Genomic DNA, 52,707 nt, shown 5'->3' with positions numbered 1-52,707 from the left:
CTGGGTCTGCACGCGCGCGCCGTCCTTCAGGCGGTCGCCGCCCTCGGTCACGACCACCTCGCCGGCATTCAGGCCGGCGGTCACGGCGATGTTGTCGACGCTCGATTCGCCACGCGTCACCACGCGCTGCGACACCGTGTTGTCGGCGTTCAGCACATAGACATAGTCGCCGTTCGGGCCGTTGCGCATCGCCGTCACCGGCACCACCACGGCGCTGGTCACGGTGCGCAGCAGCAGGCGCAGGTTGACGAACTGGTTCGGGAACAGCGCGCCGTCGGCATTGGCGAAGCGCGCCTTGGCCTTGACGGTGCCGGTCTGGGTGTCGACCAGGTTGTCGAGCGTGGAGAAACTGCCGGTGGCGAGCTGCTTGACGCGCGCGCGGTCGAAGGCGGTGGCGGGCAGCCTGGCGCCGGCGGCCAGTCGCTGCTGGACCTCGGGCACGCGGTCCTGCGGCACCGAGAACACCACGTCGATCGGCGCCATCTGGGTGATGACGGCCACGCCGCCGCTGGTGCCGGTCGAGACGTAATTGCCCACGTCCACCGGCCGCAGGCCGATGCGGCCGCCGACCGGCGCCGCGATGCGGGTCCAGGCCAGGTTCAGCCGCGCGCTGTTCTCGTTGGCGCGGTCGATCGCGACCGTGCCCTCGAGCTGCTTGACCAGCGCGCTCTGGGTGTCGACGTCCTGGCGCGCGATCGAATCCTGGCCCAGCAGGGTCTGGTAGCGCTGCAGGGTGACGCGCGCCGCGGCGAGCTGCGCCTCGTCGCGCTGGCGCGCGCCGGTGGCCTGGGCCAGCGCGTTCTGGTAGGGCTGCGGGTCGATGGTGGCGAGCACGTCGCCCTTCTTGACCATCTGCCCTTCCTGGAACAGCACCTGCGTGAGCACGCCCGAGACCTGCGGCTGCACCGTGACATTGGCCAGCGGCGTGACGGTGCCGAGCGCCTCGAGCTGGATCGGGATGTCGGCCTGCCGCGCGGTCGCGATGCCGACGGTGCTGGAGGCGGCACCGCCGCCTCGCCCGCCTCCGGGCCGCCCGCCCGGGCCGCCCGGCCCGCCAGGCCCGGCGCCGGGACCGGCCGCCGGCGTCTTCGAGCGCTGCACCAGGTACCAGGCGCCACCGCCCAGCGCCACGAGCAGGATCAGCGCGATCAGGCTGCCGAACCAGCGGCGGCGACGGACCTGGGGATGCGTGGGCGACACGGTGGCCGGCAGGGGTTCGGGAGGCGTTTGGGGATCCATGGGAGAGAGAAGAGAGCCTGATCGGGTGCGGCCTAGAGTACAGCGCCAAAAGGTGTATGCAGAGTTTGCTGTGCCGTAAACGGGCGGTAAAGCTCGCGGACCCCCGCTTGCCGCAGGACGGCGTGCCGTTCCGGCGTCGCTCGAAGCCGCGCGCATTTCGCGCCGCCGGCAGGCACTTCGCGCCGCCGGCCCCGCATTTCATCGCAACACCGTGGCAGTCCCGCGAGCGGGCCGGCACAGTCCGCTCCGACGCCACCGGGCCTCCATCCTTTCTCCCGAACCCTTCGTCCGCCTTTCAACCCTTCAACCGATCCAGGAGTCTTTCCATGCTGATCCAGATCCTCCTCCATACGCCCAAGTGGGTGTTCGCCGTCTTCGCGCTGCTGGTCTGGTTCGGCAGCAAGCAGCTGCTGTCGGGCAGCGTGGGCCTGACGCGCATCACGCTGATGCCGATCGCGATGGGCGCGCTGTCGCTGATGGGCGTGGCCTCGGCCTTCGGCGATTCGCTCGGCGCCCTGCTCGGCTGGGCCGCCGCCGCGGCCGTGATGATCGCGCTGGTGCTGCGGCGCCCGCTGCCCGCGAGCACCCGCTACGACGCCGCCGCGCGCCGCTTCCACCTGGCCGGCAGCGCGGTGCCGCTGGCGCTGATGATGGGCATCTTCTTCACCAAGTACGTGGTGGGCGTGGCGCTGGCCATGCACCCCGAGCTGCGCCACGACAGCGTCTTCGCGGTCGCGATCCCCGTGCTCTACGGCGCCTTCAGCGGCATCTTCGCGGCCCGCGCCCTGCGCCTGTGGAAGCTGGCGATCGCCACCGACGCCATGGCCAGCCGGGCCGGCGCCGCCTAAGATCGCCGCCGTCCATTCCCTCCCCATCCGCCTGCAGGAAGCGCCATGTCCGTCCTCGTGCTGATCCTCAAGATCTCGGTGTCCGTGGTGCTGATCGCCTCGCTGGCCGAAGCACTGGTGCTCTCGTGGCGCAACGGCTGGCGCGGCTACGACTGGAAGGCGGCCGGCATCTCGGTGTTCGACTTCCTGGTGCGCGAATACCCGCTGCGCTGGCTGCTGCCGCTGGCCTTCTGGGTCGGCGCCATGGACTGGCTCTACGCGCACCGCCTCATCACCCTGCCGATGGACCACTGGACCGGCTGGGCCGCCTGCTTCATCGGCCAGGAGTTCTGCTACTACTGGTACCACCGCGCCGCGCACCGGGTGCGCTGGTTCTGGTGCACCCATGCGATCCACCATTCGCCCAACGAGCTCAACCTGTCGGCCGCCTACCGCTTCGGCTGGACCGGCAAGCTCACCGGCACACTGGCCTTCTTCATGCTGGCGCCGCTCCTGGGCATGCCGCCGCGCGTGGTGCTGATCATGCTGACGCTGAACCTGCTCTACCAGTTCTGGATCCACGCCGCCTGGATCCCGAAGCTCGGGCCGCTCGAATGGGTGCTCAACACGCCCTCGGCGCACCGGGTGCACCATGCCTCGAACCTCGAGTACCTGGACGGCAACTACGGCGGCGTGCTGATCGTGTTCGACCGCCTGTTCGGCACCTACATCCCCGAACACGCCGACCTGCCCTGCCGCTACGGCCTCGTGAAGCCGATCACCTCGTACAACCTGCTCGAGATCGAGTTCGGCCAATGGCGCGCGCTGTTCGAGGACCTGGCCTCGGCCCGCTCGGTGCGCGCCTTCGTCGGCTACCTCGTGAAGCCGCCGGGCTGGAACCCCGACGGGCCCGGCGAGACCACCGAGGAGCTGCGCCGGCGCGCGGCCGTGCAAGCCCCGGCGCCCGTCCCCGCCCCCGATTTCATTCCCGTCCAGATCAAGGAGCCGTCATGAACATGTCCTCGTCCCCCTCTCCCGCGGAGCTCGAGAAGCGCGCCCGCCGCCGCGCCGGCGCCAAGATGGGTTGGTACATCCATGCCTTCGTCTACGTGCTGGTCAACCTCGGGCTGGTCGTGCTGTCGGCCTCGAAGGGCCACACCTGGGCCGTCTATCCGCTGATGGGCTGGGGCCTGGGGCTGCTGGTGCACGGCGCCGTGATCTGGTTCATCGCGCCGGGCGGCGACTTCTACGAGCGCCTGGTCGAACGCGAGCGCCGCGCGCTGGCCGCCGGGGAGCGCCGTTGAGCCAGGCCCCTGCCGCCGCCCGCCCCAGGTTCGGCACCGAGAACCTGCGCGACCTGCTGCGGCACGGGCTGATCACCGCCGTCTTCTGCTGCCTGATCGCGGCCGCGCTCAGCATCTCGAGCGGCCGCAGCTGGGTCAACCACATGGTCTATTCGATGTCGATCGGCCTGATCAGCTGGCTGTGCATCGACGGCGGCCGGCTGCTGATGAGCGGCCACCGCGAAGTGCTCTGGCCGCATGGCCCGCAGAGCATCGCGCTGATCGGCTTCGGCGTGACCGCCGGCTTCCTGCTCGGCAACCTGATCGGCGACGCCTGGAGCGGCGCCCCCTTGCTCGACTTCCTCGACTACCGCGGCCACAAGCTGGCGACCACGCTCACCATCACGCTGGTCGCCACCGCCGGCGCCTGCTTCTTCTTCTACAGCCTCGGCAAGAGCAAGCACCTGCAGGGCCAGATCGAAAAAGCCAGGCGCGATGCGACCGAGGCACGGCTCAAGCTGCTCGAAACCCAGCTCGAGCCGCACATGCTGTTCAACACGCTGGCCAACCTGCGGGTGCTGATCACGCTCGATCCGCCGCGCGCCGTGGCCATGCTCGACCGGCTCAACAGCTACCTGCGCGTCACCCTCAGCGGCTCGCGCACGCTCGCGCACCCGCTGGGGGCCGAGTTCGACCGGCTGGCCGACTACCTCGAGCTGATGTCGGTGCGCATGGGCGAACGGCTGCGCTACACGCTCGAGCTGCCGGCCGAGTTGCGCGAGGTGCCGGTGCCGCCGCTGCTGCTGCAGCCGCTGGTGGAGAACAGCATCCGCCACGGCCTCGAGCCCAAGGTCGAGGGCGGCGAGATCGCGGTGCGCGCGCGCCGCGAGGGCGAGCTGCTGGTGATCGAACTCAGCGACACCGGCGTCGGGCTCGATGCCGCGTCGCCGTCGCCGTCGACGTCGCGCGACGGCGGCGGCTTCGGCCTCGAACAGGTGCGCGAGCGGCTGACCACGGTCTATGGGCCGCGCGCCGCCCTGACGCTCGCGCCCGGCGAGCACAAGGGCACCCGCGCCACCTTGCGCTTTCCGCTGCAGGCTTCCTCCGCCGGCGATGCGCCGGCCGCCTCCCCCACGCCATGAACACTGCCACCTCCCCCACCGCGCTGATCGCCGAGGACGAACCGCTGCTCGCGCAGGCGCTGAAGGCCGAACTGGCCGCCGCCTGGCCCGAGCTGAAGATCGCCGCCATCGCGGGCGACGGCCGCAGCGCCGTGCGCGAGGCGCTGCGGCTGCTGCCGCAGGTGCTGTTCTTCGACATCCGAATGCCGGGCCTCGACGGCCTGGGCGCCGCCACCGAGCTGGCCGATGCCTGGCCCGCGGACGAGGCACCGATGCCGCAGCTGGTCTTCGTGACCGCCTACGACGAGTACGCGGCCCGCGCCTTCGAAGCCCAGGCGATCGACTATGTGCTGAAGCCGGTGCAGCCCGATCGGTTGCGCAAGACGGTGACGCGGCTCAAGCAGGCGCTGGCCGCGCGGCCGACGGCCGAAGCGCCGCCCGACGAGGCGCTGGACCGCACGCTCGCGCGCTGGCGCGAGGTGCTGGCGGCAGCGGGTGGCGCCGTCGCGCCGCTGCCCGAACCCTCGGCCGCGCCGCTGCGCATGATCGCCGCCAGCGATGCCGGCGGCAGCACCGTGCGCATGGTGCCGATCGACGAGGTGCTGTATTTCGAGGCCGCCGACAAGTACCTGCGAGTGCTGACCACGGACCATGAGTACCTGATCCGCACGCCGCTCAAGCAGTTGCTGCCGCAGCTCGATGCGCAGACCTTCTGGCAGGTGCACCGCGCGGTCGTCGTGCGCGCCTCGGCCATCGAGGCGGTGCACCGCGACGAGGCCGGCAAGCTCGCCCTCGACCTGCGCGGGCGGCCCGAGCGGATCCCGGTCAGCAGGCTCTACGCCCATCTTTTTCGCGCCATGTGAAATCCGGGCCGGTGCGTCGCCCAAAGAAAAAGCCGGCTCCGAGGAACCGGCTTTTTCATTTGCTCACGTCTACCGTGGCATTTCAGCGCCAGTGGCCATGGCCGCGGTAGTAACCGCGACCGTAGTAGCGCGGGCCGTAGTAGGCCGGCGGCGCGTAGTACACCGGGGCCGGACGGTAGTAGACCGGCGGCGGGCGGTAGTACACCGGCGGGGGCGGCGCGTAGTAGACCGGGGCCGGCGGCGCGTAGACCGGCGCCGGGTAATAGGCCGGGGCGCCCACGCCCACCGACACGCCGGGAACGCCGACGCCGATGGACCAGCTCACGTCGCCGCGAGCGCTGGCCGAGGTGGCCGCGAACAAGGCACCGGCGGCGACGACGCCTGCGGCGGCCCACTTGAAGAAGGTAGAACGAGTGACGCTCATGATGTTGGACTCCTTGTAGGGTGGGCATTCGCTGCCCATGTACGTATTGAACGCGCCAAATGCAAAGTGGTTGCCCGCCACATTGTGAAGAGCGTTGCCAAAGGTAACCTGAAGAGTCCCCTAATTAGAATGCGTCGATGACCTCCCCGACCGACAAAGACGTCGCAAAAACACCCGCTGCACCCAGCAATTTCCTGCGCCACGTGATCGAAAACGACCTCGCCCAGGGCGCCTACGCCGGCCGCCGTTGGGGCGGGGCCCCGGGCGATGCCGAGCACCACGCCCATGGCATGAGCGATCCGGCCCGGGTCCGCCTGCGCTTTCCGCCCGAGCCCAACGGCTACCTGCACATCGGCCACGCCAAGAGCATCTGGCTGAATTTCGAGCTCGCGCGCGAGTACGGCGGCGTCTGCCACCTGCGCTTCGACGACACCAACCCCGAGAAGGAAGAGCAGGAATACGTCGATTCGATCCGCGACGCCGTGGAATGGCTCGGCTACGAGACCTACCTGGCCGACCGCCCGAGCGCACCCGGCGTGATGCAGCCGCACGAGTACTTCGCGAGCGACTACTTCGACTTCATGTACCGCGCGGCCGAATACCTGATCGGCGCCGGCCTGGCCTATGTCGACGAGCAGTCGGCCGAGGAGGTGCGCGCCAACCGCGGCGATTTCGGCAAGCCCGGCACCGACAGCCCCTACCGCACCCGCACGCCGGAGGAGAATCTCGCGCGCTTTCGCGAGATGCGCGACGGCCAGCTCGCCGACGGCGCCGCCACCCTGCGCGCCAAGATCGACATGGCGAGCCCCAACATCAACATGCGCGACCCGGCGCTCTACCGCATCCGCCGGGCCACGCACCACAACACCGGCGACAAGTGGTGCATCTACCCGATGTACACCTACGCGCACCCGATCGAGGACGCGCTCGAGCAGATCACCCACAGCATCTGCACGCTCGAGTTCGAGGACCAGCGCCCGTTCTACGACTGGCTGCTCGACCGCCTCGCCGAAGGCGGCCTGATCGCCAGCCCGCACCCGCGCCAGTACGAATTCGCGCGCCTCAACGTGACGCACGTGCTCACCAGCAAGCGCAAGCTGCGCCAGTTGGTGGAAGAAAAGCACGTCGACGGCTGGGACGACCCGCGCATGCCCACGCTGGCCGGCCTGCGCCGCCGCGGCTACACGCCCGAGGCGCTGCGCCTGTTCTGCGAACGCAGCGGCACCACCAAGTCGGGCGGCTGGATCGACTACGCCGCGCTCGAGGCCGCGCTGCGCGACACCCTCGACCCCGTGGCGCCGCGCGCGATGGCGGTGCTCGACCCGGTCAAGCTGGTGATCACCAACTGGGGCGAACTCATGGGTGGCGACGCTGCGCTCGACGACTGCTCGGCACCGATCCATCCGCACCATCCCGAACTCGGCAAGCGCGCCTTCAAGCTGGGCCGCGAGGTCTGGATCGAGCGCACCGACTACGAGGACGTCCAGCCCAAGGGTTTCTTCCGCCTGTTCCCCGGCAACAAGGTGCGGCTCAAGTACGGCCACGTCATCGAGTGCACCGGCGCCACGCGCGATGCCGAGGGCAAGCTCATCGAGGTGCAGGCGAAGCTGGTGCCCGACACCAAGAGCGGCACCCCGGGCGCCGACGCGATCAAGGTCAAGGGCAACATCACCTGGGTGGCCGTGGCCGACGCGGTGCAGGCCGAGGTGCGGCTCTACGAGCGGCTGTTCGCCGAAGCCAACCCGGGCAGCGGCGAGTTGCTCGAGGAGCTCAATCGCCACAGCCTCGAGGTCTGCGCGGCCTATGTCGAGCCCTCGCTCGCCGACGCAAAGCCCGAGGCGGCCTTCCAGTTCGAGCGCCACGGCTACTTCGTGCTCGACGCCAAGGCGGCCGCCGCCGGGCAGCGCGTGTTCAACCGCGCGGCGGGCATGCGCGACAGCTGGGGCAAGTAGGCCCCGGCGCTCTCGCCGCATCACGAACCGGGGCCGCGTGCCCCGGTTTTACATGGTGCTTTCCGACAACCGGGCGCGGGCCATGCCGCCACAATGCGGCCCATGTCACGCATCCTTCATGCTCCGCTCTCCACCCGCCGCACGCTCCTGATCGGCACCGCCGCCCTGCTCGCCCTGCCCGCCACGGCGGCGACCAAGAAGGCCGGCGGCGCCAAGCCCCAGCCCCCCGAAGTCTGGCCCCGCGCCTCCCAGGTCCCGGGTGGCATCGCGCGCCTGTCGCTCGGCCCCGCGGCCGCGCGCCCGCTGGCCACCACTGGCGGCGACGGCAACCAGCCCGTGCTGGTACTCGGCGACGCCATCGAATGGACCGCCCTCGTCGGCATTCCGCTCGCGGCCGAACCCGGCGAGGCCAGCATCTCGGTGCAGGCCCGCCCCGATGCCGCGCCTCGCCAGCTCGGCTACAGCATCGCGCCCAAGCAGTACCGCGAGCAGCGCCTGAACGTGGCGCCGCGCACCGTCGACCTCTCGCCCGAGGACCAGGCGCGCTACGAGCGCGAGCGCGACCACCTCGCCACCGTGACCGCCACCCGCACCGAACTGCGCCCCGATGCCGCGCTGCAGATGCGCGTGCCGGTGCCCGGCCGCCGCTCCAGCTCCTTCGGCCTGCGCCGTGTGTTCAACGGCCAGTCGCGCAATCCCCACAGCGGCATGGACATCGCGGCCGGCACCGGCACCCCGGTGCTCGCGCCGCTGCCGGGCAAGGTCATCGACACCGGCGACTACTTCTTCAATGGCGGCACCGTCTGGCTCGACCATGGCGGCGGCCTGCTGACCATGTACTGCCACCTGAGCCGCGTCGACGTGAAGGTCGGCGACGTGCTCCAGACCGGCGACAAGCTCGCCGCGGTGGGCGCCACCGGCCGCGTGACCGGCCCGCACCTGCACTGGTCGGTGATGCTCAACCGCGCCATGGTCGATCCGGCGCTGTTCATTTCCGCCTGAACGTTGCGCCGGCACCTCGCCGGCGGTCCGGGCCGGGGCGCCTCTGTTGGCAAGGCGCTCGACGCAAGTAACAATTCGTTTTCAGACCGCGCGCCGGGAGGCCCCATCTCGGGGACGCGCGCCGGTCCGTTTCACTTGCACCAGCCCTCATGCAGAAGAACACGACCAGCGCGCCCCGGACCGGCAATGCCATGCCCATCAGCGACGTCCAGATCCAGAAGGCCGTCGCGACGCTCTCGAACGCGCTGCGCGCCGAGAACATCCAGGACCAGAGCTACCTCGGCCTGTACGTGGGCGAGGACGCGCTGCACGACATCCACAACCTCAACAACCAGGTCATCTACGGCCGCCGCGGCTCGGGCAAGACCCATCTGCTGAAGGCGCTGCAGGAGAAGATCAACAACGACTTCGCGGCCTCGCGCCGGATCGCGGTCTACATCGATGCCCGCACCATCCTGCCGCATGCCGAGGCCGACGGCCTGAGCTGGGAGCAGTACGCGGTCATCCTGTTCAAGAACATCATCCGCAGCCTGGTGAACGCGTTCTCGAGCAACCTGCGCGCCATCCACGGCCGGGACGACATCATCCCGCTGCGCCGCGATCCGCTCGACGCCGAAGCCGAGCGCCAGCTGCAGCACCGGCTCGAGGCCATCCAGCGCGAACTCGACGGCAGCTCGCTCAACAAGCTCAAGGAGACGGCCCTCGCCGTCGAGTCGATCGCGCAGGCCGGCGCCTCGCTCAAGCTCTCGAAGGCGCCCGAGCTGCAGGCCTCGGGCAGCCTGCAGACCAAGTCGCAGGAGTCGAGGCTCAAGGACCAGTTCATCAGCGTCTTCGACATCGCGAACCTGCTGCAGGAGCTGAGCGAGGAACTGCAACTGAACCGCGTCTTCTGCCTGATCGACGAATGGTCCGAGATCCCGAACTCGGCCCAGAAGCACCTGGCCGAACTGGTCAAGAAGTCCTTCATCGCGAGCCGCTTCAGCTTCAAGATCGCCGCGATCCCGAACCGCACCGACCTCGGCCACAAGACCGACGAGAAGTTCTACGGCCTGGAGGACGGCGGCGACATCTTCGGCTACCAGCTCGACAACCGCTACGTGTTCGAGATCGACAAGGCCAAGACCCGAAACTTCTTCAACCAGCTGCTGTGCAAGCACCTCGAGCAGCACAGCCCCAGCCTCTCGGACGAACTGCTGCTGCCCTCGCGCAAGAACAACGACGCCTTCATCAACGCCTTCCTCACCAACAAGGCGCTGGGCGAACTGCTGATCGCGAGCGCGGGCATCCCGCGCGACTTCATCAACCTCTTCATCCACTCGTACGCGCAGTTCAAGAGCTCGGGGTCCAAGCACATCTCGATCAAGAACGTGCGCGCCGCCACCTCGGGCTGGTACGAGACCGACAAGAAGAAGCAGGTCGACGAGCACTCGGTCGAGAAGAACCTGCTCGAGAAGATCGTGCAGGAGATCGTGGTCGGCAAGAACTCGAGCCACTTCATGATCAGCGAGAAGTACTCGGCCAATCCGCACATCCTCGGGCTGGTGGATTTCCGCGTGCTGCACCTGCGCAAGAAGGGCTACTCGCACAAGGACATGGCGGGCGAGACCTTCAACGTCTACTCGATCGACTACGGCTGCTACAACCACCTGAACATCACGCGCACCGCGCTCGACAACAACACGCTCGAGAACCTCAAGGTGCGCGACGACATCCGCGACATCCGCCGCATCCACCTGAGCGACGCCTTCTTCCAGAAATTCCAGCTCGCGGTCGGCGAGGCCTTCATGTGCGAGCACTGCAAGAAGCCGGTCGACACCACGCACGCGGCCTTCGTGAAGCAGTCGCTGTGCAACCACTGCTTCGAGAAGATTCCGGCGCGCAGTGCGCTGGCGGCTTGAGCGGCGCCCGTCTCAGATCGGCTGGGTCAGGTAGAGCGCCTCGCGCCCCACGATCACGCGCTGCGCGGGCATGAACACGGTGCAGTCGTCGACCGGCGCACGGATCTCGTCGGGGCCGTTGGTGGCGATCAGCTCGCCCTTGGCGAAAGTCTCGAAGCCGATCAGCGGGCGCACGAAGGCGAAGTCCTCGCTCTGGATCACGTGCGTCTGCAGCAGCTTGAAGCGACGCTGCGGCTCGGGCGTGGGGGCGGCCGGGTCCTTGTCGACCAGGCCGAAGTAGGCGAGGAAGTCGTAGGTGACGGCGGTGGCAAGGTCCGATGCCGAGCGCAGGAAATGCTGGCCGCACTCGACCACCATCGCCACGCCCTTTCCGTCGGGCCCGCCGTGGCTGCCGTACTGGATCAGCGGCGTGCCCGAGCCCAGGCCATCGGGCATCACGAGATGCACGGGCGGCCGGCCGATGGCCATCGCCACCTTGGCATTGCGCTCGAAGGACGGATAGACCCAGAACGGCACCACCGGCTGGCTGGTGGAATGAATGTCGAGGATGTGATCGGCGGCCTCGACCACCGGCCGCAGGATGCGCGCGCGGCGCAGCTCGGGGCTGTCCTCGCTGCCATCGAGCCACTCGGGCGACCAGATGCGGTTGAGGTTGTGGACGATCTGGCGGCTGTCGTAGGGCGCGGCCTCGGTGAAGGACTCGTAGGCGTCGATGTTCGCGAAGCTCACGGTGAGCGTGCCGATCTTCGGCCGCACGCCATGGTCGAGCAGGTGCGTGGCGGCCGTCATGCCGCAGATCTCGTTGCCGTGGGTCAGGGCATTGATCAGCACGTGCGGGCCGGGCTTGCCCGACTCGAAGCGGTGCACGTAGTCGACGCCGACATTGCCCTGGCGGTAGGCGGAGAGATCGCGCGGGAGGACTTCGAGGGCGGGTGGGGATTGGGTCATGGTGGGTGTGGCGGCTCGTGCGGGATCGGGGTCGCGCGAGTTTGCTACAGGCGGCGCGTTCTTGCTGGGCACCAGTTCCGGCCCGATACGCTTCAAATTTGAAGCGCATCGGCGCAATTTGCGCTTCAGGCGGCCGATTCCCCGCGCCGCGCCAGGCACTCAGCCAGCGCCTCCACCCCCAGCTGATAGATCCCCTGCCGCCGATGCACCTCGAACCCCAGTCGGCGGTTGATCGCGAGGATCGGCGCGTTGGCCTCGGCGTTGTAGGTCACGACGATGCGCAGTTCGGGATGCAGCGCGCGCACGCTGTCGAGCATCGCGGCCTTCACCGCCTTGGCCAGCGAGCGGCCGCGCCAGGCGCGCGCCACGCCCGTCAGGCGCTGGTGCAGGCGCTCGGGGGTGCGCGGGTCCCAGTGCGCTTCGCACATCGCGGCCAGCGTGCCGTCGGCATCGACCAGCAGCACCAGGTGGTGCTCGCCGCCGCTGCGGTCGAGTTCGCGGTACCAGTTGGCATAACCGTCGAGCTCGTAGCGCGCGGGCGGTAGCTCGAGTTCGCCGAGCGGCATGTCGTTGAACAGGTCCGAGAACGGCGCCAGCAGCTGCGCCAGGCGCTCCATTGGCGTGCGGCCGGGATGGATTTCGAAGCGCAGCGCACCGCCGGCCGTGCCCTGCGCCTTCCAGCGCGCGAGCTCGTCCGCGTCGAGGCCATCGATGCGCATGCGGTTCTCGACCACGCGATGCTTGAGGACCGCGCCCGAGGCTTCGAGGAAGGCATGGCCCGGCGGGTAGAAGGTGTTCATCGTGGCGACGGTCTTGCCGTGCTCGCGCATGAAGGCCAGCAGCGGCACGAGCAGCCGGCTGCCGATGCCGCGGCGCCGGTGCGCGCCCAACACGCCGAGCCAGGCCTCCGCGTGCAACGCGAAGGGCTCGCTGTTCGGTGCATCGGGCCGGCGCCGCCAGAGAATGATGTTGCCGACCAGTTCGTCGCCCTCGCGCGCGACGAAGCGCTCGGCCTCGAAGAAGGGCATGCGGCGCCGCGCGTCGTGCTCGAAGTCGGCATCGGCGGCCTGCGGCTCGCCAGGATGCAGCTCCTCGTCGCGGATGCGCCGGTAGCGGTGGAAGCGTGCCCATTCGGACGGGTCGTCCGCGTGGACATCGAAGCGCCGGATCTCGATCGTGTGGTTCGCCATCTCCCGTCCTCCCTTTTGTTGCCCGGGGGGCGCGATTGTGCCGAACCGAAACCCTCGCGGCGCACACGGGCGCGCGCATCTTTGGCTTGGCCGAAGGTTGCCGCTTCACAATGGCATTTCAGCCACCTTCGACGAGGAGTCCGCACATGCCCTTCCCGCCGCTGTCCAAGCTGGTCCTTGCCGCCACCGCCCTGCTCGCGCTCTCGGGCGCTTCAGCGCAGGAGACCAGGACCGACCCCGTCTACACGCGCGCCCGCCTGATGTCCTCGCACGAGGAGCCCGGCGGCAAGCTGTACCTGCACCTGAAGATCCCGCCGCGCTCGAAGATCCCGTTCACCACCCAGACCTTCAGGCTGGCCGACCGCAAGCTCGTGGCCGACATCGCCGATGGCACGCCGGTCGAGTTCGTCTCGCGCCGCCTCGAGGGCGAGAACACGGTGGTGGCGATCCGCGCGGTGGCCGAGTGCCACCGCTTCCAGAAATGCTGAACGAAAGGCGCCGGCCTCACCAGTTCACTTCGCGCTCCGGCGTGGCCGAGATGTGGTGGATCGACAGGTCGGCCCCGTCGAATTCCTCTTCCTGCGACAGCCGCAGCCCGACGGTCTTCTTGAGCACGCCGTAGACCACGGCGCCGCCGAGCAGCGCCCAGACCACGCCCATGGCGGTGCCGATGAGCTGCGCGCCGAGGTTCACGCCGCCGATGCCGCCCAGCGCCTGGGTGCCGAAGATGCCGGCCGCGATGCCGCCCCAGGTGCCGCACAGGCCGTGCAGCGGCCAGACGCCGAGCACGTCGTCGATCTTCCACTTGTTCTGCGTCAGCGTGAACATCGCGACGAAGATGGCGCCGGCCACGCCGCCCACCACCAGCGCGCCGATCGGGTGCATCAGGTCGGAGCCCGCGCACACCGCCACCAGGCCAGCCAGCGGGCCGTTGTAGACGAAGCCGGGGTCGTTCCTGCCCATGGCCAGCGCCACCAGCGTGCCACCGACCATCGCCATCACGGAATTGACCGCGACCAGGCCCGAGATCTTGTCGATGGTCTGCGCGCTCATCACGTTGAAGCCGAACCAGCCCACGCACAGCACCCAGGCGCCGAGCGCGAGGAACGGGATGTTCGACGGCGGATGCGCGGCCAGCGAGCCGTCGCCGCGGTAGCGGTTGCGCCGCGCGCCCAGCAGCAGCACGGCCGGCAGCGCGAGCCAGCCGCCCACGGCATGCACCACCACGGAGCCCGCGAAGTCGTGGAACTCATGGCCCGTGACGGAAGCGATCCAGTCCTGGATGCCGAAGTGCCTGTTCCAGGCGATGCCCTCGAAGAAGGGGTAGACGAAGCCGACGATGACGGCGGTGGCGATCAGCTGCGGCCAGAACTTGGCGCGCTCGGCGATGCCGCCCGAGATGATGGCCGGGATGGCGGCCGCGAAGGTCAGCAGGAAGAAGAACTTCATCAGGTCGTAGCCGCTGCGGGCCGACAGCTCGGTGGCGCTGACGAAGAAATGGGTGCCGTAGGCCACGCCGTAGCCGACGAGGAAGTAGACGATGGTCGAGACCGAGAAGTCGACCAGGATCTTCACGAGCGCATTGACCTGGTTCTTCTTGCGGACCGTGCCGAGTTCGAGAAAGGCGAACCCCGCATGCATGGCCAACACCATGATCGCGCCTAGAAGGATGAACAGCGCGTCTGCGCCCTGTTTGAGTGCGTCCATTGGAGCTTCTTGCTGGTTTTTGGATTGATTTGGTGCGCCGCACCTGAATTCAGCAGGACGGCGGGCCAATGAAGCAAAAATGGTGCCCACAAGCTCGTCAATGGTGCAAAACGGGCCGAGATGGGGCTCAACGAACCCGGTGGGCAGGCACGGCGCACCGGAACGGATGCCGCCTGACGGTGCATGGCGGCACCCCGCGGCGGTTCAGGAGGCCGTCGCGCCGCGCAGGGCCTCGCGGTAGCGCCGGCTGCACGGCACGGTGCTGCCGTCGTGCATGTGCAGCCGGGCATCGCCGCCGTCGAGCGGCTCGATCTCGCGCAGCCGCGAAAGATTGACCGCATGGCTGCGGTGCACGCGCACGAACAGCGCCGGGTCGAGCTGGGTCAGGAAGTCGGTCAGGGTGGCGCGCAGCAGGTAGTCGTGGCCATTGACGTGCAGGCCGACGTAGTTGCCCTCGGCCTGCAGCCAGTCGATGTCGCTGGCGGCGATCAGGAACTCGCGGCGCAGCTTGCGCACCAGGAAGCGCTCGGGGCGCGCGGGCGCCGGGGGCGGTGAGGGTTCGGCGGGCGGCGGCGCGGGCGCGGCATCCGCCGGCTGCGGCGACGCTTCCGGCGCCTCATCCGGCGCGTCGAGCACCCGCGCCTCGCCCTGCCAGCGCAGCATGAACATCCGGTAGGCCCAGATCCCGAACACGATCGAGACGTAGGCGCGCACGTCCTTCAGGTATTCGTAGCCCCACTGCGCGGCCCAGCCGCCGAAGGCGTAATGCTCGCCGGCCACTGCATAGGCCAGCGAACGCAGCGCGAACATCGCCATCACGTGGACCCCGCTGAACACCACGCTGGCCGCCAGGTGCCAGGCCAGGTAGCGCGCCAGCCTGCCGGGCGCCAGCGAGGCCAGCGGCGAGAGCCGCCGCTCCAGCGCCACGATGGCCGGCACCAGCAGCAGCAGCACGAGGTGGCTCGAGCCCTCCCAGACCACGATCTCCCAGGTCTCGCGCGGCACGGCGCGCGAGCGCGCGTCGACCATCGCCACCATGGTGTTGAACAGCGCCTGCAGCGCCATCACGACGATCCAGAAGCCGACCTCGACGTAGCGGCGGATCGGCTCGTAGCGGTGGTAGAGGTCTTTGCGCGGGCCGGCCATGGCGGGCGATTGTCGCGATCCGCGTGGCGAATGGGGCGACAGGGGCGGCCCAGGGGGCGGTTTTCTCCCCTGGTTTCGTCCCAGCGGGCTCACCGCTCGTCACAAAGTGCCGGCGATCCGTCCCCGGGGCGCGCCGCGGCGGCATCGCGCCTCGACCATGGCCGCCTTTGCAGTCAGGAGCCCCCATGCCCGCCACCCCACCGCCCGCCGTCGAGCGCCGCCACGACATCGACGCCCTGCGCGCCCTCGCCTTCCTGCTCGTCATCGTCTACCACGTGGCGATGTACTACGTGGCCGACTGGCCGTGGCACCTCAAGAGCCCGCATGCGGCCGAGTGGCTGCAGTGGCCGATGCGGCTGCTGAACCTGTGGCGCATGGACCTGGTGTTCCTGATCTCGGGCGTCTCGCTGGCCTTCCTCGCCCGCCATCAGGGCACGACGGCGCTGCTGCGCGGCCGCGGGCTGCGGCTGATGCTGCCGCTGGCCTTTGGCATGGCGGTGGTCGTGCCCTGGCAGGCCTATGCCGAGGGCGTGGCCAACGGCCTGGTGGCGCCGGGCTTCGGCGCCTTCCTCGCGCGCTACCTGCCGATGAGCCAGCCCTGGCCGAAAGGCGCCTTCGCGGGCGCCGAGTTCGGCATCACCTGGAACCACCTCTGGTACCTGCCGTACCTGTTCGTCTACACGGCCGCGGTGGCGCTCACGCTGCCGCTGTGGCGCTCGGCCGCGGGCCAGGCGCTGCGCCGGGCCTTCAACGGGCTGCGCGGCGGCTGGCTGCTGCTGGTGCCGGCGCTGCCGCTCGCGGCCTTCACGCTGCTGCTGGCGCCGCACTACCCGCCGACCCACGACCTGGTGCGCGACCCCTTCCTGCACAGCATCTACTTCACCGTCTTCCTCTACGGCTACTGGATGGGCGCGGACAGCGGCATCTGGCGCGAGCTCGAGCGGCTGCGCCGCGTGTCGCTGGCGCTGGCCGTGGCGGTGGTCGCCGCCTACATCGCGGCGCGCACGCTGGGGGCCGGCCGGGTGCCCGACGAGGTCAACGCCGTGCTGCGCTCGCTCTACCTCTGGGCCGCGGTCGCCACCCTCCTCGGCCATGGCCACCGCCACCTGAACCGACCCTGGCCCTGGCTGCGCTGGGCCAATGCCTCGGTCTATCCCTGGTACATGCTGCACCAGACGCTGATCGTGCTGGCGATCGTCCGGCTGGCGCCGCTGGCGCTGGGCCCGGTGCTCGAGCCGGCGCTGATCCTCGCGGCCACGCTGGGCGGCTGCTGGCTGCTCAACGACGCGCTGATCCGCCGCGTGCGCTGGCTGCGGCCGCTGTTCGGCCTGCCGATGCGGGAAAAGCGGGCGCCGCGGCCGGCGCCCGCGGCGGCCCTGACGGCCGCGCGCTGAAGGCCTCAGCCCTTGTCCTCGACCGGCACCAGGATCGTGCTGCCCGTGGCCACCAGTTTCAGCGTGCCGTCCTCGGCCTCGCCGAACAACTCGGCGGCGGTGAAGACCTGCTTGCGCCCGGCCTTCACGACGCGCCCGCGCGCCACGAAGGCGCGGCCCAGCGCGGGCGCGATGCAGTCGACCGAGAAGTGCGAGGCCAGCACGCGGCCCGCCACGGTGGCGGCCGCGAAGCCGCAGACGGTGTCGAGCAGCGCGCCGATCATGCCGGCATGGAGGAAGCCGGCGTACTGGCCCATGTCGGCCTCGCGCCATGCCATGCGCAGCTCGGCCTCGCCCTGTTCCGCGCGCACGACTTCGAAGCCGGCCCAGCGGTTGAATGCGGCCGATCGGTTCACGGCCTGGATGGTGTCTAGCATCGGATGCTCCTTCGAGAGGGGGACTCTCCTTGTCGACCGGAATGGGTCGAGTCCACTCTACGAAGCGGCCCCTGGCCGGCCCGTCGCGCCCGCGACCGGAACGCGCGCGGCAGTTGCGTCGGCGACAGCGCGCACCGCGGCCGCGCCAAGGGATGGCCGGGCGCCCGGGAAGGCGCCTCAGGCGGCCGCGTCGTCCTCGGCGGCCGCGGCCTTGCCGCCCTTGCGCTGCTGCTTGCGCGCGGCCTTCTTCGCCTCGCGCTCGGCATCGGCGCGCTGGCCCTCGGCCAGCCACTGGGCGAACTCCTCGGGCGTCTCGAGCGTGATGCGCCCGAGGTTGCCGGCGCGGAACTCGTGCATCACGATCTCGGCCGCCTTCTGCAGGTTCACGCGCCCCTTGCCGAGCAGCGCGCCGCGCTTGCGGCCGATGGTGTCGAGCAGCGCCTCGTCGCGCATCTCGGCGAGCTCCGCGGGTTCATGTTCGTGCTCGACCAGCTTGAAGCGCGCGACCAGCCCCGCCGCGTAGTGCTGCTTGAGGTAGCCGAGCAGCTCGAGCGCCACCTCCTCCTCGTCGAAGGCGTTGCGCCCGACCGCGCCGCTGGCCGCGAGGTTGTAGCCGCTCTTGGGCACCACGATGCGCGGCCACAGCATGCCGGGCGTGTCCCAGAGGTAGAAGTCGTCGGCCAGCGTGATGCGCTGCTCGAGCTTGGTGATGCCGGCCTCGTCGCCGGTCTTGGCCTTGCGACCGCCGGTCAGGGTGTTGATCAGGGTGGACTTGCCCACGTTCGGGATGCCGCAGATCAGCACCCGCATCGGCTTGGCGAGCCCGCCGCGGTTGGGCGACAGCGCATGGCAGGCGCGCACGATCTGCTGCGCGGGGGTGGAGAGGCTCGCGTCGAGCGGGATCGCGCGCGTGGCCGGCAGGGCGTTGTAGTGCGCGAGCCAGCGCTCGGTGCGCTCGGGGTCGGCCAGGTCCTGCTTGTTGAGCACCTTGAGCGCCGGCCGGTTGGCGGTCAGCCGCGCGAGCATCGGGTTGGCGCTCGAGCCGGGCAGCCGCGCGTCGAGCAGCTCGATCACCACGTCGATGTCCTTCACGCGCTCGGTGATCGCCTTCTGCGTGAGATGCATGTGACCGGGGAACCACTGGATCGCCATCGGTGCGTGTTCTTTCTTGTGTCTGTGGCTGCGGGAGGGGGCCGGGAGACGGTGCGTGCACCGGTCCGGGGTGCGCATTGTGAACCGCGAACCTGAATGGATCGATACGCCCCGGCCGCGCGGGGATACCGGGGTCTTTGCCGCGCGGGGCATGGCCGCCACGCTTGCAAAGTCTTGCGCCGTTCGCGCGCGCCAGCCCCTATGATTTGTCCGAGCGCGCCTTCCGGCGTCGGTCGAATCCAGACTTTTTTCCAGGAGTTGCCGCGATGAAACCCGTCTCCGAACTGCTCAAACGCCACGATTCCTCGGCCTGGCGCACATCGCCGGACACCACGGTGTTCGACGCGCTGGCCACGCTGGCCCGCTTCGAGGTCGGCGCCCTGATGGTGATGGAGGGCGACCGGCTGGTCGGCTTCCTCTCCGAGCGCGACTACACGCGCAAGGTGGCGCTGCAGGGCAAGAACTCCAAGGAGGTCAAGGTCTCGGAGATCATGACGCCCGACGTGATGACCGTGAACCCGCAGACCCCCACCCACACCTGCATGGCGCTGATGAGCCAGCGCAAGTTCCGCCACCTGCCGGTGGTCGACGGCGACAGGGTGGTGGGCATGATCTCGATCCAGGACCTGATGGACGACATCATTGCCGACCACGAGCAGACCATCGAGCAGCTCACCCACTACATCCAGAGTTGAGCGAAGGGGCGCCGCCGCGCCCTAATTCCCGCGTCAGGCAGACGCAACACGGCGACGCTAGACTGCGCGCGCCCGCCCTCGCGGCCGGGCGCCGTTTCCTGGTTCCTCTCCCCAGATCATCGAACAACAAGGGCCTGCAATGAGCCTGCAGTCGGCCGAGCTGCTTTTCCGGCAGGGCCAGTATTCCGCTGCGCAGAAAGTGCTGCTGCAGCTGCTGAAGAAAGGCCAGCACATGGCCGCCGCGAACCGGCTGCTGGGCTTCATCGCGGGCCAGGCGCAGGATTTCTCGCAGGCCATCGAGCGGCTGCGCGTCTCGCTGCGCTACGACCCGAATTCCCTCGAGAGCTGGTACTACCTCGGCGTGGCCTGCCAGAAGTCGGGCCAGCACCGCGCCGCGGCCGAGGCCTTCGGCGCGCTGCTGCAGCGCCAGCCGAACCTGTTCGAGGCCGAGCACGACCTGGGCCTCGCGCTGCTCGCGCTCGGCAAGGCCGGCGAGGCGCTGGCCCATTTCGACCGCGCGGTGCAATTGCGCCCGGGCGCCTTCGAGGCCCACATGAACCGCGGCGCGGCCTGCGGCAAGCTGCGCCTGCATGCACAGGAACTTCAGTGCTACGAAAGCGCGCTGGCGCTGCAGCCCGCGCATCCCACGCTGATCGAGAACTACGGCACCGCGCTGTGCCAGGCGCGGCGCTTCGCGGACGCGGCACGCCTGTACGACCGGACCCTGCGCGAGCATCCCGGCGACACCGACTACGCCTTCGCGCGCGGCGGCCTGCTCTATGCGCGCGCGGCCATCGCCGACTGGCAGGACTTCGACGCCCAGATGGCGCTGCTGCGCGAGGACATCCGCGCGCAGCGCGAATGCATCGAGCCCTTCGCGCTGCTGATCCTGCCCTCCACGCCGCAGGAACAGCTGCAGGTGGCGCGGCTGCATGCGCAGCGCCACTACCCGCTGGCGGCCGAACCGCTGCACGCGCCGGTGCGCGCCGAGGGCGAGCGCCTGCGCGTCGGCTACATCTCGGCCGACTTCGGGCGCCACGCCACCTCCTTCCTGGTGGCCGAGGTGTTCGAGCGCCACGACCGCGAACGCTTCGAGGTCACGGCGATCTCGCTGCGCCAGAGCGACGGCAGCGCGATGCGCGAGCGGCTCGAGCGGGCCTTCGACCGCTTCGTCGACGCGCACGAGCTGTCGGACAGCGAGACCGCGCAGGCCATCGCCGACCTCGGCATCGACATCCTGGTGGACCTCGGCGGCTACACCATCGATGCGCGGCCCTCGGTGCTGGCGCTGCGGCCGGCGCCGCTGCAGCTCAGCTACCTCTGCTTCCCGGGCACGCTGGGCGCGCCCTTCATCGACTACCTGGTGGCCGACCCCTTCCTGATCCCCGAGGCGGCGCGCGCGGACTACAGCGAGAAGATCCTCTACCTGCCCGACGCCTACCAGCCCAACGACTCGCGCCGCGAGACGGCCGCCGGGCCGCTGTCGCGCGCCGATGCCGGCCTGCCGGAAGCGGCCTTCGTCTTCTGCAACTTCAACAACGGCCAGAAGCTCACGGCCGCGTTCTTCGACATCTGGTTGCGGCTGCTCGCGCGCGTCGAGGGCAGCGTGCTCTGGCTCAAGGGCGGCACCGAGGCCTACGAACGGAACCTGCGCGAGCGCGCCGCCGCGCACGGCATCGCCTCCGAGCGGCTGGTGTTCGCGCCCTGGGCCGAGCAGTCGGCCCACCTGCAGCGCCTGGCGCTGGCCGACCTGTGCCTGGACAACCTGCCCTACAACGCCCACACGACCGCCAGCGACGCGCTGTGGGCCGGGCTGCCGCTCGTGAGTTGCGTGGGCCAGACCTTCGCCGGCCGCGTGGCGGGCAGCCTGCTGGGTGCGGCCGGCTTCCCGCAGCTCGCGACCGACTCGCCGGCCGCCTACGAGGCGCTGGCCCTGGCGCTCGCGACCGACCCGCCGCGCCTTGCGGCCCTGCGCGCCGAGCTGGCCGCCGCGCGCGGGCACTGCGCGCTGTTCGATACCGCGGCCTACACGCGCCACCTCGAAGCGGGCTTCGCCGCGGCCTGGGAGCGCCACCGCGCGCAGTTGCCGCCCGATCACATCGTGGTGTCGCGCCTGGGCGCGTAGGCCGGTCTCTTCATCGCCGCATCGCCAACCCTGCCCGGCCCGCCGGCAGGGCCTTGGCCTACGCTCGCCGCCATTTCAGCGTTCAGAGTGGAGTCTCGTTTCGATCCTCCAACCTGACATCCAAGAAGGGAGACATTGGGCATGCAGATCCAGGTCAACACGAGCAACGGCATCGACAACAAGGAAGCGCTCGAGCGCTGGGCCGACACCGAGATCCAGCAGCAGCTGCAGCGCTTTCGCGACGACGTGACGCGGGTGGAAGTGCACCTGAGCGACGAGAACCACGAGAAGGCCGGCGAACGCGACAAGTGCTGCGTGATGGAGGCGCGGCTCGCGCACCACCAGCCGCTGGCCGTGAAGCAGCACGCTTCCAGCATGGACGAAGCCTTCCGCGGTGCGTCCGACAAGCTCAAGCGCCTGCTCGACAGCACGCTGGGCCGGCTGCACAACCACCGCGACCGCGAGTCGATCCGCCGCGACGGCGGCGCGGGGCTGGTGGCCGAATAGCCTTCTTCAGCGCCGGCGCGCGCGGCGCGAGGGCGCGGGCTCGTCCGGCTGGCGCGGTGGGAGCGCCGGCTCGGGCTCCCCGATGGGAATGAGCGGCGGGCGCTGCCCGCTCTCGATCCAGGCGTCGTAGAAATCGATCTTGCGGTCGACCAGCGACAGCGCGCGCTTCCATTCGGCGATGGTCCGGTTCACGCGCTCGCGGTGCGCCGCGAGCAACGCGCGCCGCTCGGCCAGGGTGGCGCGGCCGCGCAGCGCGAGCGCGGTGTACTCGCGCATCTCGGCGATCGACATGCCAGTGCGGCGCAGCCTGTCCATCAGGTCGAGCCAGCCGATGTGGGGCTCGCCGTAGAGGCGCCGCCCGCCCGCGTCGCGCACCACGCCGGGCACCAGCCCCTGGCTCTCGTACCAGCGGATCGCGTGCACGCTGCGGCCGGTGCGCTGCGCCAGTTCGCCGATCAGGAACGGCGTGCCCTGCGCGACGCCGCGCCGGGCCTCAGGCGCCGGCATCGGCCGGGGCCGGGACCGCCGGCGCTTCCAGCGCCGAGGCCACCAGGCCGGTGTCGAAATATTCGATCAGTTCCTTCACCAGGCCTCCCTCGAGTCGGTAGACGTAGCAATAGCGGTTGTTGTAGCGGCGCCCGGCATGGGTCAGCACGTCGCCGCTGAATTGCACCACCACCCGGTCCTCGTCGGCCAGGACGTGCTCGGTGCGGCTGGTGTAGGGGGTGGCGAACTGGGCGAACAGCGGGTTCAGCAGCTCCTCGCGGATCGCCTTCCTGCCGCGGTAGGTGCGCGACCAGGCGGTGCTGCCCTCGAGCTTCCAGGTCGCGTCTTCGGCGAAGCCCTCGAGGAAGGGCCGGCTGTTGCCCTGGTCGAGCTGGGCGTGGATGTGCTGGATGAACGCCTTGTTGCTGGCGGTGGTGGTGGTGGTCGTGGTCATGGCGATGTCCTCTTGAGCGTCGATGGAAAGCACCGGAAGGCCCGGTGAATTCCATTGGAAGTGCTCGTGTGCACTCGAGGTCAAGCGCCCTGAACGCCCGGCCGGAATTCAGCCGCGCGCCGCCTTCGCCTTCGCGACCTCGTTCGCGCCCTGCGCGGTGCCGCTCTGGGGCACCTGCTCGCCCTCGCGCGCGCGCACCTCGTCGAGCCGGGCGGCCAACTGCTCGGGCGTGTCGCCGCCGATGCCGATCCACGCGCCCTGCGTGAGCGTGATGTGCGCGGCCTCGAAGGTGCCCGCACCCGCGCACAGGATGGCGCGCGTGGGCGCGTTCTCGGCCGCCAGCACCAGCATCGCGGGCACCACGGCCTCGGGCTGGAAGGCCTCGAGCATGTCGGGCGGGAACAGGTCCTCGGTCATGCGCGTGGCCGCGGTGGGCGCCAGGCAGTTGACGCGGATGTCGTTCTTCGCGCCCTCGATGCTCAGGGTCTGCATCAGGCCCACCAGCGCCAGCTTGGCGGCGCCGTAGTTGCTCTGGCCGAAGTTGCCGTACAGGCCGCTCGAGGAGGTGGTCATCACGATGCGGCCGTACTTCTGCGCGTTCATCAGGGCCCAGACGGCCTTGGTGCAATTCACGGCGCCCATCAGGTGCACGTCGACCACCAGTTTGAAGTCGGCCAGTTCCATCTTGGCGAAGCTCTTGTCGCGCAGGATGCCGGCGTTGTTCACGAGGATGTCGACCCGGCCCCAGGCATCGACCGCCTGCTGCACCATGGCCTGCACGGCCTCGAAGTCGGTGACCGAGGCGCCGTTGGCGATCGCCTCGCCGCCCGCGGCCTTGATCTCGTCGACCACCGCCTGCGCCGCGCTCACGGAGCCGCCCGAGCCGTCGCGCGCGCCGCCGAGGTCGTTGACCACCACCTTGGCGCCGCGCGCCGCGAGGGCCAGCGCATGCTGGCGGCCCAGGCCGCCGCCGGCGCCGGTCACGATGGCCACGCGGCCCTGGAAGTCGATGCTGCTGCTGTCGTTGCTCATGTCGTCTGGGTCTCTCGGAGGATGGATGGAAGACGCGTCCGAACCGCACGCGCCGCGGCGCGTTTTACCTCAGAAAGCCCCGGAGGCCCGCGACCGGGCCGCCTTGCCAGTCACCCGTGCGACGAGGTTTCGTGCAGGGTTTCGCAGTAGGCGACGAGCTGGTCGAGCTCGGCCGACTTGTCGAAGAAGGCGTCGGCGCCCAGCAGGCGCGAGCGGTCGCGCATCTCGGCGGTGGCGTAGTTGCTGAGCACCACCACCTTCTGGTGCGGCGCGCGCTGGCGGCAGGCATCGAGCACGCCCAGACCGTTGCCGCGTTCGAGGAACAGGTCGACGATGGTCAGGTCCCAATCGTCGCGGTGGCGCTTGAGCCATGCCACCGCCTCGTCCTCGCTGCCGGCCACGGCCAGCACCTCGGTCTCGGTCACGTCCTCGAGGAAACCCACGAGGTTCTCGCGGATCACGGGGCTGTCTTCGATGAGGTAGGCCTTGAGACTCATGATCGCCCGCCCCGCGCGGCGCCCCCCTGCGGATCGGCCAGGGAGCGAAGCGGTGCGGGAGGGAACGGCGGGCTGACGACGGCTTGCATGAGGCCATCCTCTCAGCCATGCGGCGGTGCAGCGTGAGCCAGCGGCACCGACCGCCTGTAGGCCACGGGCCAAGACGGCTGTCGTCAGCCGGAGGCCCGGCGGCCGGGCTTCAGGCCGCGACGGCCACCCGCTGGCCCCGGCCCACGCCCAGGCGCGCGGGCGAGACGTACTGCTCGCGGTAGATCTCGAACGGCAGGGTGTCGGCCATCTCGATGCGCTTCTGCTCCTGGATCGAGTCCTCGGTCATGCGCGCGAACTCGGCACGCTGCGCCTCGGAGAAGGGCAGCGCCATGAGCGCGGCGCGGGTCTGCTCGGAGCGCGCGCGAACGAAGCCGACGAAGGAGTTGGCATGCTCGCGCTCGATCGCCGCGAGCACCCGCGCCGAGGGCAGGCTGTCGGGGTTGCCGAGCGCCTCGCGCGCCGCGCGCACCGCCTCGGCATGGGCCGTGCCGCCGTGCGCGGCATCGAGCCGCTCGGCGATCGGCGCGCACTGCTCGACCAGCTCCAGGCCCCAGTCGACCAGCGTCACCGGCTGGCCGCCGCGGCGCAGCGCCAGGCCCGGCTCGCGGCCGCGCGCGGCCGTCAGGTGCTGGTTGTGCGCGAGGTCGGCGATCTCCTGCGGTGTGTCGTCGGGACTGTCGCTCAGCAGGCAGTGCAGCAGGAACACGTCGAGGAAGCGCATCGTCTGGGCGTTGATGCCCACGGTCTCGAAGGGATCGAGGTCCATGAGCCGGACCTCGACGTACTCCACGCCGCGCTCGCGCAACGCATGCAGCGGGCGTTCGCCGGGGTTGATCACGCGCTTGGGGCGGATCGTGCCGTAGAACTCGTTCTCGATCTGCAGCAGGCTGGTGCCGAGCTGGTTGTAGTCGCCGCCGAGGTTGCGGATGCCGATGGCCTCGTAGGCCGGCCACGGGCGCGTGAGCGCGTCCTGCAGCGAGGCGCCGTAGCCCTCGAGGCTGTTGTAGCTCACGGCCAGCGAGGCCTGCGCGTCGCTCTGGTAGCCCAGGCGGCCCATGCGCAGCGAGGTGCCGTGCGGCATGAACATGCTGCCGTCGCCCAGCGGCTGCAGCTCGTGCGGGCGGCCCGCGACGAAGCTCGAGCACAGCGCCGGCGAGGCGCCGAACAGGTACAGCAGCAGGAAGGCGTGGCGGCGGAAGTTGCGGATCAGCGCGAAGTACTCCTCGCTCGAGACCTCGGGCAGCGACCAGTTGTAGTGGATGCCCGAGATGGTCTGCATGCGGCGGCCGTAGCGATGGCTCAGGCCCATGCGGTAGACGCTCTTGGCGCGGCCCACGTTCGAGGAGCCGTAGCGGCCGATCGGAATGGTCTCGTCGGTCGGCAGGCCGCAGGGCATGCTCGAGACCCACATGCGCTCGTCGCCGAGCTGGTCGAGCACGCGGTAGGTGAACTGGTGGACGCGGGTCAGCTCGTCGAGCGCGGCCTCGGCATCGCCGTGCACGCCGGTGATCAACTCGAGCTGCGACTCGCTGAAGTCGGTCGTGATGTGCGGATGGGTCAGCGCCGAGCCGAGCGCGAGCGGATGGGGCGTCAGCGCGAGCTTGCCGTCGGGCAGCGCGCGCAGGCTTTCCTTCTCGATGCCGCGCCGCATGCCCTTCAACCGCCCGGCCGAGAGCGAACCCAGCCTCTCCTGCAATCTGTTGCTCATATTGTTATGACCCATCAATCTTCTGAGGGGCTGGAAGGTAGCACGGCGGCGCGGGCGCTGCTCGTGCAGGGAAACCCGCCGCCGGCTATGCTGCGGCTCGCTATTTTTTTCATAGCATCACCTTTCGATTCGGTGGGGCGATCAGCTCTTTTCGGGGGGCCGTGAAGCAGCGCCCGAACGGCCCGCGAGGCCGGCCAGGTCGATCTCCTCGGACTGGTAGACATGGATCCGCGGCGGCCCGTCGGCCATCGCGGCCAGCGCCTTGCCGAAGGCGCGCGAGGCCTCGACGCGGAAATGCACCTGCAGCGCCGCCATGTCGCTCCAGCGCTCGACGAAGGTGAGGCGCAGCGGCTGCAGCGCGTCGGTCGAGACCTCGTGCGAGAGGCAGCCGGGCTCGGCGCGCGAGCGCTGCACGTGCTCGACGCTGATCGCGAGCATGGCCTGCAGGGTGTCGGGCTTGGCGGTGGCATGGCCGATGACGAGGATCATGGGGTGTCTCCTTTTTCGTGTCGCGGGCGCCTCGGCCCGCCGGTTCAGGGGGCGAGCACGCGCAGCAGGAAGGCGTTGAGGTCGCCGATCTCCTCGAGGCAGACCGAGTGCGCCATCGCGTACTCGTGCCATTCGACGGCGTAGCCCAGCGCCGCGAGCGCGTCGCGCGACTGCTGGGCGCGCGCGATCGGCACCACCGGGTCCTGCCGGCCATGGGCCAGGAACACCGGCGTGTCGTGGTTGGACGCATGGCGCTCGGCCGCGGTGGTGGCCGCGATCGGCAGGTAGCCCGAGAGGCCGACGATGCCCGCGAGCCGCTCGCCATGGCGCAGCCCGGTCATCAGCGCCATCGCGCAACCCTGCGAGAAGCCGGCCACCACGATGCGCCCGGCCGCGATGCCGCGCGCCTTCTCGTTGGCGATCAGCGCCTCGATCGTGGCCTGCGAGCGGCGCAGGCCGGTCTCGTCCTCGCGCGCCACCAGGTCGGCCACCGCGATGTCGTACCAGGCCGGCATCTGGTAGCCGCCGTTGATGGTGACCGGGATCACGGGCGCGTTCGGGAACACGAAGCGCACCGGGCCCACGCTCGAGAGGTCGAGCTCGTTGGCGATGGGCACGAAGTCGTTGCCGTCGGCGCCCAGGCCATGCATCACGATCACCGTGGCGGTGGGATGGGGGGCGGTTTCGATCTCGATGGGGGGACGGGACATGGTCGGTGAAAGTCGTGAAAAAGTACGCCAAACAGGCGCGGATGGCCGGACCTTAGCGCATTCGGGCCGGCGGGGGCATTGATCCGGTACAGGGATTCGCCCCATCCCGCGCACCCGGACGGCCGCTTGGCCGACTTGCGCGGCGCGGCCCCGCCCCCAAGATGGTCCGCAAGAACCCCAGCGAAGGACCCCGCGTGAGCCATTCCCCACCCCTGGTCGATACCAAGCTGGCCGGCCTCGTGCTGGTCTGCGGCGAGTGCGAGGCGCGCAAGGACGGTCCCGCGAAGCTGCAGGCCAGGCCGGTGCGCAAGGAACTGAAGCACGAACTGCGCGATGTGCCGCTGCGGCTGCGCGTGGTGCAGTCCAGCTGCCTGGGCCTGTGCCCGAAGAAGGCGATGGCCCTGGCGGCCGTGGCGCAGGGCCATGCGCCGCTGGTGGCGGAAGTCTGCCGCGACGAGGATGTCGCAGCCTTCGCCCGGGCGCTGGCCAAGTCGGTGCGTTGACCGGCTTCTATTCCGCCTTGATGCCGTTCGCCTTCACGATCTGCGCATAGCGCTCGTACTCGGCCGCCACCTGGCCCTGGAACTGGCGCTGCGCGAAGCCGGTGGCCTCGATGCCCTGGGCCGCGAGGTCGGCGCGCGCGGCCGGCGTGCGCACGATGCGGCCGGCCTCCTGCGCGATCGCGTCGACCACCGGCTGCGGCGTGCCCGCGGGCGCGAACAGCCCGAACCAGGTACCGGCGCGGTAGCCAGGGTAGCTCTCGGCCAGGGTCGGCACCTCGGGCAGCAGCGGATGGCGCTTCTCGCCGCCCGTGCCCAGCGCCACCAGCCGGCCGCTGCGGATGTGCGGCAGCGCCGGGCCCACGGCGATCAGCATCACGTCGACCTGGCCCGCGATCACGTCCTGCATGCCCAGCGGACCGCCGCGGTAGGGGATGTGGGTGACGTAGATGCCGGCCTTCTGCTTGAACAGCTCCATGCCCAGTTGCTGCGGGCTGCCGTTGCCGGCCGAGGCGTAGTTGATGCGGCCCGGCTGCGCCTTGGCGGCGCGCACGAAGTCGGCCACGCTGCGATAGCCGGTCTTGGGATTGGCCACCAGCACGAAGTCGATCTGGCCCAGCGACACCACCGGCAGAAGGTCGCGCCGCGCGTCGTAGGGCAGGCTGGCCTGCAGGTTCGGCAGGATGGTGATCGGGCCGTCGGCACCGACCAGCAGCGAATAGCCGTCGGCCTGCGCCTTGGCGAGCCCGTCGGCCGCGAGGATGCCGGCCGCGCCGGCCTTGTTGTCGACCACCACCGGCTGCTTCCACTGCGCCGACAGCCGCGACGAGAGGTAGCGCGCGAGCACGTCGGGCGAACTGCCGGGCGTATTGGCCACGGTGATGTGAACGGCCTTGGCCGGATAGGAAGCGTCGGCGCTTTGCGCCTGCGCGCCCAGGGCGATCGACGCGCCGGCCCAGAACAGAAGGGCCGGCTTGAACAGGGAGGGGACGCGCATGGAGAACTTTCGGGTACGGACTGGAGAACGCGCGCGATTCTGTCGCGCCGCCGCCCGCGCGCGAACGACCCATTCGTCAGATGCTTAGGGCGATTCGGACATAAGGGCCCTCGCTACCCCGCGCGCAGCGCGTCCAGCTGGCCATAGAACGCGTCGACCTGCCGCTGCGCGCCCTCGCGCATCGCCGCATTGCGCGAGGCGCAGCCCGCGGCGTCCTCCACCGCCCCGGCCTCGCCCACCCGGCGCGAGGCGTCCTGCACGAAGCGGCACATCGGATAGCGGCGCTCGCCGAAGGCGCCCAAGGTGGCGTCCGAGATGCCGTGGTCGGCCAGCATCTCGGCCAGCACCACCGCGTCCTCCACCGCCATCGCCCCACCCTGCCCCATGAACGGCGTCGAGGCATGGGCCGCGTCGCCGATCAGCAGGAGGCGCCCCGCATGCCAGGGCAGCGGCGCCTGCACCTCCTCGACCGCCGTGTAAAGCAGCTCCGAGTCCGCGCCGAGCTGGTCGAGGAAGGGCCGCGCCGGTCCGCCGAACTCGGCGAAGCGCTCGCGCATGCGCGCGGGCCATTCCTCCTTCGGATACCAGCGGCCGGCCGGCTCGGCCACGGTGCCGAACAGGTAGAGCCGGTCGTCGGCGATCGGCATGATGCCCAGCCGCTTGCCGATGCCCATCATCATGATCTTGGCCACCAGCGCGCGCGGCCGCTCGTGCACGCTGCGCCAGACGCCGAAGCCCGTGTAGCGCGGCGCGAGCGGCCCCGTCACCCGTTCGCGCAGCTGCGAGCGGATGCCGTCGGCGCCGACGACGAGGTCGAAGGCCCGCGCCGTGCCGTCGGACAGCAGCACCCGCGCGCGCGCGCCCTCGGCGGCGATCCGCTCCACCGTGGTCGCGAGCCGGATCTCCACGCCCAGCGCCGACAGCTGGTCTGCTAACACGCGATGCATCTGCGAACGCTTGATGCCCACGATCGGCGCCGCGCCGCCCTGCGAGCGCGGATAGAACACGTCGACGATCGGCGCGCCGAGGTGGTCGAGGTAGACGTTGCGCCCGTCCTCGATCGCGAAGCCGGCCTCGAGGATGCGCGGCAGCACGCCCACCGCGCGCAGCGCCTCGAGACCGTTGCCGTAGATGAAGATGCCCGAGCTCTGGAAACGCCATTCGGCCTGCTTCTCGACCAGCGTGACGCCGAAGCCCCGGCTCGCCAGCGCGATCGCCGCCGAACAGCCCGCGATGCCGGCGCCCACGACGAGGATGCGTTCGGGCCGCGTCATGCGCGCACCGCCGCGAGCGCGGCGCTCACCCGTTCGATGTTCGAGGCATTGAGCCCCGCGACGCACAGCCGCCCCGAGCCCACGAGGTAGACGCCGAAGCGTTCGCGCAGCGCATCGATCCGTGCGGGCGCGAGCCCCGTGTAGCTGAACATGCCGTGCTGCGCCACCAGGTAGTCGGAGCCCGGCCCTAGCGCCCGATGCAACGCGCGATGCAGCGCCGTGCGCATCGCCCGCATGCGCAGCCGCATCGCCTCGAGCTCGGCGCGCCATTGCGATTCGAGCGCGCGGTCCGTCAGGATCGCCTGCACCAGTGCCGCGCCCTGCCCCGGCGGGCACGAATAGCTGCGCCGGATGCCGAGCTTGAGCCGGCCCAGCAGCCGCGCCGCGTCGGCGCCCGGCGCATGCACGGCGAGCGCGCCCACGCGTTCGCCATAGAGCGAGAAGATCTTCGAGAACGAGCTCGCCACCAGGCAGGCGATGCCGCGCCGCACGCATTCGCGCACCGCCCAGGCGTCCTCGTCCACGCCCTGCGCGAAGCCCTGGTAGGCCATGTCGAAGAAGGGCAGCAGGCCGCGCTGCGCGATGGTGTCGAACAGCGCGTGCCACTCCTCGTGCGAGGGGTCCACGCCGGTCGGGTTGTGGCAACTGGGATGCAGCAGCACGATGTCGCCGGCCGGAAGCTTGCCGAGCGTGGCGATGGCGCCGTCGAGATCGAAGCCGCCGGTGCTGCCGTCGTAGTAGGGATAGTGATCGACGCGCAGCCCCGCGCCCTCGAAGATCGCCGCATGGTTGGCCCAGGTCGGGTCGGGCATCCACACCGTGGCCTCGGGCGACAGGTCCTTGAGCAGGTCCGCGCCGGTCTTGAGCGCGCCGGTGCCGGCCACGGTCTGCACCACCACGAGCGGCGCCGTTGCCACCTCGCCGAACACCAGCCGCCGCACCGCGTCCCGGTAGGGCTGCGCCCCCTCGGTCGGCGCATAGACGCTGGGCGCATCGGCCTCGGCCAGCAGCGCGCGCGCGGCGCGCACCGAGTCCAGCACCGGCACCCGGCCCTGCTCGTCGCAATAGATGCCGATGCCGAGGTTGACCTTGTGCGGCCGCGGGTCGGCCTTGTAGGCCTCGAACAGGCCGAGGATGGGATCGTCGGCATGGGCCGGCAGTTGATCGAACACGCGTGCTCCAGAAAGAAAAACGAAAGAAAAGGCTCAGAGCCGCGTGCGCACCGACCACAGCTCGGGAAAGAAGCGGTGGTCCACCACGCTGCGCAGCCAGCCCACGCCGGCCGAACCGCCGGTGCCGGGCTTGAAGCCCAGGATGCGTTCGACCGAGACGAAATGGCGCCAGCGGTACTGCGAGAACACGTCGGCGATGTCCATCAGCGCCTCGCCGAGCCGGTAGAGATCGTTCTCGGGCGCCGGATCGCCGTAGACCTGCAGCCACGCTGCCTCCACGCCCGCGTTGGGTGCGTAGCTCGCCGACCAGTCGCGCTCGAGCGCCTCGGCCGGCACGGGCACGCCGCGCCGGTGCAGCAGCGCGAGCACGTCGTCGTAGAGGCTCGGCGAATTCAGCGCGCGCTCCATGTAAGGCCACACGTCGGGGTTGTTGGCATGCGCGCGCGCCAGCGGGATCGACTTGTTGCCGAGGATGAATTCCACGTGCCGGTACATGTACGACTGCTGGCCCGAGGCGATGCCCAGCGTGTTGCGGAACTGGTTGAACTCGTGCGGCGTGATGGTCGAAAGCACGTCCCAGGTCTTGCCGAGGAACTCGAGCAGCGCGCGCACCCGCGGCGCGAGCTGCAGCGCGCCGGCCACGTCGTCGGCGCGCACGCGCAGCTGCATGTTCGACAGCTCGTAGTGGATTGCCTTGAAGGTCAGTTCCTTGCAGTGGGTGATGCACATGAACACCATCTCGTCATGGCCTTCGCTGCGCATGTGCTGAAGGCTCAGCAGCAGGTCGTTGCGCTGGTGCTCGAGGTAGGGGTTGCTGCGGCCCTCGAACTGCAGCAGCGGCTCGCCCTCGGTGTCCTGCACCGTGGCCGCGCGCTGGTGGTTGTCGCCGGTCGCGATCGGCTTGACCAGCGAAAGCTCGAGCGCGGGATCGCGCACCGTGGGGATCGCGCGCTGCCGCCGGGGGCGCGAAGGGGAAGCCGTCATGTCGTCGTCTCTCTGGCCCGCGTGCTGCGCGGGCCGTGATGGGAATGCGGCGATTCTTCGGCCCCGGGGCCGGCGGCTCAACCTCCGGCGCGCCGGATTTGGTCACCGTTCGTCCGTGACCGGACGAGGACGGCGCTCAGGCGGCGCCGTGGCGCCGGGCGTAGGCGCTGGGCGTGAGCCCGGTCCAGCGCTGGAAGGCGCGCGAGAAGGCCTTCTCCGACGCGTAGCCCACCGACTCGGCCACTTGGTACAGGCTCAGCTGCCGGTTCTTGAGCTTCTCGGCCGCCAGCGTCATGCGGTAGGAGCCCAGGTAGTGCATCGGCGTGACGCCCACCAGCGCGCGGAAACGCTCGCTGAAGATGGTGCGCGACAGATAGCTGGCCTGCGCCAGCGTCGCCACCGACCACGGATGCGCGGGCCGCTCGTGCATCAGCGCCATGGCGCGCGCGATGCTCTCGTCGTCGAGTCCACGCAAGGTGCCCAGGCGCTCGGCCGGCGCCGTGGCCGGCTGCGCGTAGAGGTGCTCGCAGAGGACGTGCACCAGCAGCAGGTCGGCCATGCGCGCGGCCGAGAGCTGCCAGCCCGGGCGCTGCGCCACGGTCTCGTTGACCAGCGTCTCCATCGCCAGCGCGAGCGAGGCGGTGGTGGGAATCTGCGCCTGGCGCAGCACGATCAGGGGCGGCAGGTTCGCGATGATCGAGCCCAATCCCTGGGCCGGCATCCACAGGTGCAGCGAGAACAGCTCGGTGACCGGGCCGCCGCCGCCGTGCGCGAACACGATCGGATGGTCGCCGTGGCGGCCGGTGGAATGCGCGGCGATCAGTTCGCGGAACGGCCGCGCCTCGAGCCCCGGCGCCGACGACACGGTGTGCGCGCCGCCCTGAGGCAGCATCGCGATGTCGTGCGGCGCCACCTGCACCGGCTGGGCATCGCCCACCGAAATCCAGTAGGGCGCGCCGGTGCACAGGCGGATCAGCGGGCCGTCCACGCCAGTCGAGTGCAGCGCCCATGGCGCCGAGAGCGAGAAGCGTGCCGTGACGGCGCGCTCGGACTTGTAGCCCGCGAGCAGGTGGCTCAGTGCGTCGCCGTCGCGTCCCGTGTCCATGCTGTTGCGTCGTGGCGTCCGTGGTCTGTCCGATTCGCGCGGATTATCTGGCATGGAAGCCGGGCGATTCACCGCGGCGCGCCCACGACGACGCGGGATGCAACACAATGGCGGCTCGCATGAAGACAACGACCTCGCAACCGAAGCCCCGAATGGCCCACGCAACCTTCGACAGCGAAAGCCAGCTGCGCGACCGCGGACTGCGCGTCACGCGCGCCGCCCAGACCGTGCTCGAGCTGCTCGAGCACACCTCCCAACCGCTCACGCACGACGAAGTCGCCGCGGCCTACACCACCGCCACCGGGGAGGAACCCGACCGGGTCACGATCTACCGCGTGCTCGACCGGCTGGTCGAGGTCGGCCTGTGCGACCGCCGCGTCGGCGCCGACCGCGTGAACCGCTTCGCGCGCCACGTCGAGGCCGCCTCGGGCAACACCTTCGAGTGCGACCAGTGCCACAAGGTGCTGGCCCTGCCCTCCGACCCCGAACTGCCGAAGGTCATGGGCCGGCTCGGCCGCGCGCTGCGCAAGCAGGGCATCGACACCCGCCGCACCGCGCTCACCCTGCACGGCACCTGCGGCGACTGCGTGCCCGCCGAAGCCGCTCCCGCGGCCCGGCCCGCCGCCCGCCCTACGCGTTCCAGGACGGGAAAGGGTCCGGCAGGTTCTGCCACCACGAGGCGCCGTAGCGCATCTCTTCCTCGGTGAGCAGGCAGGCATCGAGCCGCGCGCGCAGCGCGGCCTCGTCCATGCCGATGCCGATCAGCACCAGTTCCTGCCGCGCATCGCCCGTGGCCGGGTCCCAGTGGCTCTGGATCAGCGCCAGTCCCTCGGGATCGCCGGGCCAGTGCTCGCGCGGCACCGCCGCCCACCAGAAACCCGCCGCGCCATAGCGGCAGGCGCCGCCGGCCTGCGACCAGCTGCCCGCGCGCGTGGGCCGGCTCGCGAGCCAGAAGAAGCCTTTGGAGCGCACCACGCCCTCCCACTCCTCCTGCACCAGGTCCCAGAAGCGCTGCGGATTGAACGGCAGCCGCGCGCGGTAGACGAAGCTGCGGATGCCGTAGGCCTCGCTCTCGGGCAGGTGCTCGCCGCGCAGCTCGGCCAGCCAGCCCGGCGCCTGCTCGGCCTGCGCGAAATCGAACAGGCCGGTGTCGAGCACCCGGTCGAGCGAAACGCGGCCGAACTCCGACAGCTCGATGCGCGCGCGCGGATTGAGGCTCTTGAGGATCGCCATCAGCCGCTCGCGCTCGGCCGCGCTCACCAGGTCGGTCTTGTTGAGCACCAGCACGTCGCAGAACTCGATCTGCTCGATCAGCAGGTCGACCACGGTGCGCGCGTCCTCGTCGCCCAGCGACTGGCCGCGCTGCCGCAGGCTGTCGGCCGAGCCGTAGTCGCGCAGGAAATTGAAGGCATCGACCACCGTGACCATGGTGTCGAGCCGCGCCACGTCGGCCAGGCTCTTGCCGTCCTCGCCCGCGAAGGTGAAGGTCTCGGCCACCGGCAGCGGCTCGGAGATGCCGGTCGACTCGATCACCAGCTGGTCGAAGCGGCCCTCCTTCGCGAGCCGCCCGACCTCGATCAGCAGGTCCTCGCGCAAGGTGCAGCAGATGCAGCCGTTGCTCATCTCGACCAGCCGCTCGTCGGTGCGCGACAGCTCGGCCCCGCCCTCGCGCACCAGCGCGGCGTCGATGTTGACCTCGCTCATGTCGTTGACGATCACCGCCACGCGCCGGCCCTCGCGGTTGTGCAGGATGTGGTTGAGCAGCGTGGTCTTGCCGGCGCCGAGGAAGCCGGACAGCACGGTGACGGGAAGGCGTTGGGGCATGGCGTGGGTCTCGTTGATATGCAACTGCATTGCATTATATGAATGACGCAACACGGTTGCATGTAAAGCGGAAAAGCGCCCGCCGCGCCCGCCTCCGGCCGCGCCGATAGACTCGGGGCCCGCCTCTGCCTTCCCGCCTCCGCCTTCCCGCCGCCGATGACCCCGCCCGTGCTCTACAGCTTCCGCCGTTGCCCCTATGCGATGCGCGCCCGCCTCGCGCTGGCGGCGAGCGGCCAGCGCTGCGAGCTGCGCGAGGTCGAGCTCAAGCGCAAGCCGCCCGAGATGCTGGCCGCCTCGCCCAAGGGCACGGTGCCGGTGCTCGTGCTGGCCGACGGCACGGTCATCGACCAGAGCCTGGACATCATGCGCTGGGCCCTCGCGGCCCACGATCCGCTGCGCTGGCTGCAGCCCGGCGACACCGAGGCGCTGGTCGCCGCCTGCGACGACCATTTCAAGCCGCAGCTCGACCGCTACAAGTACCCGGGCCGCTTCGCCGACGCGGTGCAGGCCGAGGCCCGCGAGCAGGGCGCGCGCTTCCTGCGCGAGCTCGAGGCGCGGCTGGCGGCCTCGGCCTTCCTGCTCGGCGCCCACGCCACCCTGGCCGATGTCGCGCTGATGCCCTTCGTGCGCCAGTACGCGATGGTCGAGCCGGCCTGGTTCGAGGCCCAGTCCTGGCCGCGGCTGCGCGCCTGGCTCGCGGACTGGATCGCCTCGCCGCTGTTCGACAGCGTCATGCGCAAGAACCCGCCCTGGCGCAGCGGCGAGGCCGGCATCGCCTTCCCATGAGCACGCGCCTGCATTTCGACCTCACGACGGTCCAGCTCTTCATCGCCACCGCCGAGCTCGGCGGCGTCACGCGCGGCGCCGAGCGCATGCACATGGCGCCGGCCGCGGCCTCGCGCCGCATCCTCGAGCTCGAGTCGCAGTTCGGCGTGGCGCTGTTCGAGCGCCGCCCGCACGGCATGGTGCTGACCGATGCCGGGCGCGCGATGCTCGCGCATGCGCGCAACATCACGCACACCGTGCTGCGCATGCAGGACGACGCGGCCTCCTACCTCGGCGGCGAGCAGGGCGTGGTGCGGGTGGCGGCGCCGAAGTCGGCCGTGATCCAGTTCATGCCGCGCGACATCGAGCGCTGCGCCGCCGCCTGCCCCGGCGTGCGCATCGACCTGCAGGAGATGAACAGCCAGGTGGTGCAGCAGGCGCTGCGCCGCGGCACGGTCGACATCGGCATCTACGAGGCCAGCCTCGGCGCCATCGACCTGCCGATGCTGCCCTACCGCGGCGATGAGCTGGTGGCCGTCACCGCGCGCGGCCATGCGCTGGCCGGCCAGCGCCAGGTGGTGCTCGAGGACATCCTGGCCTGCGACCTGATCGTGCTCAACGAGGGCTCGGCGATCTCGCTCATGCTGGCGCGGCTGGCCGACGAGACCGGCCAGCTGCTGCGCATGCGCATGCGCGTGGGCGGCTTCGACAGCATCGCGGCGCTGGTGGCGCAGGACCTGGGCATCGGCGTCATGCCGGCGGCGATCGCGCGCCACGTGGCGGCGGGCAGCCGCTTCGCGCGATTGCCGATCCGCGGCGACTGGGCGCGGCGCCAGTTCGTGCTGTGCCATCGCGCCGGGGATTCGCTGTCGCGTGCCGCGGCCAGCGTGGCGCGCGTGCTCGCGGATACGCAAAACGCGAATCCAGCCTCGCCCAAATAGCGATGGCGCCCGGTGCGGGCCTTGCGCACCATCCGTCGAATCGACAGAACGACGGAGACATCGCAGCATGCAACGCAGAAGCTTCACCCTGGCGGCCGCGGCCGCCCTCGCCGCACCGGCACTGGTGCGCGCCGCGAACGAGGCGGCGCCACCGGCCGGCCCCGTGAAGATCGTGGTGGGCTTCGCGCCCGGCGGCGGCACCGACGTGCTGGCGCGCGTCATCGGCCAGAAGCTGGGCGCGATGTGGAACGCCTCGGTGGTGGTCGAGAACAAGCCCGGCGCCACCGGCGCGATCGCGGCCGACTACGTGAGCAAGCAGCCGCCCGACGGCAACACCCTGCTGATGGCGCACGTCAACAGCCACGCGATCGCGCCGGCGCTGCTGACCGGTGTGCGCTACGACCCGCGGCGCGACTTCACGCCGCTGACCCTGGTGGGCGTGACGCCGAACATGCTGACCTGCGCGCCGGCACAGAAGGCGCGCACCCTGCCCGAGGTCGTGGCGCTGTGCCGCGAGCGGCCGGGCCGCGTGTCCTTCGGCTCCTCGGGCATCGGCTCGGCGCAGCACCTGGCCTTCGAGATGTTCAAGCTGCAGGCCAGGGTCGATGCGGTTCATGTGCCCTACAAGGGCTCGAGCGCCCTGATCGTCGACCTGCTCGGTGGGCAGATCGACTACGCCTTCGACACCATGACCGCCGCCACGCCCTTCGTGAAGCAGGGCAAGGTGATTGCGATCGCGCAGACGCGGCTGCAGCGCGCGCGCAGCCATCCCACCGTGCCCACGCTCGCCGAGTCGGGCTTTCCGGGGCTGGACGCGGCCTCGTGGTACGGCCTGGTCGGCCCGCGCGGCATGGCCGCGCCGATGGTGCAGCGCATGGGCGAGGACATCAACCGCGTGCTGGCCCTGCCCGACATCGCGCAGCGGCTCGACGAGTTCGGCGCCGAGGACCCGGGCGGCAGCCCCGAGAAGTTCGGCGCCTTCATCGCGAGCGAGTACGCCAAATGGGGCCGCATCGTGAAAGAGGCCGGCGTGCGCGCCGACGCCTGAGACCATTTTCCTTTCCCCCTGAAAGACGCCAACCGATGAGCGACACCTCCCCCTCCCGTCCCCTCCCTTTGGCCGGCGTGCGCGTGCTCGACGTGAGCCAGGTCATGGCCGGCCCCTATGCCTGCATGCTGCTGGCCGACCTCGGCGCCGACGTCATCAAGATCGAGCCGCCGCAAGGCGGCGACCAGACGCGCGGTGCCATGGGCTTCAAGCTCAAGGGCACGGACAGCATGGGCTTCCTCAACATGAACCGCAACAAGCGCTCGATCGCGCTCGACCTCAAGTCCGACAGCGGGCGCGAGGTGCTCTACAAGCTGGTAGCGCAGGCCGACATCCTGGTCGAGAACTACCGCCCCGGCGTGATGAAGCGGCTGCGCACCGACTACGAGACGCTCAGCGCGATCAACCCGCGGCTGGTCTACGTCAGCATCTCGGGCTTCGGCCAGACCGGGCCCTGGGCCGGCCGGCCGGGCTTCGACCTGATGGCGCAGGCGATGTCGGGGATCATGAGCGTGACCGGCCATCCCGACGGCCCGCCCGCCAAGGCCGGCGTGCCGGTGGCCGACATCGGCTGCGCGCTGTTCGCCACCTACGGCATGCTGTCGGCCTACATCGGCGCCAAGGCCACGGGACGCGGCCAGTACGTCGATGCCTCGCTGTTCGATTCCGCGCTGGCCTTCTCGATCTGGGACATCAGCGAGTACTGGGGCACGGGCCGCGAACCCGAGCAGCTCGGCACCGCCAACCGCATGAGCGCGCCCTACCAGGCGATGAAGGCGGCCGATGGCCACTTCGTGATGGGAGCCACCAACCAAAAGCTGTGGCAGACGCTGTGCGCCACGCTGGAACGGCCCGACCTGCTCGAGGATGCGCGCTTCGCGACGGTGTCGCTGCGCCTCGCGAACCGGCATGCGCTGGTCGAGAGCCTCGAGCGCAGCTTCGCGCAACAAGGTTGCGAGCACTGGATCGACCGGCTGCTGGCCGTGGGCATCCCGGCCGGGCCGATCCTCAGCTACCCCGATGCCTTCGAGAGCGAGCATGGCCGCCACCGCCGCATGCGCATCGAGATCGACCATCCGGTGGAAGGCAAGGTGCCGAACATCGGCTTCGCCGTGAAGATGGGTGGCACGCCGCAGCAGGTGCGGCGCGCGCCGCCGCTGCTCGGGCAGCACACGGCCGAGGTGCTGGCCGAGCTCGGCATCGATGCGCCGGCGCAGCGCGAGCTGGCCGCGGCCGGAGCCTTCGGGTCATGAGCGAAGGCAGCGTTCATCTCTCCGTGACGGAGGGCGTCGCCACGCTGGTGTTCGACCGGCCGGCCGCGCGCAATGCCATGACCTGGGCCATGTACCAGTCGCTCGCCGCGCACTGCGAATCGCTGGCCGCGCGCGCCGGCGAGGTGCGCGTGGCGGTGCTGCGCGGCGCGGGCGGCCAGGCCTTCGTGGCCGGCACCGACATCGCGCAGTTCCGCGACTTCGCGGGCGGCGACGACGGCGTGGCCTACGAGCGGCGCATCGATGCCGGCATCGGCCTGATCGAGGCGCTGCCGATGCCGACCGTGGCGGTGGTCGAGGGCTGGGCCGTGGGCGGCGGGCTCGCGATCGCGACCGCCTGCGACTTCCGGCTGGCAACGCCGGGCGCGCGCTTCGGCGTGCCGATCGCGCGCACGCTGGGCAACACGCTGTCGTCGCTGAACTTCGCGCGGCTGCGCGCGGCCTGGGGCCTGCAGCCGGTGCGGCGCATGCTGCTGCTGGCGCAGGTCCTCGATGCGAGCGAGGCGCTGGCCTGCGGTTTCCTAGAGCAGGTCTGCGCGGCCGAAGCACTCGACGGCGCGCTGCATTCGCTGTGCGCGCGGCTGGCCGCGCTGGCGCCCGTGACGCAGGCGGCCGCCAAGGAAGCGCTGCGCCGCGGCACGGCGCAGGGCGCGCCCGACACCGACGACCTGGTGCGTCGCTGCTACGGCAGCGCCGATTTCGCCGAGGGCGTGGCGGCCTTCACCGAGGGACGGCCGCCGGCCTGGCGCGGCCGCTGATCAGGTCGCGACCGCGCGCGCCGAGGCGCGCTGGATGCATTCGACGAAGTGCTGCGCGGCCGGCGTCAGCAACTGGCCGCGGCGCTTGACCACGCAGACGTTGAGCGTCGGCAGCGTCTCGACCACGTCCACGCGCCGGATGCCGTGGCGCTTGAAGCTCAGCGCGGCCAGCGGCTCGACGAACAGGCCGATCAGGTCCATCTGCCCGACCAGCGACAGCGCGACCGTGACCGAATGGCCCTGGATCACGCGCTGCGGCGCCGGCAGGCCCAGCGGCAGCAGCGCCGAGATCGATTCGCGGCCGCTGAAATGGTCGTCGCCCGGCAGGATCCACTCGGCGGTCGCGAGCTCGGCCATCGAGCGGCTCGCGCGCAGCGGATGGCGCTCGCGCAGCCCCACCACCAGCTTCACCGGGAACAGCTCGATGGCCTCGAACTGCGGGTCGAGCCGGCCCGGCACCACGTGGGCCACCGCAAAGTCGAGCGAGCCCTCGCGCAGGCGCGCCAGCATCCAGGGCAGCACCGCCTCGCTGAACTGCACGTCGACGGCCGGCAACCGGCCATGGAAGTCCTTGAACGCCGCCGGCAGGATGGTCTGCGCGAACGAGGTGCTGACGGCCAGCGCGACCCGGCCCGTGAGCCCGTCGCGGATCTGCGCGATCTCCTCGCGGGCGCGCTGCATGTCGGCCAGCAGCATGCGCGCGCGCGGCGCGAAGGCCTCGCCGAAAGGCGTGAGCCGCACGCCCTTGACGCTGCGCTCGACCAGCGGCGCGTCGACCTCGCGCTCGAGCTCGCGCACGATCTTGGTCACCGCGGGCTGCGAGATGCCGAGCACGCGCGCCGCGGCGCGGATGCTCATCTGCTCGACCACCGCGACGAAGGCGTGCAACTGGTTGGGTTTCATGGAGGACGGGTGCCGGACGGGCGACAACCAAAAGTTATCGTACTGGCCCAATTATTGTCTTTTCAGCGAGCAACCGACTCTCTAGCATCCGTCGCGGCCGAAGACCTTCGACCTACCCGCATTCCCACAGAACCACACCAACACCCCGAGACATGAGCCCCACCCGTCCCGCGCACAGCGCCGCCAGCCGGCGCCAGACCATCGTCGCCACCACCATCGGCAACGGCCTCGAGTTCTTCGACTTCACCGTCTACGGTTTCCTCGCGCTGGTGATCGGCAAGCTGTTCTTTCCCACCTTCAGCGGCTACGGCCAGCTGCTGCTCACCGTCGCGACCTTCGGTGTCGGCTTCATCATGCGGCCGCTGGGCGGCATCGTGATCGGCGCCTATGCCGACCGCGCGGGCCGCAAGAAGGCCATGACCTTGACCATCTTCCTGATGGCGCTGGGCTGCGCGGTGATCGCCTTCACGCCCACCTACGCGAGCATCGGCGTCGCGGCGCCGGTGCTGATCGTGCTGGCGCGGCTGATCCAGGGCTTCTCGGCCGGGGGCGAGGTCGGTGCCTCGACCACGCTGCTGGTCGAACATGCGACGCCGCAGAACCGCGGCTACATGGCGAGCTGGCAGTTCGCGAGCCAGGGCCTGGGCGTGATGCTCGGCGCGGTGGTGGTGGGCGCGCTCACCTTCACGCTGTCGCCCGAGAACATGCAGAGCTGGGGCTGGCGCGTGCCCTTCGTCATCGGCATGCTGATCGCGCCGGTGGGCATGTACATCCGCCGCCATCTCGAGGAATCGCTGCAGATCGCGCCCGAATCGGCCACCGCGCCGCGCCGCGAGAGCAGCCTCAAGATCGTCTGCTCGCAGCACGGCAAGACCGTGCTGGCCGCCATCCTCGCGCTGGTCGGCGGCACCACCGCGGCCTACGTCGTCACCTTCTACATGCCGACCTACGCGGTGCGCGAACTCGGCCTCACGCCCTCGGTGGCGCTGTTCGGCGCCGCGCTCACCGGCCTGATCTCGTTCGCCTTCGCGCCCTTCGTCGGCCTGCTGTCGGACCGCGTGGGCCGCAAGCCGCTGATCCTCTGGAGCCGCGTGTTCCTCGTGGTGCTGATCTACCCGGGCTTCCTCTGGCTCAATGCCTCGCCCACGCCCGCCGTGCTGTTCATCGTGCTCGGCGTGCTGAGCCTGGGCCTGGTGGGCCAGACCGTGCCCGGCATCACGATGCTGCCCGAGATGTTCCCGAAGCCGGTGCGCGCCAGCGGCATGTCGCTGGTCTACAGCGTGGGCGTGGCGCTGTTCGGCGGCTTCGCGCCCTTCATCAGCACCTGGCTGCTCAACGCCACCGGCAGCAAGCTCGCGCCAGCCTGGTACCTGGTCGTCATGACCCTGGTCTCGCTGCTGGGCCTGCTCTGGCTGCGCGACCACACGGGCCGCGACATCGACGCAGCCGGCGCGCACGCCTGATCTCCATCGTCTCGAACATTCCTCCCCACGATCCCCCATGACCGCTCTCACCCACAGCACCGCCGCCACGCGGCATTTCTCGGGCACCTATGTCGAGGCCCGCGCCAAGTTCCTCGAAGCCGCGCGCGCTCGCGGCGCGGCTATCGAGTCCTTCGTCAATGAAGCGCATCGCGGCGCGCTCGGCGAGGAACTCGCGACCGACGTCGCGCTGCTCGGTGCCATCGACGCGAAGAAACTGCTGCTCGTGACCTCGGGCACGCATGGCCCCGAAGGCTTCTGCGGTTCGGGCGCGCAGGTCGCGACCCTGCACGACGAGGACCTGCTCGCGCGCCTGCAGCAGGCCGGCGTCGCGCTGCTGCTGGTGCATGCCGTCAACCCGCACGGCTTCTCGCACCTGCACCGCACCAACGAGGACAACATCGACCTCAACCGCAACCACATCGACTTCGGCGCGCCGCTGCCGGTGAATGCCGAGTACGCCGATGTCGAACCGCTGGTGCTGCCCGCGAGCTGGCCGCCGACGCCGGCCGACGAGGCGGCCGTGGCCGCCTACATCGACAAGCACGGCATGCGCGCCTTCCGCGCCGCCGTCACCAAGGGCCAGTACGTTTCGCCCGACGGCCTGTTCTACGGCGGCACCGCGCCCTCGTGGAGCAACAGGACGATCCGATCGATCCTGCGCAAGTACGCGGCCTCGGCCACCCACATCGGCTGGATCGACGTGCACACGGGCCTGGGCCCCTACGGCCACGGCGAGAAGATCTACCCGGGCCGCAACACGCCCGAGGACCTGGCCATGGCCCATGCCTGGTGGGGCGCCGACGTGTTCGCGCCCTTCGCGGGTGACTCGGCTTCTGCCGATGTCTCGGGCCCGGTGATCTCGACCGCCTACGACGAATGCCCGAACGCGCGCATCGCGCCCATGGGCCTGGAGTTCGGCACCCTGCCCGACAACGAGGTGCTCACGCGCCTGCGCGCCGACACCTGGCTGCGCCGCCATCCCGAAGCCTCCGACGCACAGAAGCGCGAGATCCGCCGCCAGCTGCGCGATGCCTTCTACTGCGACAACGACGAGTGGAAGGGCATGGTGCTGGGGCAGACGCGCGTGGTGCTGCTGCAGACGCTGCAGGGGCTGCGCAAGGCCTGAAAGCGGGAGCGGGCAGCCGGACGCAGAGGACGCGAAGGTTTCGCGAAGGACGCGAAAGGAAGACAGGAAGGGAATGGGCTGTCGTTTCGCGACACTTCCGCCCCTTGCGAGCTTCGGGACCCTTGGCGCGCGAAGCCCGACACCGAGAACCTCGGTGCGCTGAACGCGCAGCCACCATCAAAGGCTGTTTTTCGCGTCCTTCGCGAAACCTTCGCGTCCTCTGCGTCCTTGTCCCCGCATTCAGAAGCTCAGCCGAAGTTCGGCGCGCGCTTCTCGCGCAGCGAGGCCACGCCCTCGCGCACGTCGGCGCCCGCGAAGCCCATGAATTCGAGCGCCAGCGAGGCGTCGAAGGTGGGCCCGGCCTGGCGCAGCCAGTTGTTGAGCGCGTACTTGGTCAGGCGGATCGCGCTCTGGCTGCCGGCCGCGAGGCGGTCGGCCACCTCGTAGGCGCGCGGCAGCAGTTCCGCGTCCTCCACCGCCAACGACACCAGGCCGATGCGCTCGGCCTCCTCGCCGCTGACCGGCTCGCACAGCAGCAGGTGGTACTTGGCCTTCGCCATGCCGCACAGGAGCGGCCAGACGATCGCCGCATGGTCGCCAGCGGCCACGCCCAGGCGGGTGTGGCCGTCGACGATCTTCGCGCCGCGCGTGGCGATCGAGATGTCGGCCAAGAGGCCCGCCACCAGCCCCGCGCCCACGGCCGGGCCGTGCATCGCGCTCACGATCGGCTTGTCGCAGTTGATGATGTTGTAGACCAGGTCGCGCGCCTCGCGCCACACGCGCTGGCGGATCGCGTCGTCGGCCGTCATGTCCTGCACCATGCCGAGGTCGCCGCCGCCCGAGAAGCCCATGCCCTCGCCGCGTAGCACGGCGCAGCGCACCGAATCGTCGGCCGAGACGTCGCGCCAGATCTCGGCCAGTTCGCGGTGGCCGTCGTGGCCGGCCGTGGGCAGCTTGCCGTTGGTCGCGCGCATCTGGATGTCGAGCACGGTGCCGTTGGCGCCGCGGCGCGTGATGGCGAGGGTCTGGTAGCGGGCGTAGTCCATGGTCTTTCCTGTCTCCGGTGCGCGCCGGTCGCGCACGCTCGTTGTTCTTTCAGCGCTGCGCCGCCACCTCGCGGCAGCGCTTCACGTTGGCATCGAGGCGCGGCGCGAGCCCGGGCTCGCAGACATCGCCCGCGGGATCGAGCCGGCACAGGCCGACCACCACGTAGTCCATCACGGCGTCGGTGCACATCGGGTACTTGGCGAGCTGCGGGTTGGCCCTGGACTTGAAGCCCCAGCGCTCCGAGAACTCGATGGTGCGCGCCATCGCGCCATGGAAGAACTCGCGGTTCCTCGAGGCGACGGCGGCCTCCATGCGCGGCAGCTCCTCGTTGAGGTAGCCGACCGATTCGAGCGGGAAGTCGGCCGGGTTCTGCGACTGCGCGCAGGCGAGCGAGGCGCCCAGCAGCAGCGGCAGCAGGCAGGCGGCGCGCGGCAGGCGCGGATGCGTCGTCGAGGAAGGTGCGGTGCGTGGCATGGCCGTCGATTCTGCAACGTTTGCTGACAGCTTTGCTTTCGTCCGATGCGCCGGCGCCACGCGGGAAGCCCCTAACGCCCCTTCTTCTGCTTGTCGAACTTGCGCCAGTACTGGAACTCGTCCTCGTGCACCTCGAGGTCGACCTCCGACACGCGCGCCTGCAGCCGCTCCTGCACGTCGGCCACGGCCTTGTTGTAGATCGTGGGGCCGATCTCCTCAAGGAGGAAGCCGAGCAGCGCGCCCGCCGCGACGTTGCCGATCGGCTCCTCCATGTTCTCGCGGAAATAGCGCTCGATCGAGGTGATGGCCTGCTGGCGCAGCTCGCGCGAAATCTCGATGGTCATGCGGCGGGGTCCTTGCTGGATGCTCGAAAAGGGCATTGTGCCGATGCGTGGAGAATCGGGCCCCGGCCGCGGCACGAACGCGGCGGCCGCCCTCCCAACCGAACCGATCGATCTCCATGGCCCGTCCCTCCCGCCAGCCCCGCATGCTCGAACGCGGCATCCTCTGCCTGCTCATCGGCGCCGCCGTGCTGCTGGGCCCGCACTTCCTGCAGGGCACGCGCTGGTTCGAGATGGTGGCGGGGGCCTCGGTGGTGGGCTGGTTCGCGCTCGCGCTGGGCGCGGCGCTGGTGGTGGTCGAGCTGGTGAAGCGCGGCAAGGATTCGCAACAGCGCTGAGCCGCGCGCCGCTCAGCGCCGCAGCTTCTTGACCAGTTCGACGACCGCGAGCACCACGGCGCCCGCGACGATGCCGACGCCGGCATTGACCAGCATCGAACCCAGCGTGCCGAACACGCCCGAGGTCGCGGCCCAGGCCTCGACCGCATGGCCGAGCGCGGGCACGCCGTGCACCAGGATGCCGCCGCCGACCAGGAACATGGCGGCGGTGCCGGCGATCGACAGTCCCTTCATGAGCCAGGGCGCGCCCGCGAGGAGCGCGCGGCCCACGCCGCGCGCGGCGGCGCTGCCGCGCTGGCTCAGGTAGAGGCCCGCGTCGTCGAGCTTCACGATGCCGGCCACCAGGCCGTAGACGCCGATCGTCATGATCAGCGCGATGCCCACCAGCACGCTCAGTTGGGTGGTGAAAGGCTGGCCCTGCACGGTGCCCAGCGTGATCGCGATGATTTCGGCGGAGAGGATGAAGTCGGTGCGCACCGCGCCCTTGATCTTGTCCTTCTCGACCGCCACCACGTCGACCGCGGCATCGGCCACGGCCTGCTCGTGGCGCGCGGTGTCGGCCGCGTGTTCCTCCTTGTGCAGGAACTTGTGGGCCAGCTTCTCGCAGCCCTCGAAGCACAGGAAGGCGCCGCCCACCATCAGCAGCGGCGTGACCAGCCAGGGCAGCCAGGTGCCGATGGCCAGCGCGGCCGGCACCAGGATCGCCTTGTTGACCAGCGAGCCCTTGCACACGGCCCAGACCACGGGCAGTTCGCGATCGGCCTTGACGCCGGTGACCTGCTGCGCGTTGAGCGCGAGGTCGTCGCCGAGCACCCCGGCTGTCTTTTTGGCGGCGACCTTGGTGAGGACCGAGACGTCGTCGAGCACGGTCGCGATGTCGTCGAGCAGCAGGAGCAGGCTGGAGGCCATGGATGGGCGAAAGGAAAATGAAAGGCGCGAGCTTAGCCGCAGCCGTGTGCAGGGCCCGTGAATATCCGCACGTACAGCGCCCGTGCCCTGGGGCACGGCCGCCGTATGTACGCCAAAAGCAGTCGGCCGGGGCCGCTACGCCGTCAAAGCGCGCTCAGCGCAATGGCCAGCATGGTGGCCAGCGAGACGCCGAACACCGCGAGGCCGACGACGCGGCGGCGGTGCGTGAGCAGCCACAGCGCCACGCCCGAGAGCGACAGGAAGATCAGGCTGCCGGCCAGCGTGTCGACCAGCAGGATCCACGCGAGCGGCATGCCGCCGCCCTTGTGCATGTTGGTGAGGGTGGCGACGAGGCCGTTGCGCGTGGTGGCGACGCCCACCGAGCGGTTGCCCTGCCAGTAGTCGGCCTGCACGATCTCGTTCGGGCCGCCGAAGTTGAAGGTCCAGTGCGCGGGCTGGGTCAGCGCGGGCGCCTCGGGATCGGCCTTGCGGTCGACCCAGGCCACCGGCTTCGCGGGCTCGATGCGCGTGGAGCGCGGCGGGCCGTCGGTGCGCAAGGCCTGCTGCAGCCAGGCTGCCATGGCCTCGGGCGTGGCCGGTGCCGGTTCGGGCAGCGCGAGCTGGGCCCGGCTGCGTTCCTGCGATTGCGGCAGCTTCAGCACGTTGCGGTGGTTGAGCCAGATGCCGCTGAAGCCGAACAGCAGCCCGAGCACCGCGCCCCAGAGGCCGAACCAGCCATGGGTGCGGCGGATCCACTGCACGGCGAGCGTGCGGCGCTGGTGCGATTGCACCCGGCGGGCGTGGCCCGGGGCGTGTCCGGCGTCCATGTCAGGCCACGTCGCGCTTGAGGCGGATCTCCTCGATCCGCACGCTGCCGAGCTGCGTGGTCTTGGCGGTCTTCATCTCCCGCTTGAAGCCGGCCAGCTCATGGAAGCGCATCGCGCGGTCGTTGCGGATCGGCACCCAGATGGTGACGGTGGTGCAGCCCTCTTCCTCGAGGCCTTCGCGCGCGGCGTCCCAGAGGGCGACGCCGATACCCTTGTCCCAATGCTCGGGACGCACGTAGAGGGCCCAGATCTCGCCCGCGGTGGACGGCGTCTTGGGGTCGCGCGAGCGGTCGAAGCCGACGAAGCCGACGACCTTGCCGTCGAGCTCGGCCACATGGACCTGCGGTTCGCTGAACTCGATGGCTTCGCGCCACTTGGCCTCGCGCGAGGCGAGCGCCAGCGCGCGCAGCTCCTCTTCGGGCAGGATGCCTTCGTAGGCGGCCTTGGCGGCGGCGGCGTGGACTTCTGCGATGGCCTTGGCATCGCGCATCGTGGCGGGGCGAACTTCGTGGTCGGACATGAATGCGGGAAAAACGGATGGAACCGCCTATTGTCGCCGCACCGCTAAACTCCCAGCCCATCACCGCAGCAGCTCAGGAGAAACCTCATGGCCAAGGGTCAGCAACGTTCCAACAAGGAAAGCAAGAAACCGAAGAAGGACACCTCCCCGCCGAAGGCCCCGGCACTCGGCGGCGAGCCGGTGCGCGCGGTCGTCACCACGGCGGTGATTCCGCGCGGCAAGCTCAAGAACAAGTGATCCGCCACCCGTGAGCGACGCGCCGGCCTCGCCGCCCTCCCCCACCGCGCCCCCGGCCCAGCCGCGCAATCCGCTGCACGGGCTGACGCTCGAGGCCATCGTGACGGCGCTGCACGCGCACTACGGCTGGCAGCAGCTGGGCGAACTGGTGCCGGTGCGCTGCTTCACGCACGAACCCAGCGTGGGTTCGAGCCTGCGCTTCCTGCGCAAGACGCCGTGGGCACGCGAGAAGGTCGAGAGCCTCTACCTCTTCATGCTGCGCGAGCAGCGCCGCCAGGGCACCTCGACGCCGCGGCCATGAAGGTCCGCCTCGAGCCCTCGGGCCTGGTCTTCGAGACCGAGGCCGGCACCAGCGTGCTGAAGGCGGCCGAGGCGGCCGGCATCGAGATGCCGAGCTCGTGCCGCAACGGCACCTGCCGCACCTGCATCTGCCGATTGCTCGAGGGCGAGGCGCGCCACACCATCGAATGGCCGGGCCTGAGCGCCGAGGAAAAGGCCGAGCGCTGGATCCTGCCCTGCGTGGCCGAGGCGCTCGGCGACATCGCCATCGACGCGCCGCAGGCCTTCTCGCTGTTCGACGACGCCTGACTCAGCCGCGCACGGCCGGCGCCGCCACCACCAGCCGGTCGCGCCGCGCCAGCGAGGGGAAGAGCCTGAACCAGGCCAGCGCGACCAGCATCGTGCCGACGCCGCCCACCACCACCGAGCCCACCGGCCCGAGCAGCGCCGCGGTGGCGCCCGACTCGAATTCGCCGAGCTGGTTGCTGGCACCGATGAAGATCGAGTTGACCGCGCTGACCCGCCCGCGCATGGCATCGGGCGTCTCGAGCTGCACCAGCGTCTGGCGGATCACCACGTTGACCATGTCGGCGCCGCCCGAGACCGCGAGCGCGACCAGCGAGACGATGAAGCTGCGCGAGAGGCCGAACACCACCATGCACAGGCCGAACAGCGCGATCGCCATCAGCAGCGCGCGGCCCACGCGGCGCTCGATCGGCCGGCGCGTGAGCGCGATCGACATCACGAGCGCGCCCACTGCCGGCGCGCCGCGCAGCAGGCCCAGGCCCCAGGGACCGGTGTGCAGGATGTCCTTGGCATAGATCGGCAGCAGCGCCACCGCGCCGCCCAGCAGCACCGCGAACAGGTCGAGCGAGACCGCGCCGAGCACCGGCTTGCGGTTCCAGATGAAGTTGACGCCCGCGAACACCGTGCCGAGCGTGACCGGCTCGCGCGCCTTGGGCACATAGGCATAGCGCAGCCGCAGCACCAGCGCGCAGGCCACCACGAAGAACAGCACGCTCGCGCCGTAGACCACCGCCATGCCCGCCACGAACAGCAGGCCGCCGAGCGCCGGCCCGCCGATGATCGCGCCCTGCATGCCGGCCGAGCTGAAGGCCATGGCGCGCGCCAGCATGGCCGGCGGCACCAGCATCGGCGTCAGCGCCTGCTGGGCCGGCATCTGGAACGCGCGCACCGCGCCCAGCACCAGCGACAGGCCCAGCAGCAGCGCACGGCTGTCCTGGCCGCGCAGCACCGCGAGCAGCAGCGCCAGCGCCACCAGCCCCTGCACCGCGAAGCAGGCCGCGACGATGCGCCCGCGGTGGTGGCGGTCCACCACATGGCCCGCCAGCAGCGCCAGCAGCAGCGCCGGCACGAACTGGTAGAGCCCGACCAGGCCCAGGTCCCAGGCGCTGCCCGTCAGGTCGTACATGTGCCAGCCGATGGCCACCAGCAGCATCTGCGAGGCGGCGGTGCCGAACAGGCGTGCCACCCACATCTGCATGAACGGGCGTTCGCGCGTGAGGTCGGAAAAGCTCGGTGGGGAGGGCACCGCGCCGGCGGCGGCATCGAGGGGAGAGGAGGCGGAGGCTGAGGAGCCAGTGGCGGGGCCGGACATCCGTCCAAGGATAGCCCACCCACCGTGAGCCGCGTATGAGCGCCCGCCAACGCCCCTGCCCGGCCACGCTTCTACACTCGGGCCCTCCCATGGCCCCACCCCCGCTACGACCCGTTCACGAAGACGCCCACCTGCTGGTGCTCGACAAGCCCGCCGGCCTGCTGTGCGTGCCCGGCCGCGGCGAGGACAAGCAGGACTGCCTGAGCGCACGCGCCCAGCGCCAGTGGCCCGATGCGCTGATCGTGCACCGGCTCGACATGGCGACCAGCGGCCTGGTGCTGATGGCGCGCGGCCCCGAGATGCAGCGCGCGCTGGGCGATGCCTTCGCCACGCGCCAGGTCGACAAGCGCTACGAAGCGGTGGTCGACGGCCTGCTGCCCGTGGACGCGGAATGGGCCCGCATCGATGCGCCCTTGATGGCCGACTGGCCGCGCCGCCCGCTGCAGAAGATCGACCCGGCCGGCAAGCCCAGCCTCACGCGCTGGCGCGCGCTGGGCGGCATCGACGGCGAGGCGCCCTGCAGCTACCTGCTGCTGGAGCCGCTCACCGGCCGCTCGCACCAGTTGCGCGTGCACCTCGCGTCGATCGGCCATCCGATCCTCGGCGATGCGCTCTACGGCAGTCCCGAAGTGCAGGCGCGCGCGCCGCGCCTGCTGCTGCATGCGAGCGCGCTGGGCTTCGAGCACCCGGCCACGGGCGAGCGCATGCGCTTCGCGAGTCGGCCCGATTTCGGGCCGCGCTTCGAGGCGTTGCGGGAGGCGGGAGAAGGCTCGGAGTGAGCGTCGGGAATCGGCGGGATTCGAAGCGGTGGCGCGGCGTTCTTCTCAGCCGCCCTTGACCACCAGCACCGGCACCATCGAGTCCTGCAGCACACGCTGCGTCACGCTGCCGAGCAGCAGCTTCTCGATGCCGCTGCGGCCGTGCGAGCCCATCACGATCAGGTCGGCCGCGATGGCGATGGCCGTGTCCACGATGCCTTCGTGCACCACGTGGCCGTCGATCACGCGCTGGTCGCTGTGCAGGCCTTCGGCCGCCAGCGCGGCCACGCCGCGCGCGAGTGCCGCATTGGCGCTCGAGGTGGCCGCGGCGAGGTACTCGTTCTGGCCCAGCGCATAGTCCGCGCCCACGCCGATGAAGGGGTAGTTGTCGATCACGTGGATCAGGGTGATGCGGCTTCCGAAGGCCAGCGCCAATCCGCTGGCCTTGCTGACCGCGAGCATGGAAGTTTCGGAGCCGTCGATGGGGACCAGGATGTGATTGAACATGGCGGACCTCGCTTTCTTCGTTCGCAGGCAGACAGGGTCCAGTCCACGGGCCGTATGAGATGGCCGAAGACCGGGCCCCGAATTTAACCGCAAGGCCGCGACACAACTGTAGGACGCCTCCCAGCCAGGGAAATCGCGGATACCGCGCTCGCGCGGCCCGCGTCCGCAGGCCGCGCGGTGCCTCGCGGCGCGGGTTTCAGTCGCCCTGAAAACCCTGGGCGCGGCAGGTGATCACCAGCGTGTCGCGCCAGCCCGTGCCGTTCTCCTCGAGCGGCTGGATCGGCGTCGATTCGTGGATCACGCGCGCATCGTCGAGCAGCAGCAGCGTCCACGGCTCGGTCATGGTGAAGCGCTCGCCGCGCCGCCCGTTGGCCTCGAACACGCGCGTCTCGCCGCCCTTGATGTCGTGGCGGCCCACCAGCGCCACCGCCACCAGGTCCACGCCGTCGCGGTGCGCGCCCTCGGGCGTGGGCCGGCCGATGCCGCCCGCGGTGTCGATGCGGAACTGGTGCGCTTCCACGTACCAGCGCTGCGCGCCGCGCAGCTGGCTCGCCGCTTCGCCGAGCTTCACGATCAGCCGCTGCCAGGCCGGCTGCGCGATCGTGGCCGCGAGCATCGGCGCGAACCAGCGCTGCATGCCGCCATGCAGCGCGTTGTATTCGACCGGCTGCCAGTGCGCGCGGCGCGGCACCTGCTGCATCGCCTCGCCGTCGACGGTGAAGCATTCGTGGCGCCGCGTGCGGTAGCGGCCACCGTCCTTCAGGTATTCGTCGGGCGGAAGATCGTTCCAGTCGGCATGCAGCGCCTCGAGCTGCGCGACCGGCAGGCCAAGCCAGTCGCCCACGGCCTGGGGCCCAAGCACCGCGTAGCCCTGGTCGCGCAATGCGGCCGGCAGTTCCGCGGGGTGGATGAAGGGTGGATCGAAGGCCGGGGTGGTCACGACGCCGTGACCTTCACATCTTTCCAGAACGCGACGCGGTCGCGGACCATGTCGGCCTCGGGCTTGGGGTCGGCGTAGTACCAGGCGGCGTCGGTGTTGAGCTCGCCGTTGACCAGCAGCGAGTAGTAGCTCGCGGTGCCCTTCCAGGGACAGGTGGTCTTGTGGTTGCTGAAGGTCACGACGTCGCGGTTGAGCGACGAGATGGGGAAGTAGTGGTTGCCCTCGACGAGGACGGTGTCGTCGCTTTCGGCGATGGTGGCGCCGTTCCAGGTGGCTTTCATTTGGGTTTGGGTCTCCGACTGGGGGGATGTGTTTGGCCGGAGGGGTATTGTGACTGTTTGGTTTCTGGTGTTTTGTTGGGGTGGTTTTTGGGTTGCTCTTCTTGCTGAGGCTGTTGGCCGGGTCTCGCCCCGGCGGGCGAGTCACTTTCTCTTGTCTCGCCAA

Annotated in this window: 59 protein-coding genes (1 of these 59 only partly in view); 27 read left to right on the top strand and 32 right to left on the bottom strand. The window is 70.3% G+C overall.

Annotation, left to right across the window (positions count from 1 at the left end; translation table 11 throughout):
* A protein-coding gene (locus ACODT0_RS36070) for an efflux RND transporter periplasmic adaptor subunit (protein WP_489043445.1) crosses the window boundary here: on the bottom strand, positions 1-1,239 show its 5' portion. 444 nt of this gene lie to the left of the window's left edge; the window shows 1,239 of its 1,683 coding nt (coding positions 1-1,239); its start codon is at positions 1,237-1,239; its stop codon lies off the left edge, out of view.
* A gap of 326 nt (positions 1,240-1,565) precedes the next feature.
* On the opposite strand from ACODT0_RS36070, the gene ACODT0_RS36065 reads away from it, so the two are divergent.
* From ACODT0_RS36065 to ACODT0_RS36045, 5 genes are read left to right on the top strand one after another with little or no spacing between them, the layout of a single operon-like run.
* A complete protein-coding gene (locus ACODT0_RS36065; protein WP_489043444.1) occupies positions 1,566-2,087 on the top strand; it encodes a DUF6622 family protein in 522 nt (173 codons plus the stop codon).
* A 45-nt stretch (positions 2,088-2,132) separates the two neighbouring features.
* Complete coding sequence (locus tag ACODT0_RS36060) at positions 2,133-3,080, top strand: sterol desaturase family protein (RefSeq protein ID WP_489043443.1); 948 nt, start codon at positions 2,133-2,135, stop codon at positions 3,078-3,080.
* The gene (locus ACODT0_RS36055; RefSeq protein ID WP_057592849.1) at positions 3,077-3,370 is read left to right on the top strand and encodes a 2TM domain-containing protein; all 294 of its coding nucleotides are present in this window, start codon (positions 3,077-3,079) and stop codon (positions 3,368-3,370) included. The genes ACODT0_RS36060 and ACODT0_RS36055 overlap by 4 nt, the downstream gene beginning before the upstream one ends.
* Positions 3,367-4,491, top strand: coding sequence for a sensor histidine kinase (locus tag ACODT0_RS36050; protein WP_489043442.1), 1,125 nt, complete (start codon positions 3,367-3,369; stop codon positions 4,489-4,491). Before ACODT0_RS36055 ends, ACODT0_RS36050 begins: the two co-directional genes overlap by 4 nt.
* Positions 4,488-5,333, top strand: coding sequence for a LytR/AlgR family response regulator transcription factor (locus ACODT0_RS36045; protein WP_489043441.1), 846 nt, complete (start codon positions 4,488-4,490; stop codon positions 5,331-5,333). The genes ACODT0_RS36050 and ACODT0_RS36045 overlap by 4 nt, the downstream gene beginning before the upstream one ends.
* 82 nt (positions 5,334-5,415) lie before the next feature.
* Here ACODT0_RS36045 and ACODT0_RS36040 read toward each other — a convergent pair whose 3' ends face one another.
* The gene (locus tag ACODT0_RS36040) at positions 5,416-5,757 is read right to left on the bottom strand and encodes a hypothetical protein (protein WP_261217399.1); all 342 of its coding nucleotides are present in this window, start codon (positions 5,755-5,757) and stop codon (positions 5,416-5,418) included.
* A 137-nt stretch (positions 5,758-5,894) separates the two neighbouring features.
* Here ACODT0_RS36040 and ACODT0_RS36035 point away from each other — a divergent pair, with 137 nt between their 5' ends.
* From ACODT0_RS36035 to ACODT0_RS36025, 3 genes are all read left to right on the top strand, one after another.
* Positions 5,895-7,709, top strand: coding sequence for a glutamine--tRNA ligase/YqeY domain fusion protein (locus tag ACODT0_RS36035; RefSeq protein WP_057592852.1), 1,815 nt, complete (start codon positions 5,895-5,897; stop codon positions 7,707-7,709).
* A 102-nt stretch (positions 7,710-7,811) separates the two neighbouring features.
* Positions 7,812-8,711 (top strand): M23 family metallopeptidase, encoded by a 900-nt coding sequence (locus ACODT0_RS36030; protein WP_261217404.1) that lies wholly within the window; start codon positions 7,812-7,814, stop codon positions 8,709-8,711.
* A gap of 149 nt (positions 8,712-8,860) precedes the next feature.
* Positions 8,861-10,609: an ORC-CDC6 family AAA ATPase gene (locus tag ACODT0_RS36025; protein ID WP_261217405.1), complete on the top strand. Its 1,749-nt coding sequence runs from the start codon at positions 8,861-8,863 to the stop codon at positions 10,607-10,609.
* 12 nt (positions 10,610-10,621) lie between these two features.
* On the opposite strand, the gene ACODT0_RS36020 is transcribed toward ACODT0_RS36025, so the two are convergent.
* Positions 10,622-11,557, bottom strand: coding sequence for a M14 family metallopeptidase (locus ACODT0_RS36020; RefSeq protein ID WP_489043440.1), 936 nt, complete (start codon positions 11,555-11,557; stop codon positions 10,622-10,624).
* A gap of 125 nt (positions 11,558-11,682) precedes the next feature.
* Complete coding sequence (locus ACODT0_RS36015; protein ID WP_296731027.1) at positions 11,683-12,747, bottom strand: GNAT family N-acetyltransferase; 1,065 nt, start codon at positions 12,745-12,747, stop codon at positions 11,683-11,685.
* Between the two features lie 146 nt (positions 12,748-12,893).
* On the opposite strand from ACODT0_RS36015, the gene ACODT0_RS36010 reads away from it, so the two are divergent.
* Positions 12,894-13,235: a hypothetical protein gene (locus ACODT0_RS36010; RefSeq protein WP_296731031.1), complete on the top strand. Its 342-nt coding sequence runs from the start codon at positions 12,894-12,896 to the stop codon at positions 13,233-13,235.
* Positions 13,236-13,251: 16 nt separating this feature from the next.
* On the opposite strand, the gene ACODT0_RS36005 is transcribed toward ACODT0_RS36010, so the two are convergent.
* Positions 13,252-14,454, bottom strand: a complete 1,203-nt coding sequence (locus ACODT0_RS36005) for an ammonium transporter (RefSeq protein ID WP_489043439.1) — start codon at positions 14,452-14,454, stop codon at positions 13,252-13,254.
* 204 nt (positions 14,455-14,658) lie between these two features.
* Positions 14,659-15,600, bottom strand: coding sequence for a LytTR family DNA-binding domain-containing protein (locus ACODT0_RS36000; protein ID WP_296731039.1), 942 nt, complete (start codon positions 15,598-15,600; stop codon positions 14,659-14,661).
* Between the two features lie 185 nt (positions 15,601-15,785).
* Here ACODT0_RS36000 and ACODT0_RS35995 point away from each other — a divergent pair, with 185 nt between their 5' ends.
* On the top strand, positions 15,786-16,994 hold the full coding sequence (locus ACODT0_RS35995) for an acyltransferase family protein (RefSeq protein ID WP_489043438.1): 1,209 nt from the start codon (positions 15,786-15,788) through the stop codon (positions 16,992-16,994).
* A gap of 5 nt (positions 16,995-16,999) precedes the next feature.
* Here the strand turns inward: ACODT0_RS35995 and ACODT0_RS35990 are convergent, their stop codons facing one another.
* Together ACODT0_RS35990 and ylqF are read right to left on the bottom strand one after the other, a co-directional pair.
* Entirely contained in the window at positions 17,000-17,410 is a 411-nt protein-coding gene (locus tag ACODT0_RS35990; RefSeq protein WP_261217414.1) for a PaaI family thioesterase, read from the bottom strand.
* A gap of 177 nt (positions 17,411-17,587) precedes the next feature.
* Positions 17,588-18,562, bottom strand: a complete 975-nt coding sequence (ylqF, locus tag ACODT0_RS35985; protein WP_057595660.1) for a ribosome biogenesis GTPase YlqF — start codon at positions 18,560-18,562, stop codon at positions 17,588-17,590.
* Positions 18,563-18,828: 266 nt separating this feature from the next.
* On the opposite strand from ylqF, the gene ACODT0_RS35980 reads away from it, so the two are divergent.
* From ACODT0_RS35980 to ACODT0_RS35970, 3 genes are all read left to right on the top strand, one after another.
* The gene (locus ACODT0_RS35980; protein WP_057595659.1) at positions 18,829-19,257 is read left to right on the top strand and encodes a CBS domain-containing protein; all 429 of its coding nucleotides are present in this window, start codon (positions 18,829-18,831) and stop codon (positions 19,255-19,257) included.
* Between the two features lie 139 nt (positions 19,258-19,396).
* Positions 19,397-21,382: an O-linked N-acetylglucosamine transferase, SPINDLY family protein gene (locus tag ACODT0_RS35975; protein ID WP_489043437.1), complete on the top strand. Its 1,986-nt coding sequence runs from the start codon at positions 19,397-19,399 to the stop codon at positions 21,380-21,382.
* 141 nt (positions 21,383-21,523) lie between these two features.
* Positions 21,524-21,889, top strand: coding sequence for an HPF/RaiA family ribosome-associated protein (locus ACODT0_RS35970; RefSeq protein WP_057595657.1), 366 nt, complete (start codon positions 21,524-21,526; stop codon positions 21,887-21,889).
* Positions 21,890-21,895: 6 nt separating this feature from the next.
* Here ACODT0_RS35970 and ACODT0_RS35965 read toward each other — a convergent pair whose 3' ends face one another.
* From ACODT0_RS35965 to ACODT0_RS35935, 7 genes are all read right to left on the bottom strand, one after another.
* A complete protein-coding gene (locus tag ACODT0_RS35965; protein ID WP_489043436.1) occupies positions 21,896-22,396 on the bottom strand; it encodes a MerR family transcriptional regulator in 501 nt (166 codons plus the stop codon).
* Positions 22,383-22,829, bottom strand: coding sequence for a nuclear transport factor 2 family protein (locus ACODT0_RS35960; RefSeq protein ID WP_422096426.1), 447 nt, complete (start codon positions 22,827-22,829; stop codon positions 22,383-22,385). The genes ACODT0_RS35965 and ACODT0_RS35960 overlap by 14 nt, the downstream gene beginning before the upstream one ends.
* A gap of 108 nt (positions 22,830-22,937) precedes the next feature.
* Positions 22,938-23,861: an SDR family NAD(P)-dependent oxidoreductase gene (locus tag ACODT0_RS35955; RefSeq protein ID WP_203202048.1), complete on the bottom strand. Its 924-nt coding sequence runs from the start codon at positions 23,859-23,861 to the stop codon at positions 22,938-22,940.
* Between the two features lie 110 nt (positions 23,862-23,971).
* Positions 23,972-24,358: a response regulator gene (locus ACODT0_RS35950; protein ID WP_489043435.1), complete on the bottom strand. Its 387-nt coding sequence runs from the start codon at positions 24,356-24,358 to the stop codon at positions 23,972-23,974.
* 199 nt (positions 24,359-24,557) lie between these two features.
* A complete protein-coding gene (gene gshA / locus ACODT0_RS35945) occupies positions 24,558-26,117 on the bottom strand; it encodes a glutamate--cysteine ligase (protein WP_261217433.1) in 1,560 nt (519 codons plus the stop codon).
* A 141-nt stretch (positions 26,118-26,258) separates the two neighbouring features.
* Positions 26,259-26,606, bottom strand: coding sequence for a putative quinol monooxygenase (locus tag ACODT0_RS35940; protein ID WP_489043434.1), 348 nt, complete (start codon positions 26,604-26,606; stop codon positions 26,259-26,261).
* Between the two features lie 44 nt (positions 26,607-26,650).
* Complete coding sequence (locus ACODT0_RS35935) at positions 26,651-27,316, bottom strand: alpha/beta hydrolase (protein ID WP_422096422.1); 666 nt, start codon at positions 27,314-27,316, stop codon at positions 26,651-26,653.
* Positions 27,317-27,510: 194 nt separating this feature from the next.
* Between ACODT0_RS35935 and ACODT0_RS35930 the strand changes: the two genes are divergently transcribed.
* Complete coding sequence (locus tag ACODT0_RS35930) at positions 27,511-27,819, top strand: hypothetical protein (protein ID WP_261217440.1); 309 nt, start codon at positions 27,511-27,513, stop codon at positions 27,817-27,819.
* A 7-nt stretch (positions 27,820-27,826) separates the two neighbouring features.
* Here ACODT0_RS35930 and ACODT0_RS35925 read toward each other — a convergent pair whose 3' ends face one another.
* The 5 genes from ACODT0_RS35925 to ACODT0_RS35905 all read right to left on the bottom strand — a co-directional run bounded on the left by ACODT0_RS35925 (position 27,827) and on the right by ACODT0_RS35905 (position 33,348).
* Complete coding sequence (locus ACODT0_RS35925) at positions 27,827-28,813, bottom strand: Bug family tripartite tricarboxylate transporter substrate binding protein (protein WP_489043433.1); 987 nt, start codon at positions 28,811-28,813, stop codon at positions 27,827-27,829.
* 113 nt (positions 28,814-28,926) lie between these two features.
* Positions 28,927-30,087: an FAD-dependent oxidoreductase gene (locus ACODT0_RS35920; RefSeq protein WP_489043432.1), complete on the bottom strand. Its 1,161-nt coding sequence runs from the start codon at positions 30,085-30,087 to the stop codon at positions 28,927-28,929.
* Positions 30,084-31,259 (bottom strand): amino acid aminotransferase, encoded by a 1,176-nt coding sequence (locus ACODT0_RS35915; RefSeq protein ID WP_489043431.1) that lies wholly within the window; start codon positions 31,257-31,259, stop codon positions 30,084-30,086. Before ACODT0_RS35915 ends, ACODT0_RS35920 begins: the two co-directional genes overlap by 4 nt.
* A 33-nt stretch (positions 31,260-31,292) precedes the next feature.
* Positions 31,293-32,243, bottom strand: coding sequence for a tryptophan 2,3-dioxygenase (locus ACODT0_RS35910; protein WP_296739463.1), 951 nt, complete (start codon positions 32,241-32,243; stop codon positions 31,293-31,295).
* A gap of 136 nt (positions 32,244-32,379) precedes the next feature.
* Positions 32,380-33,348 (bottom strand): AraC family transcriptional regulator, encoded by a 969-nt coding sequence (locus tag ACODT0_RS35905; RefSeq protein ID WP_489043430.1) that lies wholly within the window; start codon positions 33,346-33,348, stop codon positions 32,380-32,382.
* Positions 33,349-33,500: 152 nt separating this feature from the next.
* Here ACODT0_RS35905 and ACODT0_RS35900 point away from each other — a divergent pair, with 152 nt between their 5' ends.
* Complete coding sequence (locus ACODT0_RS35900) at positions 33,501-34,055, top strand: Fur family transcriptional regulator (protein ID WP_256222257.1); 555 nt, start codon at positions 33,501-33,503, stop codon at positions 34,053-34,055.
* Here the strand turns inward: ACODT0_RS35900 and zigA are convergent.
* Positions 33,979-35,172: a zinc metallochaperone GTPase ZigA gene (gene zigA / locus ACODT0_RS35895; protein ID WP_479670408.1), complete on the bottom strand. Its 1,194-nt coding sequence runs from the start codon at positions 35,170-35,172 to the stop codon at positions 33,979-33,981. The two genes, ACODT0_RS35900 and zigA, sit on opposite strands and share 77 nt — an antisense overlap.
* Before the next feature lie 156 nt (positions 35,173-35,328).
* On the opposite strand from zigA, the gene ACODT0_RS35890 reads away from it, so the two are divergent.
* From ACODT0_RS35890 to ACODT0_RS35870, 5 genes are all read left to right on the top strand, one after another.
* On the top strand, positions 35,329-35,958 hold the full coding sequence (locus ACODT0_RS35890) for a glutathione S-transferase (protein WP_489043429.1): 630 nt from the start codon (positions 35,329-35,331) through the stop codon (positions 35,956-35,958).
* Positions 35,955-36,878 (top strand): LysR family transcriptional regulator, encoded by a 924-nt coding sequence (locus tag ACODT0_RS35885; RefSeq protein ID WP_489043428.1) that lies wholly within the window; start codon positions 35,955-35,957, stop codon positions 36,876-36,878. The genes ACODT0_RS35890 and ACODT0_RS35885 overlap by 4 nt, the downstream gene beginning before the upstream one ends.
* Positions 36,879-36,945: 67 nt before the next feature.
* Positions 36,946-37,926 carry a tripartite tricarboxylate transporter substrate binding protein gene (locus ACODT0_RS35880; protein ID WP_489043427.1) on the top strand — a complete coding sequence of 327 codons (981 nt, stop codon included), beginning with the start codon at positions 36,946-36,948 and terminating at the stop codon, positions 37,924-37,926.
* A gap of 35 nt (positions 37,927-37,961) precedes the next feature.
* On the top strand, positions 37,962-39,179 hold the full coding sequence (locus tag ACODT0_RS35875; RefSeq protein ID WP_489043426.1) for a CaiB/BaiF CoA transferase family protein: 1,218 nt from the start codon (positions 37,962-37,964) through the stop codon (positions 39,177-39,179).
* Positions 39,176-39,955 (top strand): enoyl-CoA hydratase/isomerase family protein, encoded by a 780-nt coding sequence (locus ACODT0_RS35870; protein ID WP_489043425.1) that lies wholly within the window; start codon positions 39,176-39,178, stop codon positions 39,953-39,955. The genes ACODT0_RS35875 and ACODT0_RS35870 overlap by 4 nt, the downstream gene beginning before the upstream one ends.
* Here the strand turns inward: ACODT0_RS35870 and ACODT0_RS35865 are convergent, their stop codons facing one another.
* Positions 39,956-40,858, bottom strand: coding sequence for a LysR family transcriptional regulator (locus tag ACODT0_RS35865; RefSeq protein ID WP_261217476.1), 903 nt, complete (start codon positions 40,856-40,858; stop codon positions 39,956-39,958).
* 152 nt (positions 40,859-41,010) lie between these two features.
* Between ACODT0_RS35865 and ACODT0_RS35860 the strand changes: the two genes are divergently transcribed.
* Entirely contained in the window at positions 41,011-42,321 is a 1,311-nt protein-coding gene (locus tag ACODT0_RS35860) for an MFS transporter (protein WP_413762841.1), read from the top strand.
* Between the two features lie 37 nt (positions 42,322-42,358).
* A complete protein-coding gene (locus ACODT0_RS35855; RefSeq protein WP_489043424.1) occupies positions 42,359-43,468 on the top strand; it encodes a M14 family metallopeptidase in 1,110 nt (369 codons plus the stop codon).
* 248 nt (positions 43,469-43,716) lie between these two features.
* On the opposite strand, the gene ACODT0_RS35850 is transcribed toward ACODT0_RS35855, so the two are convergent.
* The 3 genes from ACODT0_RS35850 to ACODT0_RS35840 form a co-directional block, all read right to left on the bottom strand.
* Positions 43,717-44,514, bottom strand: coding sequence for an enoyl-CoA hydratase/isomerase family protein (locus ACODT0_RS35850; RefSeq protein ID WP_261217879.1), 798 nt, complete (start codon positions 44,512-44,514; stop codon positions 43,717-43,719).
* A gap of 49 nt (positions 44,515-44,563) precedes the next feature.
* Entirely contained in the window at positions 44,564-44,989 is a 426-nt protein-coding gene (locus ACODT0_RS35845; RefSeq protein WP_057597819.1) for a hypothetical protein, read from the bottom strand.
* A 71-nt stretch (positions 44,990-45,060) separates the two neighbouring features.
* Positions 45,061-45,333: a DUF2164 domain-containing protein gene (locus ACODT0_RS35840; protein WP_413762839.1), complete on the bottom strand. Its 273-nt coding sequence runs from the start codon at positions 45,331-45,333 to the stop codon at positions 45,061-45,063.
* Between the two features lie 116 nt (positions 45,334-45,449).
* Here ACODT0_RS35840 and ACODT0_RS35835 point away from each other — a divergent pair, with 116 nt between their 5' ends.
* Positions 45,450-45,668: a hypothetical protein gene (locus tag ACODT0_RS35835; protein WP_413762838.1), complete on the top strand. Its 219-nt coding sequence runs from the start codon at positions 45,450-45,452 to the stop codon at positions 45,666-45,668.
* A gap of 12 nt (positions 45,669-45,680) precedes the next feature.
* Here the strand turns inward: ACODT0_RS35835 and ACODT0_RS35830 are convergent, their stop codons facing one another.
* From ACODT0_RS35830 to ACODT0_RS35820, 3 genes are all read right to left on the bottom strand, one after another.
* The gene (locus ACODT0_RS35830; protein ID WP_479670414.1) at positions 45,681-46,577 is read right to left on the bottom strand and encodes a DUF808 domain-containing protein; all 897 of its coding nucleotides are present in this window, start codon (positions 46,575-46,577) and stop codon (positions 45,681-45,683) included.
* Positions 46,578-46,720: 143 nt separating this feature from the next.
* A complete protein-coding gene (locus ACODT0_RS35825) occupies positions 46,721-47,404 on the bottom strand; it encodes a PepSY-associated TM helix domain-containing protein (RefSeq protein WP_057597823.1) in 684 nt (227 codons plus the stop codon).
* A 1-nt stretch (position 47,405) separates the two neighbouring features.
* Positions 47,406-47,924 (bottom strand): GNAT family N-acetyltransferase, encoded by a 519-nt coding sequence (locus tag ACODT0_RS35820; RefSeq protein ID WP_057597824.1) that lies wholly within the window; start codon positions 47,922-47,924, stop codon positions 47,406-47,408.
* 87 nt (positions 47,925-48,011) lie between these two features.
* On the opposite strand from ACODT0_RS35820, the gene ACODT0_RS35815 reads away from it, so the two are divergent.
* The 3 genes from ACODT0_RS35815 to ACODT0_RS35805 are packed head-to-tail and all read left to right on the top strand — an operon-like array spanning position 48,012 to position 48,749.
* Entirely contained in the window at positions 48,012-48,161 is a 150-nt protein-coding gene (locus ACODT0_RS35815; RefSeq protein WP_177239215.1) for a hypothetical protein, read from the top strand.
* A 10-nt stretch (positions 48,162-48,171) separates the two neighbouring features.
* Positions 48,172-48,462 carry a VF530 family protein gene (locus ACODT0_RS35810; protein WP_413762836.1) on the top strand — a complete coding sequence of 97 codons (291 nt, stop codon included), beginning with the start codon at positions 48,172-48,174 and terminating at the stop codon, positions 48,460-48,462.
* The gene (locus tag ACODT0_RS35805; protein ID WP_296740244.1) at positions 48,459-48,749 is read left to right on the top strand and encodes a 2Fe-2S iron-sulfur cluster-binding protein; all 291 of its coding nucleotides are present in this window, start codon (positions 48,459-48,461) and stop codon (positions 48,747-48,749) included. The genes ACODT0_RS35810 and ACODT0_RS35805 overlap by 4 nt, the downstream gene beginning before the upstream one ends.
* A 1-nt stretch (position 48,750) precedes the next feature.
* On the opposite strand, the gene ACODT0_RS35800 is transcribed toward ACODT0_RS35805, so the two are convergent.
* Positions 48,751-50,058 carry an MFS transporter gene (locus ACODT0_RS35800; protein WP_489043423.1) on the bottom strand — a complete coding sequence of 436 codons (1,308 nt, stop codon included), beginning with the start codon at positions 50,056-50,058 and terminating at the stop codon, positions 48,751-48,753.
* 89 nt (positions 50,059-50,147) lie between these two features.
* Here ACODT0_RS35800 and ACODT0_RS35795 point away from each other — a divergent pair, with 89 nt between their 5' ends.
* Positions 50,148-50,837 (top strand): RluA family pseudouridine synthase, encoded by a 690-nt coding sequence (locus tag ACODT0_RS35795; RefSeq protein WP_489043422.1) that lies wholly within the window; start codon positions 50,148-50,150, stop codon positions 50,835-50,837.
* A gap of 45 nt (positions 50,838-50,882) precedes the next feature.
* Here the strand turns inward: ACODT0_RS35795 and ACODT0_RS35790 are convergent, their stop codons facing one another.
* The 3 genes from ACODT0_RS35790 to ACODT0_RS35780 form a co-directional block, all read right to left on the bottom strand.
* The gene (locus tag ACODT0_RS35790; protein ID WP_057597897.1) at positions 50,883-51,323 is read right to left on the bottom strand and encodes a universal stress protein; all 441 of its coding nucleotides are present in this window, start codon (positions 51,321-51,323) and stop codon (positions 50,883-50,885) included.
* A gap of 196 nt (positions 51,324-51,519) precedes the next feature.
* Positions 51,520-52,263, bottom strand: a complete 744-nt coding sequence (locus ACODT0_RS35785; protein WP_057597896.1) for a 2OG-Fe dioxygenase family protein — start codon at positions 52,261-52,263, stop codon at positions 51,520-51,522.
* Entirely contained in the window at positions 52,260-52,544 is a 285-nt protein-coding gene (locus ACODT0_RS35780; RefSeq protein WP_261217855.1) for a DUF427 domain-containing protein, read from the bottom strand. The genes ACODT0_RS35785 and ACODT0_RS35780 overlap by 4 nt, the downstream gene beginning before the upstream one ends.
* Between the last annotated feature and the right edge of the window lie 163 nt (positions 52,545-52,707).

This window comes from Variovorax sp. FG153, from assembly GCF_057809595.1.
The sequence above is the reverse complement of the archived record's forward strand: the minus strand, read 5'-3'. Positions and strand labels throughout refer to the sequence as shown.

What these genes read in the sequence shown, in the direction of transcription:
- ACODT0_RS36065 (WP_489043444.1), top strand. Translation starts at nt 1,566, where the DNA reads ATGCTGATCCAGATCCTCCTCCATACGCCCAAGTGGGTGTTCGCCGTC.
- ACODT0_RS36060 (WP_489043443.1), top strand. Translation starts at nt 2,133, where the DNA reads ATGTCCGTCCTCGTGCTGATCCTCAAGATCTCGGTGTCCGTGGTGCTG.
- ACODT0_RS36055 (WP_057592849.1), top strand. Translation starts at nt 3,077, where the DNA reads ATGAACATGTCCTCGTCCCCCTCTCCCGCGGAGCTCGAGAAGCGCGCC.
- ACODT0_RS36045 (WP_489043441.1), top strand. Translation starts at nt 4,488, where the DNA reads ATGAACACTGCCACCTCCCCCACCGCGCTGATCGCCGAGGACGAACCG.
- ACODT0_RS36040 (WP_261217399.1), bottom strand. Translation starts at nt 5,757, where the DNA reads ATGAGCGTCACTCGTTCTACCTTCTTCAAGTGGGCCGCCGCAGGCGTC.
- ACODT0_RS36035 (WP_057592852.1), top strand. Translation starts at nt 5,895, where the DNA reads ATGACCTCCCCGACCGACAAAGACGTCGCAAAAACACCCGCTGCACCC.
- ACODT0_RS36030 (WP_261217404.1), top strand. Translation starts at nt 7,812, where the DNA reads ATGTCACGCATCCTTCATGCTCCGCTCTCCACCCGCCGCACGCTCCTG.
- ACODT0_RS36025 (WP_261217405.1), top strand. Translation starts at nt 8,861, where the DNA reads ATGCAGAAGAACACGACCAGCGCGCCCCGGACCGGCAATGCCATGCCC.
- ACODT0_RS36020 (WP_489043440.1), bottom strand. Translation starts at nt 11,557, where the DNA reads ATGACCCAATCCCCACCCGCCCTCGAAGTCCTCCCGCGCGATCTCTCC.
- ACODT0_RS36015 (WP_296731027.1), bottom strand. Translation starts at nt 12,747, where the DNA reads ATGGCGAACCACACGATCGAGATCCGGCGCTTCGATGTCCACGCGGAC.
- ACODT0_RS36010 (WP_296731031.1), top strand. Translation starts at nt 12,894, where the DNA reads ATGCCCTTCCCGCCGCTGTCCAAGCTGGTCCTTGCCGCCACCGCCCTG.
- ACODT0_RS36005 (WP_489043439.1), bottom strand. Translation starts at nt 14,454, where the DNA reads ATGGACGCACTCAAACAGGGCGCAGACGCGCTGTTCATCCTTCTAGGC.
- ACODT0_RS36000 (WP_296731039.1), bottom strand. Translation starts at nt 15,600, where the DNA reads ATGGCCGGCCCGCGCAAAGACCTCTACCACCGCTACGAGCCGATCCGC.
- ACODT0_RS35995 (WP_489043438.1), top strand. Translation starts at nt 15,786, where the DNA reads ATGCCCGCCACCCCACCGCCCGCCGTCGAGCGCCGCCACGACATCGAC.
- ACODT0_RS35990 (WP_261217414.1), bottom strand. Translation starts at nt 17,410, where the DNA reads ATGCTAGACACCATCCAGGCCGTGAACCGATCGGCCGCATTCAACCGC.
- ylqF (WP_057595660.1), bottom strand. Translation starts at nt 18,562, where the DNA reads ATGGCGATCCAGTGGTTCCCCGGTCACATGCATCTCACGCAGAAGGCG.
- ACODT0_RS35980 (WP_057595659.1), top strand. Translation starts at nt 18,829, where the DNA reads ATGAAACCCGTCTCCGAACTGCTCAAACGCCACGATTCCTCGGCCTGG.
- ACODT0_RS35975 (WP_489043437.1), top strand. Translation starts at nt 19,397, where the DNA reads ATGAGCCTGCAGTCGGCCGAGCTGCTTTTCCGGCAGGGCCAGTATTCC.
- ACODT0_RS35970 (WP_057595657.1), top strand. Translation starts at nt 21,524, where the DNA reads ATGCAGATCCAGGTCAACACGAGCAACGGCATCGACAACAAGGAAGCG.
- ACODT0_RS35965 (WP_489043436.1), bottom strand. Translation starts at nt 22,396, where the DNA reads ATGCCGGCGCCTGAGGCCCGGCGCGGCGTCGCGCAGGGCACGCCGTTC.
- ACODT0_RS35960 (WP_422096426.1), bottom strand. Translation starts at nt 22,829, where the DNA reads ATGACCACGACCACCACCACCACCGCCAGCAACAAGGCGTTCATCCAG.
- ACODT0_RS35955 (WP_203202048.1), bottom strand. Translation starts at nt 23,861, where the DNA reads ATGAGCAACGACAGCAGCAGCATCGACTTCCAGGGCCGCGTGGCCATC.
- ACODT0_RS35950 (WP_489043435.1), bottom strand. Translation starts at nt 24,358, where the DNA reads ATGAGTCTCAAGGCCTACCTCATCGAAGACAGCCCCGTGATCCGCGAG.
- gshA (WP_261217433.1), bottom strand. Translation starts at nt 26,117, where the DNA reads ATGAGCAACAGATTGCAGGAGAGGCTGGGTTCGCTCTCGGCCGGGCGG.
- ACODT0_RS35940 (WP_489043434.1), bottom strand. Translation starts at nt 26,606, where the DNA reads ATGATCCTCGTCATCGGCCATGCCACCGCCAAGCCCGACACCCTGCAG.
- ACODT0_RS35935 (WP_422096422.1), bottom strand. Translation starts at nt 27,316, where the DNA reads ATGTCCCGTCCCCCCATCGAGATCGAAACCGCCCCCCATCCCACCGCC.
- ACODT0_RS35925 (WP_489043433.1), bottom strand. Translation starts at nt 28,813, where the DNA reads ATGCGCGTCCCCTCCCTGTTCAAGCCGGCCCTTCTGTTCTGGGCCGGC.
- ACODT0_RS35920 (WP_489043432.1), bottom strand. Translation starts at nt 30,087, where the DNA reads ATGACGCGGCCCGAACGCATCCTCGTCGTGGGCGCCGGCATCGCGGGC.
- ACODT0_RS35910 (WP_296739463.1), bottom strand. Translation starts at nt 32,243, where the DNA reads ATGACGGCTTCCCCTTCGCGCCCCCGGCGGCAGCGCGCGATCCCCACG.
- ACODT0_RS35905 (WP_489043430.1), bottom strand. Translation starts at nt 33,348, where the DNA reads ATGGACACGGGACGCGACGGCGACGCACTGAGCCACCTGCTCGCGGGC.
- ACODT0_RS35900 (WP_256222257.1), top strand. Translation starts at nt 33,501, where the DNA reads ATGGCCCACGCAACCTTCGACAGCGAAAGCCAGCTGCGCGACCGCGGA.
- zigA (WP_479670408.1), bottom strand. Translation starts at nt 35,172, where the DNA reads ATGCCCCAACGCCTTCCCGTCACCGTGCTGTCCGGCTTCCTCGGCGCC.
- ACODT0_RS35890 (WP_489043429.1), top strand. Translation starts at nt 35,329, where the DNA reads ATGACCCCGCCCGTGCTCTACAGCTTCCGCCGTTGCCCCTATGCGATG.
- ACODT0_RS35885 (WP_489043428.1), top strand. Translation starts at nt 35,955, where the DNA reads ATGAGCACGCGCCTGCATTTCGACCTCACGACGGTCCAGCTCTTCATC.
- ACODT0_RS35880 (WP_489043427.1), top strand. Translation starts at nt 36,946, where the DNA reads ATGCAACGCAGAAGCTTCACCCTGGCGGCCGCGGCCGCCCTCGCCGCA.
- ACODT0_RS35875 (WP_489043426.1), top strand. Translation starts at nt 37,962, where the DNA reads ATGAGCGACACCTCCCCCTCCCGTCCCCTCCCTTTGGCCGGCGTGCGC.
- ACODT0_RS35870 (WP_489043425.1), top strand. Translation starts at nt 39,176, where the DNA reads ATGAGCGAAGGCAGCGTTCATCTCTCCGTGACGGAGGGCGTCGCCACG.
- ACODT0_RS35865 (WP_261217476.1), bottom strand. Translation starts at nt 40,858, where the DNA reads ATGAAACCCAACCAGTTGCACGCCTTCGTCGCGGTGGTCGAGCAGATG.
- ACODT0_RS35860 (WP_413762841.1), top strand. Translation starts at nt 41,011, where the DNA reads ATGAGCCCCACCCGTCCCGCGCACAGCGCCGCCAGCCGGCGCCAGACC.
- ACODT0_RS35855 (WP_489043424.1), top strand. Translation starts at nt 42,359, where the DNA reads ATGACCGCTCTCACCCACAGCACCGCCGCCACGCGGCATTTCTCGGGC.
- ACODT0_RS35850 (WP_261217879.1), bottom strand. Translation starts at nt 44,514, where the DNA reads ATGGACTACGCCCGCTACCAGACCCTCGCCATCACGCGCCGCGGCGCC.
- ACODT0_RS35845 (WP_057597819.1), bottom strand. Translation starts at nt 44,989, where the DNA reads ATGCCACGCACCGCACCTTCCTCGACGACGCATCCGCGCCTGCCGCGC.
- ACODT0_RS35840 (WP_413762839.1), bottom strand. Translation starts at nt 45,333, where the DNA reads ATGACCATCGAGATTTCGCGCGAGCTGCGCCAGCAGGCCATCACCTCG.
- ACODT0_RS35835 (WP_413762838.1), top strand. Translation starts at nt 45,450, where the DNA reads ATGGCCCGTCCCTCCCGCCAGCCCCGCATGCTCGAACGCGGCATCCTC.
- ACODT0_RS35830 (WP_479670414.1), bottom strand. Translation starts at nt 46,577, where the DNA reads ATGGCCTCCAGCCTGCTCCTGCTGCTCGACGACATCGCGACCGTGCTC.
- ACODT0_RS35825 (WP_057597823.1), bottom strand. Translation starts at nt 47,404, where the DNA reads ATGGACGCCGGACACGCCCCGGGCCACGCCCGCCGGGTGCAATCGCAC.
- ACODT0_RS35820 (WP_057597824.1), bottom strand. Translation starts at nt 47,924, where the DNA reads ATGTCCGACCACGAAGTTCGCCCCGCCACGATGCGCGATGCCAAGGCC.
- ACODT0_RS35815 (WP_177239215.1), top strand. Translation starts at nt 48,012, where the DNA reads ATGGCCAAGGGTCAGCAACGTTCCAACAAGGAAAGCAAGAAACCGAAG.
- ACODT0_RS35805 (WP_296740244.1), top strand. Translation starts at nt 48,459, where the DNA reads ATGAAGGTCCGCCTCGAGCCCTCGGGCCTGGTCTTCGAGACCGAGGCC.
- ACODT0_RS35800 (WP_489043423.1), bottom strand. Translation starts at nt 50,058, where the DNA reads ATGTCCGGCCCCGCCACTGGCTCCTCAGCCTCCGCCTCCTCTCCCCTC.
- ACODT0_RS35795 (WP_489043422.1), top strand. Translation starts at nt 50,148, where the DNA reads ATGGCCCCACCCCCGCTACGACCCGTTCACGAAGACGCCCACCTGCTG.
- ACODT0_RS35790 (WP_057597897.1), bottom strand. Translation starts at nt 51,323, where the DNA reads ATGTTCAATCACATCCTGGTCCCCATCGACGGCTCCGAAACTTCCATG.
- ACODT0_RS35780 (WP_261217855.1), bottom strand. Translation starts at nt 52,544, where the DNA reads ATGAAAGCCACCTGGAACGGCGCCACCATCGCCGAAAGCGACGACACC.